Below are 57,027 nucleotides of genomic sequence, written 5' to 3'. Positions count from 1 at the left end.
TTCAATCGGGCACATCCGGCCATAGTGGGTCGGGTGTACGTCGCGCACCTCAAAGCCCGCACGTTCGCGCGTCAGACCACCGGGGCCAAGCGCCGAGAGACGGCGTTTGTGGGTGACCTCGGACAGCGGGTTGGTCTGGTCCATGAACTGCGACAGCTGCGACGAGCCGAAGAATTCGCGAACAGCAGCTGCAGCCGGTTTCGCGTTGATCAGATCCTGAGGCATCACGGTGTCGATCTCGACCGACGACATACGCTCTTTGATCGCGCGCTCCATGCGCAGCAGGCCAACACGGTACTGGTTTTCCATCAGTTCGCCGACCGAACGCACACGACGGTTGCCGAGGTGGTCGATATCGTCCACGTCGCCTTTGCCGTCACGCAGTTCAACCAGCGCTTTGATGCAGGCCACGATATCCTCGCGGCGCAGGGTGCGCAGGGTATCCGGCGCGTCCAGAGCCAGACGCATGTTCATTTTCACGCGTCCAACGGCGGACAGGTCATACCGCTCGCTGTCGAAGAACAGGGTGTCGAACAGAGCCGACGCAGCTTCGACGGTGGGCGGCTCACCCGGACGCATGACGCGGTAGATGTCCATGAGCGCGGTTTCGCGGCTCATGTTCTTGTCCTGAGCCATGGTGTTGCGCATGTAGGGGCCAACATTGACGTTGTCGATGTCCAGAACCGGAATGTCAGTGACGCCCGCGTCGATAAGCTCTTTCGCGGTGCCGCCGATCAGATCGCCGTCTTTGTCATATTCCAGCGTCAGCTCATCACCGGCTTCGACATAGATCGCACCGGTTTCTTCGTTGATGATGTCCTTGGCGACATACTTGCCGACGATGTTGTCGAAGGGCACCAACAGGTTGGTGACGCTGCCTTCGTCGATCAGTTTCTTGACCGCGCGCGGGGTGACTTTCTTGCCTGCTTCGGCAATCACTTCACCGGATTTCGCGTCGACCAGATCATAGGTTGGGCGGGTACCGCGTACGCGCTCGGGGAAGAATGGCGTGACCCAGCCTTTCTTCTTGTCCAGCTTGTAGGACACGGTGTTGTAGTAAGCATCCATGATCGCTTCCTGATCCAGACCCAGCGCATAGAGCAGGGTTGTCACAGGCAGTTTGCGACGACGGTCGATACGGGCGAATACGATGTCTTTGGCGTCGAACTCAAAGTCCAGCCAGCTGCCGCGATACGGGATGATGCGGCATGCAAACAACAACTTGCCCGAGGAATGGGTTTTACCTTTGTCGTGATCAAAGAACACACCGGGCGAACGGTGCATCTGAGACACGATCACACGCTCGGTGCCGTTCACGATGAACGTCCCGTTCGGCGTCATCAGGGGCATATCGCCCATGAACACGTCCTGTTCCTTGATGTCTTTGACCGATTTCGCGCCAGTGTCCTCGTCGACATCAAACACGATCAGACGCAGAGTGACCTTTAGCGGCGCGCTGTAGGTCATGTCGCGCTGCATGCACTCTTCGACGTCGTATTTGGGTTTTTCCAGATCGTATTTCACAAACTCCAGAACGGAGGTTTCGTTGAAATCCTTGATCGGGAAAACCGACTGAAACACGCCTTTGATGCCTTCGCCGTCTGTGGGCTGTTCAGCATCACCGGAGCGCAGGAAAAGATCATAAGAAGATTTCTGCACCTCAATGAGGTTCGGCATTTCCAAAACTTCACGGATTTTGCCGTAATATTTACGAAGACGTTTCTGGCCAAGGAACGTTTGAGCCATGTCAGATGTCACCTTTCGATGTTCTCAGCGGGCAAAGACACCGTCGGGCCCCGGCATCTTGCACAATCGAGACAACACGTCCGGATCAATTCGTGGCCACCGTCCCGAAGGCGGCCTCCCGATCCGAAAACCGTGTCTTAGAAAACACCCCACATCCTGAGGTCCTTTCTAAGACAGGTTCGGCTGGACCCGGATTTCTCCGGACCCAGCCAAATTTCCAGGCACATCAGTGATGTGCCAGCGGACTGACTTAGGCCAGTTCGACCTCGGCGCCAGCTGCTTCCAGCTTGCCTTTGATCTCTTCGGCTTCGGCTTTGTCCACGCCTTCTTTGATCTTGCCGCCAGCTTCGACCAGCTCTTTGGCTTCTTTCAGGCCCAGACCGGTGATGCCGCGAACTTCTTTGATCACGTTGATTTTCGAAGCGCCGGCGTTCTTCAGAACGACGTCGAATTCGGTTTTTTCTTCCTCAGCTGCACCGCCGGCATCGCCAGCTGCGCCTGCGACCATGACGGCGCCGCCAGCTGCGGGCTCGATGCCGTACTCGTCTTTGAGGATGGTTTTCAGTTCTTGTGCTTCCAGCAGGGTCAGACCCACGATGCTTTCTGCGAGTGCTTTCAGATCAGCCATTGTATCAGCTCTTTCCGTTTACAGTGTGTGTTCCAACGTCAGGGAGTTTTCCCTACGCAGATCATTCAGTGCCAACCGCTTACGCAGCTTCCGCCTTCTCTTCGATGGTGGAAAGGATGCTTGCGATGTTGCTTGCAGGTGCGCCAATTGCGCCGGCGATGTTCGAAGCAGGCGCGCCAAGCATACCAGCGATCGTAGCAATAAGCTCTTCACGCGACGGCATTTTCGACACGGCTGTAACACCAGCCCGGTCCAGAGCGTTCTCACCCATCGCACCGCCAAGAATTTCGAACTTTTGGTTCTCTTTGGCGTAGTCCTCGGCCACTTTGGCTGCTGCCACAGGGTCCTCGGAATAGGTCAGAACGGTCATCCCTGTCAGCAGGTCGGCCATGTTTTCACACGGCTTACCCTCAAGGGCGATTTTGGCGAGCCTGTTCTTGGCAACACGCACGGAACCACCCGCGTCACGAGCACGTGCGCGAAGGTCCTGCATCTCGGCAACTGTCAGACCGGCGTAATGGGCAACCACTACGACGCCAGAGCTTTCGAAGATTTGGCCGAGTTCCTCGACCACTTTCTCTTTCTGGGCTCTATCCACAGTTCTCTCCAAGTTAGGGGCGATACCTCACCCCGGCTCATATTTGCCGCGGGCAAGCCCCCGGCGTTCAGGTCCGTTGTTACGGGATTGGCCAAAATGCGCCCGAGGGTGGGACCCTCAGAATTCTTTGGTCTTACCCGTCTCAGGCAGGAAATTAAGGGATCAGATGACACCACCCACCGTCTTGGACGAAACGAAAGAAAGCGCACGACGAATCGCACGCTTTGTTCCGCAGGTCTACTTAGGGCAGACGCGCCCAGTTTCCAAGAGGTAAATTGCACGTCCGCGCAATCAATCGCGCCTATCGTTAGCCTCTGCCACCTAAGCTAGAACCATTGACACAGGACTGACGCTCTTGTCTTGTCGGACGCGCCGACCACGCTCAGACAAACAGCACATAAACGCCAGACGATGCCGACACTCACGATTTCCGAATACGACATGGCATCGGGCTTCGCCAGTGAGTTTGCTCGACACCAACTAAACGACCGCATCACTGGCTTGGAATGCGTCTATCGCTCTCACGGGTTTCCAGGGTCCCGGCTAGTAATGAAGGTGGAAACACCGGGTCAGGACTTTGCCCTAAAGATTGATACGGTCTCACCTGAATCGGGGCGTCTGGGCAGAGAGTTCGAAACACTCAACCGGGTCTTCGACCATTTCAAAGGACACGAATCCGGCCGCGTCGTGCGGCCTGTTTTTTTAGCCCCCGGCGGCGCCTACATGGTGACTGAGTATATAGACCGACCCACCGCCGTCGATGTGATCTATAACAGCGACGATGACAAACAGGTTGCGCAGGTCTATCGCCGGGCCGGTGCCTGGCTGCATCATCTCCACAGCCTGCAGAACCCAGTTCAATACGCGTTCCGGCCCCGCTGGATGACCGACAACATCCGCGAATTGTCGACCTTGGTCCCGGATCATATCACTCCAATCAGCCAACCCATGGTCGACACGTTTCTGACCGAGGCCGCACGGCTGCGAAACCGGCCCGATCTGCGGGTGTTTTCGCACGGGGATTTCCACGGGCTCAATCTGATCATGGGTCAGGGCACCACCATCGGCCTCGACTTCACCGAAGCGCGCGACAAGCTGGCCGTCTACGACATCGTCGATTTTGTTAAAGCCGACATCTTTCGCAGCGCCACTCTGCAGGAGGTCGATCGGAGCGGTATGCTCAAGACCAACAAACAGATGTTCTTCAAACTCTACCGCCACCCAATCGATATCGAGATCCTGGATTGCTGCCTGCGTGGCCGCCTACTTAAGGACTGGCTACGCCTCTGGCGGCCAGACTTCATTTGCAGCCAGTTTGAAGAGCGCAAGCGCGACCTGTTAGAAGCTCGCCTGAAACAGATATTCCTGTAGCAGACAAAAAAACCCGGGCAGTTCGCACCACCCGGGTCTTAATACTGATGGCTAGATGCCGAGGGCTTATTCGCCCGACGCAGCTGCCACATCCAGTGTCACGCCGGGGCCCATGGTCGAGCTCAGCGCGATTTTCTTCATGTAAGTACCTTTAGCGCCCGACGGCTTGGCCTTAGCCACAGCCGAGATGAAGGCACGGACGTTTTCGACCAGCTTGGCTTCGTCAAACGACGCTTTGCCAACACCGGCGTGCACAACGCCGCCTTTTTCCGCTTTGAACTGAACTTCACCACCTTTGGCTGCTTCCACGGCCGCTTTCACGTCCATGGTCACGGTGCCAACTTTGGGGTTTGGCATCAGGTTGCGAGGGCCCAGAACTTTACCCAGACGGCCAACGATGGGCATCATGTCAGGGGTTGCAATGCAACGATCGAATTCGATGGTGCCGCCCTGGATGGTTTCCATCAGGTCTTCTGCGCCAACGATATCTGCGCCAGCTTCTTTTGCTTCGTCAGCCTTGGGGCCACGCGCAAATACCGCAACACGCATCGCTTTGCCGGTGCCGTTCGGCAGACCGACGACGCCGCGAACCATCTGGTCCGCGTGACGGGTATCGACGCCCAGGTTAAGAGCGATCTCGATGGTCTCGTCGAATTTCGAGGTCGCGTTGCCTTTGACCAGGGAAACAGCTTCTTCAACCGACAGGTTTTCCTTGCCAGCGACAGCTTCGCGCGCAGCGCGGGTACGTTTACCGAGTTTTGCCATCTTACTTCACCTCGATGCCCATAGAGCGGGCCGAGCCCTGGATGATCTGCATTGCGCCTTCGACGTCGTTGGCGTTCAGATCTTTCATTTTGGCTTCGGCGATTTCGCGAACCTGCTTCGAGGTCACGGTTGCCACGGTCTCACGACCGGGGTTTTCCGCGCCGCGAGGACGGTTCCGCTTGCCAACCGGCTTCAGACCAGCCGCTTTTTTCAGGTAGTAAGACGCGGGCGGCGTCTTGATGTCCATGGTGAAGGACTTGTCCTGATAATAGGTGATCACGGTCGGGCACGGAGCGCCGGGCTCCATGTCTGCGGTCTTGGCGTTAAATGCCTTGCAGAATTCCATGATGTTGATGCCGCGCTGACCCAGCGCCGGACCAACTGGCGGCGACGGGTTCGCCTGACCTGCAGGAACCTGCAGTTTCATTGTACCAGCAAGCTTCTTGGCCATTTGGTTTTCCTTTCAACGTAGGTGGGACGCGTCCCACCCGGTTTATGTTGCGTGGTCCGGCCCGGGATCGCGATCCCAGCAACCTCCCACGAGAGAATCTCGCCCGAAGACGATAGAGGCGGCGTTTATAGGGGAATGTATGGGTTGGCAAGTGGGTGGCATCCTGAATTCTCCCCACTTGATCAAACCTAAAGGCAAGTTTTGCTCAGGTGGGTTTCTTTGCCTATTGCGAAGGATCTCATATCTCAGATGGTGACACAGCCCGCTTATAGAGATGCCACGTGGTATGGCCAAGGATCGGCAGAGTAAAGATAAGACCCAGAAATGCCGGAACCAAAGACAACAACATGGTAATCGAAATGATCGCTGCCCAGCCTAACATGACAACGGGGTTCTCGGTGACAACGCGAATGGACGTAAGCATCGCGGAAACAAAATTTGTTTCGCGGTCGAGCAGCATCGGCATCGCGACGACGGTCACAGAGAACAAAACGGCTGACAGAAAGGCTCCGACGCAAGTGCCAATTGCAAGGAAAGTCCAACCCTGTGGCGTGAAGAATACCGAATTTATAAACCCTTCAAAGTCAGAGAATGATGCATTTTGCAGAATGATCGCTAGCCAAAGCCTGATCTGGTAGGTCCAGACCCAGAAAATGAACAACGTAACAAATGCCATCCAGCCCATTTCACGATTGCGCTGATTGGCCATGGTTTTGAGGATGTCAGACCAGCTGAATTCCTCTCCCTTCTCCAGCCGTCGGGACATCTCATAGAGCCCAGCTGCAGCGAACGGCGCGACCAGCGGGAAGCCTATGGCTGCGGGAATAATCATCCAAATCTTACCAAGCCAGACCAGACACCAAACAAATAGGATTCCGAAAACCGCATAGAAAAGGCCAAAGAAACCGCTCATGAGGGGGCGCGCGAGAAAGTCAGAAAACCCCGCTCTGAGCGAAGCGGTAATATCATCCTTTGTTAGACGATTGACCTCGGGCACGTCCTCTTGTTGCGGTGTCAGATTTTTCGGTGATGTGGAACCGTTGGCACTGGGTGCCATAACAAACTCCTCCCAAACCGTAGTGTCTGAATGGTCTGCCTATCCAGCTAGCCAGGCGGCGAGACAGATGTCTTTTGCTTGACAACAAGTTAGCAGCAGATGAGCCTCTGGCACAAGAAGAGTATATAGCAGCCAGAATTGCCTTGCTGCTATTGAATGACTTGGTGGTCTAGCTCAGCTCGGGGAATCGAACCCAAAAGAGACGTTAACTTTGCTTCGTAACCTGCGTGAAGTCCAGCTCGACCGGGGTTTCGCGGCCAAAGATCGAAACAGACACTTTCAGCTTCTGCGCCTCGTCGTCCACGCCTTCGACCATACCGTCGAAATCCTCGAACGGGCCGTCGTTGACTTTGACCTTCTCGCCCACCTCGAAGGTGATCATCAGCTTGGGCGCTTCTTCACCCTCCTGAACGCGGTTGAGGATCTGGTTCACCTCGGCGTCGCGCATCGGCATCGGGCGGCCTTGAGGACCGAGGAAGCCGGTGACGCGGTTGATCGAGTTGATCAGGTGATAGCCCTGATCGGACATTTCCATATGCACCAGAACATAGCCCGGCATGAACCGACGCTCGGTCGTGACTTTCTTGCCCCGACGCACTTCGATCACCTCTTCGGTGGGCACCAGCACTTCGTCGATATCGTCTTCAAGGCCCTGTTCAGCCACCGACGTGCGGATCTGCTCTGCGATCTTCTTTTCGAAATTCGAAAGAACGCTGACCGAGTACCACCGTTTCGCCATGAACCTGTCGTCCTTGTTTAGCTCCGAGGCGGCAAGCCGCGCGCCCCGCGTTGAAATTCAATTGCGTGACCCGGAATAAAAAGCGGCGCGCAACCTGATTCGCCGCACGCCCATTCCGAATAGTCATGTCACCTACTCTGACACGCCGTGCTGTGCAAGGGGGCAGTGGTGTTTCCACCCGCCCAAACTGCCTTAGCTGAACGCGCCCAGCACCAGCTGAAGACCCCCGCGAATGCCCAGATCGACCAGCGCAAAGAAGGCAGCGGTCAGGGCGGCCATGATGAACACCATAACCGTGGTCAACAGCACCTCACGCCGGGTCGGCCAGACGACCTTGGAAACTTCGGCACGGACTTGCTGAATGAACTGGATCGGGTTGGTGGTGGCCATGTGGCTTGGTCTCTCTGCTAGCGGATAGGCCGGACATAGCTGGGCATTGCGGCAATTTCAAGGGCGGTTCGGATCAACTCTGCTTGGTCGATGCGACGCGGTTACGGCTTGGGCTTATCGTCCCATTCCTCGCTGAGAATCCGGCGGGCGTCGCCCTCGGGATCCTCGTACTGGTTCGAACGGACCGTGTAAACAAACGCAACTAAGCCAACGCCGCCCAGAAAAAGGGAAATCGGGATCAGATAGGCGAGCACTTCCATTCGAGGTTACCTCAGCCGCAGGGCGTTCAGGGATACGGTAATGGACGAGGTCGACATCGCCAAGGCCGCTATCAGTGGCGTCGCCAAACCAGCAACGGCCAGCGGGACTGCGATAACATTATAGACGGTGGCGATGCGGAAGTTCTCGCGAATCCGTTTGGTGGCTTTGACGGCGGTATCGCAAGCGTCCGCGATGGGCGACAGATCGGTGCCCAGCAAAACGATGTCTGACGCGACGCGTGCGGCATCCAACGCCGAAGCCGGAGAGATCGAGACATGCGCCGCAGCCAGCGCGGCCGTGTCGTTCAAGCCATCACCGACCATCAGCACATGCCGACCCTGATCACTGAGTTCCTGAATACGCTGGGCCTTGTCTTGCGGCAGCGCCTCGGCGATCCAGTTTTGGATGCCCAGCTTGTTGGCCAAGGCCTCAACAGCACCTTTGGAATCGCCCGAGATCAGCATGATCTGCTTTCCAGTCCTCGCAAATGCTTTGACCGCCTCTGCCGCTCCGGGCCGTAGCGTGTCTGAGAAGTTGAAAGCCTTGGGGGGATTTGATCCGACCGACAGCCACGCTGAAGTCTCGGACCCTTGCTCAGCCCCCACCCAAGCCGCCCGGCCCAGGCGAACCCGCTGACCGCGATATTGACCTTCGGTGCCGTAACCCGGCACCTCAACGATATCCTTCACCCCGGCAGGTTTGACACCCGCAGCCCGCGCTGCCTGTGCCAATGCGACCGATAGCGGATGGGCCGATGCCTCGGCCAGTGCCAGCGCGACTTCCAGATCGGCGCGGGAATGGTCGCCCAGATTGGTCAGTTCGGGCGCGCCTGAGGTGAGCGTGCCGGTCTTGTCGAAGACAACCGTGTCAACCTCGGCCAGACGTTCCAGCGCCGTTGCGTGTTTGATCAGCATCCCTCGGCGGAACAACCGGCCCGAGGCCGCTGTCGTCACCGCAGGCACGGCCAGCCCCAGGGCGCAGGGACAGGTGATAATCAACACCGCCGCAGCAATGTTCAATGCAGTGCGCAGATCGCCGGAATAGATATACCACCCCAAAAAGCTGAGCGCCGAAAGGATGTGAACCCCCGGCGCGTAAAGCTTGGCAGCCTTATCGGCCAGCGACGTGTACCGAGACCGACCGGATTCTGCGATCGCAACCAGATCGGCCATACGGTGGAGTGAAGTGTCTTCTCCCACAGCAGAGGCTTGAATGGTCAAGGGGCCGGTCAGGTTGACCTCGCCCGCGCTGACGGTTTGGCCGGCTTCGGCAAAGACAGGCAAGGTTTCACCCGTCAGCAAAGAGCGGTCTAATTCGGACTGGCCCGAAACGATCTGACCATCCACTGGCATCCGCCCACCGGGGCGAACCAGGATCAGATCACCCACGGTCAGTTCTGAAACGGCAACCTCTTCCTCAACCCCATCAATGACACGAATGGCGCGGGGCACCTCAAGCGCGGTCAACTCCTCAGCTGCCGAGCGCGCCGCCGCACGGGTTCGGTAGTCCAGATACCGTCCGGCCAGCAGGAAGAATGTCAGCGTCAGCGCAGCATCAAAATAAGCATGTTTTCCGCTCAGCGCCGTTTCCCAAAGCGATGTCGCAAGGGCCAGCAGGATCGCCAGCACGATCGGAACATCCATGTTCAGGCGTCGAACACGCAAGGCGCTCCAAGCATTGGCAAAGAAGGGCTGTGCCGAAAAGGCAATAGCTGGCAAGGCGATGGCAGCAGAAATCCAGTGGAACATGTCGCGCGTCGCATCGGCGGCACCTGACCAGACCGACACGGACAGCAGCATGACATTCATCGAAGCAAAGCCAGCCACCGCGAGCCGCATCAACAGATCCCGACCCGCCTTATCCGCGCTGGTTGCAGACAGGGCACCGGAGTCCAGCTCATGCGCTTCATACCCGGCGCGTTCCAGAACCGGGATCAGGTCCGCGGCCCGCGTCTCGGGCGCAGCTTTGATCATCGCTCGTTTGAGGGTCAGGTTCACGCGCGCATCCTCGACCCCGGGATGTGCATTCAGTGCACGCTCGACATTCGCGATACAGGCCGAACAGTGAATACTCGGCAAAGACAGCGCAATCTGTACATCCTCGGGGATCGGGCGCGCAGGTTGTGCCGGGGTTGCGATGCACCCGGGACAACCTGCCGTACCAGAAGGCATTTGCGCCGTCACACCATCAGCCTTTCACATAAAGCGGCACGCGCTGTGCAAACTCAGCCCCCGCATGATCACGGGCCACCAGCCGGATATTCCAGTTCCCCTTACCCAAAGCAGCTGGTGTCGCGTAGGCGATGCCATCAAAGGTAAACTCAGGCGAGAAGTCATCCTTCACATGGGTCGCGCGCCCTACAACCGCCTGCAATTCAGCCACCTGAACCGGCGCGCCGGTCGCATCAGTGATGTGCAGAATTAACAGCCCGCCCTTGGTTTCGGCCCGTACGTCCCACCCCAAGGCTCGCTGTTCCTGCAGACGTTCGTTGAAGTTCTGGCTGGCGACGTAGGAGTTCTTTACCTCCAACCCCGGAAAGGTTTTCACCGCGCTATAGGCCAACAGCAGGTTGACTGAGATGATGACTGTGAAGGCACCCACAAATATGGCCAGTGCATGTTTTCCCGTAAACTTGCGTTCTGTCATGATCAATTTCCTCGTCCATTGAACGTGGTGTCTTTGTAAGCACGCTCGCCGTTGGTGATGTCCTCGACCCAAATCCGAACGGGCGTTGTGTCCGCACCAGCGGGGCCGGTGTCACCCGAAGCCACGATATAAACCCGAACCAGCTGTGCCGTATCCGCCGTCACATTTACAGTATGCAGGTTTGTGCCCTCAATCTCCATCCGCATGCTTGGGTCGCCAGCAAGTGACAGGCTGAACAACCGATCCTCGCCATGTTTGTTGCGCAAGCGCACATCATAGGTGTTGCGAATGGTGCCATCAGACAATGTCACAAAGGTCGGGTTGCGGACAGGAGCGACGGTCAGATCAATATCGGACCGGATGAACAGCGCGAACAGCAAGGCGAAGCCGACAGCAGACCAAAGTGACGTGTACATGATGGTGCGCGGCCGTAGGATATGTTTCCAAACGCTCTTGGGCGGATGGCCTTCGCGTTCTCTGGGTTCATCGCTCAGTGCCATATAGTCGATCAAACCACGCGGCTTGCCGATCTTAGCCATCATGTCGTCGCAGGCATCGATGCAAAGCGCGCAGGTGATGCACTCAAGTTGCTGGCCGTCGCGGATATCGATGCCAACGGGGCAGACATTCACACAGGCCATGCAATCGATGCAATCGCCCAACTCGGAGTCGGCGGTGCGTTTGCCTTTGCCGCGCGGCTCACCGCGCCATTCTCGGTAGCCAACGACCAGAGTATCCTCGTCCATCATTGCCGCCTGAATGCGAGGCCAGGGGCAGGCATAGATACAAATCTGTTCGCGCGCGAAGCCGCCGAACAGGAAGGTCGTGCCGGTCAGGATCAACACGGTTGTGTAAGCCACCGGGTGCGCATTGCCGGTCACCAGATCGCGCAGCAGAGTTGGTGCATCGGCGAAATAGAAAACCCAAGCGCCTCCCGTCAGTAGACCGATCAGGAACCAAGACGCCCATTTGGTCAGGCGCAGGCGTGCTTTGCGGAAATCCAGCTTCTCTTGTCGTTGCAGGCGCAAACGCGCGTTCCGATCCCCCTCGATCCAGCGTTCGACCAGGATGAACAGGTCGGTCCACACGGTTTGCGGGCAGGCATAACCGCACCAGACTCGACCCAAGGCCGAGGTGAACAGGAACAGTCCAAGCCCAGCCATGATCAGCAGGCCCGCGACAAAATAGAACTCATGCGGCCAGATCTCGATCCAGAAGAAATAGAAGCGCCGGTTGGCCAAATCCAGCAGCACCGCTTGATCCGGCAAACTGGGGCCACGATCCCACCGGATCCATGGGGTTAAATAGTAAATCCCCAAGGTCACGATCAGGATGATCCATTTCAGGTTGCGGAATGGTCCGGATACGCGCCGCGGAAAGATAGGTTCTCGTGCGGCATATAAGCTGGGGGCGGGGTCGGAATCGCTCACTGGCTGGCTCCAAGAATTGGCACTTTGGCTCGCGTGTTTTCTCAGATCACGTCGGTGCAAACTTTGACATGGGTCAAAACGCGCATCGAACAATCATCTTTTATTGGGCTGCGCCAGCTTGTCGCTTCAACCAACGAACAAAGGTTTTAACAGCCGGTCTAAGCGGTGTTTTTGCCGTTAAAACATGGTATCCACTGCTTTCTGGCTCGGCATAGAGCTCGACCAGGCGCCCGGCGCGGATATCCTGTTCGACGAAATGTCGCACCGTGGCCGTCACTCCTTGCCCGGCGCGAAGACCATCCAACAGCAGATTGCCTGGCAAGGATAAACGACCCGCCAACGGGGGATGATCTACACCCCGTTTGGCCAGCCAATTGCTGGCCTCAGTGGTGCCAAGTTCCTCCAACCAGGGCAACTGGCTCAGCTCTTCGGGCGTCCACTTGACTTTGCCCCCTAACAAAGCAGGCGCTGCCACGACGACAAAAGGTGTTTTTAGCAACATCTCAACATCTACACCCGGCCACCCTCCAGCGCCGTACCGGATTGCGACATCAACCCCGCCGGGCGCAAGGGTGACGAGATGTGGTGAAGGGTCGATAGCCAAGTTGATATCAGGGTAGTCGGCCTGAAACGCGGGCAAGCGTGGCATCAACCACGATGCGGCGAATGAAGGTGTCAAAGACACATGAACCGGGCGCGCCTCGCCCGACCGCATGAGATCTTCAACAACAGCACTGATTGACCCAAACCCAAGCTGCAGGGCGCGGGCCAGATGCTCGCCTTCAGCAGTCAGGGTCAACGCCTTCCCAGTGCGATCTAAAAGCGCAACACCAAGGTGTTTTTCAAGCACGCGAAGCTGTTGGCTGATTGCTGCATGACTGACGTTCAACGCGGCACCGGCATCGCTCACATTCCGCCTTTCAGCAAAGGCAGCAAAAGCCCTGAGTGAGGCCATCGGAGGAAGAGAAAGCCAATCCATATGTAATCCATACTTACATGTTGGAATGGTAATTGAGTGGCATTCAGCGCGTCAAAGGTCAATCTCTATTCTCAGAAATGCTTCCGCACAGGAGAGAAACCATGCTGAATGTTTATGCCCGTTCTTTTATGACTGCGACCCGAATAGATACGCCGCGCATCCAAGACGCACCAAAGCAAGGCGACCGCAAACGTCGCTGGCTGCCAGAAAGTCACTGGTGGATCAAGAACCCGCGCGATGTGGATCTGGGCAATCTTTGATACGCGCAAAGATAAGGTGAGCGAACCGCTGCCGAGTGCAGCCTTGTTCACCAGATACAAGCACCGGCCGCTCAGGAAACGCGCGAACAGATCGAGCAGCCGGTGCCTGAACCTGCGGGCAGCGCACTGCCTGCAGGTATTCTTGTATGCTTACTGACCGCCACCCAGCTGGTGGACATAGGCCGTAACCGCACGGATCTGAGCTTCGGTCAGGCGGGTATCCCACGGCGGCATCACGCCAAATCGGCTATATGTCACCGTTTCGGTCAAGGCCTCCTCACTTCCGCCATAAAGCCAGATCGCATCGGTCAGGTTCGGGGCACCTTGGAAGACATCCCCCTGACCATTCTCACCATGACAGGCCGAGCAATTGTCTTCGAACACAACCTTGCCAGCTTGCGCTGCCGCGTCGTCGGTCTGCGCGTTGGTCAGAGACATGACGTATTGAACCACTTGGGTGATTTCCTCTTTTTCAAGAAGCTCACCAAAGGCCGGCATTTCGGACCAGCGGGTGTCATCGCTTTCCTCACTACGGATGCCGTAGCTGACTGTGGTTTCGATGTCTTCCAAAGTTCCACCCCACAGCCATGCGTCATCCAGCAGGTTGGGGAAGCCGGTTGCACCCTGCGCACCCGAACCATGACACTGTGCGCACCAGGTGCGGAACACCGCGCTGCCTGCGTTGACGGCATATTGCTGCAACTCGGCATCTTTCGAGATATCCTCGAGCGGGGTTTCCACCAGCTTCACGTTCCAGGGCGCATTGGCCTCTTCAAATGCAACCAGTTCCTTCTGCACTTCTTCGCGGGATGACCACCCCATGACGCCTGCGGTGGCGGATTGAACCAGTGGCCATGCTGGGTACATGATCGTGTAGATCACACCCCAGATGATCGTGGCATAGAAGGTCCACAGCCACCAGCGCGGCATCGGGTTGTCAAACTCTTCGATTCCATCCCAGGTATGGCCGGTTGTATTTGGATCACCCGGCTGTTTATCAGGTGTCTTGTTCATTGCCGCGCCTCCTTGGATGTGGCGGGTTCGTCTTGCTGCGGTGCAGGTGCATCGGCGTGCCGGAAGGGGATGTTTGCGGTGTCCTTGTATTCCTTGCTGGCGCCGGGCCGGAAAACCCAGACCACGATGCCAATGAAGAAGGCAAAGAGCAGCAATAGCATCCAGCTATCCGCGAATTGCCGTAGGAGTGTGTATTCTTCCATCCTACCCTCCTGTTACCGGTTTGCTGCGGGGGTGAAGGTCGAGAAATCGACCAGCGTGCCCAGCATCTGCAGATAAGCGATCAGCGCATCAGCCTCGGTCAGTTCGGGCTGACCATCGAAGTTGCGCACGTTGACCTTGTCGCCATAACGCTCCAGCAACCCGTCAAAATCGCTGTCAGGATCGGCCTGAGCGCGGAAGTCCGCCACTGCGTTCTCCAACATCTCTTCGGTGTAGGGCGTTCCAACAACAGCGTTCACCGCCATGATGTCACCAATGTATTCACCGTCGATCTTGCGGTTTTCAAGGAAACCGTATTTCGGCATCACCGATTCCGGCACCACCGACTGTGCATCGCGCAGGTGGCGCACATGCCAGTCATCCGAGTAACGGCCACCCACGCGGGCCAGATCAGGCCCGGTGCGCTTCGACCCCCACTGGAACGGATGGTCATACATCGACTCGGCCGCCAGCGAATAATGGCCATAACGTTCGACCTCGTCCCGCATAGGGCGGATCATCTGGCTGTGGCAGACATAGCAGCCTTCGCGGATGTAGATCTCACGCCCTGCCATCTCGAGCGGGGTGTAAGGGCGCATGCCCTCTACCTTTTCGATGGTGTTCTCAAGATAGAACAGCGGGGTGATCTGAACGATGCCACCGATGGTTACGACCAGGAAGCTAAAGATCAGCAGAAGGGTCGCGTTGGTCTCGAGGATCTTATGTTTGTCAAGAATTGCCATTGCTCCGGCCTCCTTTATTCAGCCGGGACTGCGACGGTCAGGTTGGCCTCACGGGCCGGCGCTTTCCGCACAGTCATCCACAGGTTGTAGCACATGATCAGTGAGCCAGCGAGGAACAGGACCCCACCCAAGCCACGTACCACATACATCGGGAACTTGGCGGCTACGGTGTCAGCGAACGAGTTCACCAGGAAGCCGTTGGCATCCACTTCGCGCCACATCAGGCCTTCCATGATACCGGTGACCCACATCGACGCGGCGTAGAGCACGATGCCGATGGTGGCGAGCCAGAAGTGCCAGCTGACCATCTGCAGCGAATACAGACGCTCACGCTTCCACAGGACAGGCACCAGAAAGTACAGCGCGCCAAAGGTGATCATGCCGTTCCAGCCCAGGGCGCCCGAATGCACGTGACCAATGGTCCAGTCGGTATAGTGGCTAAGGCTGTTCACCGCACGGATCGACATCATCGGACCCTCAAAGGTGGACATTCCATAGAAGCCGACCGAGATGACCATCATGCGGATGATCGGATCGGTGCGCAGCTTGTCCCACGCGCCCGACAGGGTCATCAGACCGTTGATCATACCACCCCAGGACGGCATCCACAGCACGATCGAGAACACCATGCCCAGCGTCGAGGCCCAGTCGGGAAGCGCGGTATAGTGCAGGTGGTGCGGACCGGCCCAGATATACAGGAAGATCAGCGCCCAGAAGTGGATAATCGACAGCTTGTACGAGAATACGGGACGTTCGGCCTGTTTCGGAATGAAGTAGTACATCATGCCCAGGAAGCCCGCAGTCAGGAAGAAGCCCACAGCGTTGTGGCCATACCACCACTGTATCATGGCATCCTGCACGCCGGACCAGACGATAACCGATTTCGAACCCCAGATGCTGACCGGGATGGTCATGTTGTTGACCAAGTGCAGCATCGCAACGGTCACAATAAAGGCCAAGTAGAACCAGTTGGCCACATAGATATGCGGCTCTTTCCGCTTGATGATCGTGCCCAGATACACGGCTAGGTAAGCCACCCAGACGATGGTCAGCCACAGGTCCACATACCACTCAGGCTCGGCATATTCCTTGGATTGCGTACCACCCAGAACATAGCCAGTTGCGGCCAGCACTATGAACAGCTGATAGCCCCAGAATACGAACCATGCGAGGTTGCCACCCCACAGACGCGCAGCACTGGTGCGTTGCACCACGTAGAATGACGTCGCGATCAACGCGTTGCCGCCAAATGCAAAAATCACTGCCGAAGTGTGCAGCGGACGCAGACGACCAAAGTTCAGATAGCCCTGCGCCCATTCAAAGTTGAGCGTTGGAAAGGCCAGCTGGAACGCAATAAAGGTTCCTGCAAGGAACCCAACAACACCCCAGAAGGCTGTTGCGATCACGCCATAGCGGATCACGTCATCCATGTATTCGCCCGAGCGATCTACTAGAATATCTGGCTCATCCGTGTTTCGAAGCGTCCAGATAAACAATCCCGCGGCGATGACCATCACCAGAATCGCATGCACCTGATACGCCAAATCCCGTGCGTAATTTGACCCTATGGCAGCAAACACCACCAGAAGGCCAAGCACGATCAGCTTGATGTAATTCGACATATTGCGTCCCTTTACCCTGCTCTGCGCGATTTACATGCCGCGCAAAACCTTTTTGACTGCTTGATGTATTGTCGAATGATGGTCCCGACTGCTTTGATCTGAGTCAAGACAACCCGCCGTTTTCTGTGACACGCATAATAGGTGAATGGGCACCTACCTATAACGAACCCGCGCTCGGAAGATGAGGTCGACATGGCTTACAAATCTATTCTCACCATCATGACTGAAACAAAGTTGGCCCAGCCTGCACTTGCCCAGACCGCCGTTCTGGCCGAGGCGCAGGATGGTCATGCCGAGGCCCTGTGCCTGGGTGTCGATCGCAGCCAAACCGGCTATTATTACGCCGGCGCAAACGCGTTGATCCTTCAGGAAACGCTCAGCCGGGCCAATGCGGATGCCGATGAAGTTCTGGCGTTTGCAAAGGACTATCTGAAAAAGACATCAGCGCGCTGGTCAGCCGAAAGTGGCGTTGCCCAGATTGCCGATATTGGCCGCCACGTCGCGCACCGCGCCCGGTTCTCAGACCTGGTCGTGCTGTCTCAACCCTATGGGGAGGAGTGTGGCGCCGAAGCAGAGCCCATCATCGAGGCTGCTATGTTCGAAGGTCACGCCCCGGTTCTGGTTGTCCCGGGCAAGGACAACCCAGTTGCTGCACCCCAGAACATCATGATTGCCTGGAACGAAAGTGTCGAAGCAATGCACGCCGTTCGACGCGCCTTGCCGTTCCTAGTACAAGCTGAATTGGCGCGCATCGTAGTAATCGACCCGCCCCGCCACGGGCCCGACCGGTCAGATCCAGGTGGCGGCTTATCGCAGATGCTGGCACGGCACGGCGTGAAATGTGAAATCGAGGTACTCAGCAAAACCATGACCCGCGTCTCCGACATTCTGAACCGGCACGCGACCGACACGGAATCGGACATGATTGTGATGGGGGCCTATGGCCATTCGCGTTTTCGCGAGGCGATATTGGGCGGGGCAACGCGCAATATGCTCGAGCAGTCTGTGGTGCCGGTTTTTCTGGCCCACTAAACAGGGTTTGCACTGTGGAGGCTGCCTGTCTGGGCAGCTTCGTTGATCATCCGCGCCGTACCAAACCGATCAGGAACAACAATATCGCTGCGCCAATTGTGGCAGCGAAGATCGACGAAAACACGCCGCCTCCTACGGAAAAGCCCAGCGCCGGGAATATCAGACCTGCAACAAAAGCGCCGACTATGCCGACGATGATGTTCCCGAACAGGCCAAAGCCACGGCCTTCCATGATTTTGCCTGACAACCAGCCTGCGATTGCGCCGATTGCAACCATGGCCAATACACTGCTGAATTCCACGGTGTTCTCCTTAACACTAGCGCGCCGTCGTTTGAGCCCGCTAGCTAGTCAGACACTCAGACCAGAAACCCGCCATCCGAGTCATCTCCGGCCTCTTCCAACAGCCGATCCATATCCGGCACAGTCACATGGCGTTTGCCTTCCAGCAAGATCACCCCGTCCTTCTTAAGCGCCGAAATCTGTCGACTGACGGTCTCTAACGTCAAACCAAGGTAATCCGCCATGGCTTCGCGTGTAAGCGGGAGATCGAAAACAAACGGACCAGACAGCCCCTTTTGGCTGACCGATGCATCGCGTCGGGCAATGATCGACAACAGGCTGGCAATCTTTTCCCGTGCGGTCTTGCGCCCCAAAACCAACATCCACTCGCGGGCCGCATCCAACTCGTCCAAGGTCATTTGAAGCAGACGATGTGCAATATGTGGCGTTACATTCATCATGTCTTCGAAGGGTTTCTTGCGAAAACAACACATGACCACATCCGTGGTGGCCTGCACATCATAGGCCGCTGCGTCGCGTCCGGGGCGACCGACAAAATCGCTGGGCAGCAAAAGGCCCACCATCTGGGTCCGGCCGTCCTCCATTGTTTGGGTCAGCGAAGCGATACCCGACACGATCGAGCCGACAAAATTCATCTGATCACCCGACCAAATGATCGTCTGACCTGCTTCGAAGCTACGGTAGTACTTGATGCTATCGAGTGTTTCGAGTTCATCCGCATCACAGCGCGCACACACAGCGCGATGGCGGATAGGGCAACTTTCACAGTTGGCGTGATCGAACTGTAGTTTTGCTGTCATGCGCGTTCCCACTTGATCTCGGTCAAAGCAGCCAAGTCGTCTATCTGCCTAGGGTATCGCTATGATACAGAAATCACAATTGGCTCGGCTTGGACTTTTTGACGCGAAGGTGCCGCGCTACACCAGCTATCCCACCGCCCCCCATTTCAGCAATGATGTGGGGGCGGATCGTTTTGGCGACTGGGTCTCGGCAATCAGGCCTGGAAGCGCGATCTCGCTGTACATCCATGTCCCCTTCTGTCGCAGGCTTTGCTGGTTCTGCGCATGCCGCACGCAGGGGACACAAACCGATAACCCGGTGATCGCTTACGTGGATGTGCTGAAAGCCGAGCTCGATTTGCTGGCAGCGCGCCTGCCCGACGGTGTGGTTTTGTCGCACCTACATTGGGGCGGTGGCACGCCGACACTATTGAACGCCGATCTAATGCGCGATTTGTCCCGGCATATCTTTAGCATTGTTCCACTGGGCCCCGATGCCGAGTTCTCAGTAGAGATCGACCCGAACGAGGTTGACGAAGCACGGCTGGATGCGCTGGCCGAGGCGGGCTTGAACCGGGCCTCAATCGGTGTTCAGGATTTCGACGACGAGATTCAAAAGACAATTGGCCGCATCCAAAGCTATGACACCACCCGTGATGCGGTCGATTTGATCCGTACACGCGGTATCACCAGTTTGAACGCCGATATTCTGTATGGCCTGCCCCACCAGACCAAGGCGCGCATGACCGAAAGCGTTCAAAAGCTTCTGTCGCTTAATCCGGACCGGGTGGCGCTATACGGCTACGCCCATGTCCCTTGGATGGCGAAACGACAGCAACTTATTCCGTCCGAGACGCTGCCAACGCCAGAACAACGGTTGGATTTGTACGACACAGCCCGCCGCCTGTTCATGTGGGACAACTACGCTGAGATCGGCATCGACCATTTCGCGACGCAAGAAGACGGCCTGACCAAGGCGTTGAATGCAGGGCGGCTGAAACGGAACTTTCAAGGTTATACTGACGACCAGGCCGAAGTTCTGATTGGCGTCGGCGCAAGCTCGATTTCGCGTTTCCCGCAGGGTTACGCACAGAACAACCCGGCGACATCGGCGCATACCAAAGCAATTCGCGATGGGAGGTTTTCGACTTCGCGCGGACATTTGTTCAAGGATCAGGACGCGCTGCGCGCCCGGCTGATCGAAGCACTGATGTGCGATTTCCAGATCAACACAGCCGAAATCCTACGTAACTTCGAAGTATCGGTCGAAGATCTGGGCGGTATGTACGATTCCGCAAATGCGGCCTTCGACGGTTTGCTGCGCATTACCGAAAATGGGTTGTTCATCCCGCCCGAGGCTCGCGCGTTAACCCGGATGATTGCGCGAAGTTTCGACGCTTATGACCTAAGCAAAGCCGGGCACAGCTCCGCGATCTAGCATCGTCAGTTGCGCGGCAACCCCCGGGCAAGCAATCCGAAACAGGGGACTTGACGCACGGCATATGGATTCCGCACACTCAAGGCGTGGGCCACAATATGTGCCCACAGCCCGAGGCAGGCCCATTCGCAGACAACCCGTGCCGACACCCCAGCGTGAGGCACCCCCTTTCGTGCAGCCACTCTGCAACCTGAAAGAGGGACAGCACTTATGCGCGTTTTCACGGTTCTAGGCCCCAGCCAATCGGGCAAATCCACTCTGGTCGAGGCCATAAGCCGCCTCGACGGGCGCCCCACAACATTCGACATCTGCGGAACCGTGCATTTGCACGGTTTTTCTTATTTGGACGAGCCCTGGTGCGCGGTTGACGTCGATGGCGGTGGCGATGCGTTGGCCTATGTCGGCCCGGCCATGGCCATCTCGGACGCCGCAGTTGTAGTTGTGCCGCCCGACCCGGACGCTGCGGTCTTATGCGCGCCCTATCTGCGCTTGGTCGAAGAGGCCGGTATCCCCTGCTTCCTGTTCATCAATCGAATGGATAACCCAAATGGCCGCATCCGCGACATCATCGCCGCGCTGCAGACCTATTGCTCTCATCACATCGCATTGCGACAGGTGCCGATCCGGGATGGGGGCACGATCATTGGCGCGGTTGATCTGATTTCAGAGCGGGCGTGGAAATATCAGGATGGCCAACCCTCGGCCCTGATCGAGCTGCCGCAATCGGTTGAGGATCGCGAACAAGAGGCGCGCACCGAGCTATTGGAAACCTTGTCGGATTTTGATGATCACCTGCTAGAACAATTGATCGAAGACAAGCAGCCCCCAAGTGCCGAGGTTTACGAACTGGCCGCGCAAGTCTTACAGAACCACCAACTAATCCCAGCCTGCCTGGGGGCCGCGAGCCATGGCAACGGCCTGACCCGGCTCATGAAAGCCCTAAGGCACGAGGCCCCGGAGTTTGATATCGCCGCTGGGCGGGATGAGGCGGCCGACAATGCACGGGCCATTGCTGGGTTTGCTGATGTGAAGAAGCATATCGGTAAGATCACAGTGCTGCGCGGCCTGGGTGATGGGGTCAAAGCGCATGAAGCCTTAGGTGGCGAAACCGTTGGCAACCTGACCACGTTGGATGCAAAAACACAGATTGGTGCCCTTGAGGCCGGACAGATCGGCCTCGCGGTCAAGTCCGATCACCTCAACCCCGGCTTCATCTATGACAGCCGCGCCGCCACACCGCTGCCCGATTGGGCCGCATCGCACCCGGTTGCGCATCGTCAGGTCATCTCGCCCGCGCATGAGCGGGACGATGTGCGCCTGTCAAACGCCCTGAGCCGATTGGTCGAGATCGATCCAGGGCTTCAGATGGAACAGGATGAACTCAGCGGGCATGCTGTTCTGGGTTCGCAAGGACCGCAACATATGCGGCGCGTGACCGCCAAGCTGGCCGAAGATTTCGGGATTGAGATCGAGACCGACGCGGTTGAAACCGCTTATCGCGAGACCATCCGGGCACCCATTGAGCACCGGCATCGTCACCGCAAGCAATCGGGCGGGGCAGGACAGTTCGCCGATGTCGTCATCTCGGTTTCGCCATTACCCCGCGGCTCGGGGTTTAAGTTTGAAGAGGTCGTCAAGGGAGGAGCCGTTCCCAAGAACTACATCCCGTCGGTTGAACACGGGGCACAGGACGCATTGGTTCAGGGGCCCGAAGGCTTCCCTGTGGTGGATGTCAAAGTCACCCTAAGCGATGGGAAACACCACAACGTAGACAGCTCGGACTATGCCTTCCGAACGGCTGGCAAGAATGCCGTACGTGAGGCCCTGCCGCAAGCCAAGCCAGTTGTGCTGCAGCCCATTCTGAATGCCGAGATTCACCTGCCATCTGATTTTGTAGGTGATCTGGTCCCCACGATCAGTTCGCTGCAGGGGCAGGTTCTGGGGTTTGAAGGCAACCCGAATGCGTCGGGTTGGGAAATCTTCAACGCCCAACTTCCGGCCGTCGCGCAGGATGAGCTGCATCGAACCCTGGCCAGCGCCACGCGTGGCACCGGCTGGGTAAACCTGAACTTCGATCACTATGAGGAGTTGCGCGGACCGGTCCCAACTACGGCCTCACGCGAAAAAGTCAACGCATGACAACTGCGCAAGGCGGGCGTCAGCCCGCCGCTGCGATCAGCTCGCGCGTATAGTCTGTTTGAGCGTTCTCAAACAGGTCTTCCGCTGCGCCCATCTCGATCACGTCGCCGTTGCGCATGACGATCACGTTATGCGACATCGCCCGAACGACCTTTAGATCATGACTGATGAACAGATAGGCCAGCCCGTATTTTCGCTGCAAATCGCGCAGCAGGTCGACGATCTGCACCTGCACCGTCATATCCAGCGCGCTGGTCGGTTCATCCAGTACCAGCAGTTTCGGCCGCAACACCATGGCACGTGCAATCGCGATCCGCTGACGTTGTCCGCCCGAAAACTCATGCGGATAGCGATCCATCGAGGCCGGGTCCAGACCCACTTCGGTCATCACCTCGGCCACCAGTTCGCGCGGGGCACGATGCGGGTCGACCTTGTGAATGGCCAACCCCTCGGCGATGATCTGCATACAGGTCATACGCGGGCTCAGACTGCCAAACGGGTCCTGGAACACGATCTGCATGTCCTTGCGCAACCGTCGCAGCTCGCGCGTGGACCAGCGGCGGACGTCCTGATCGCGGAACGTGATACCGCCTTCAGATGCGATCAATCGCATGATAGCCAATGCAAGCGTGGTCTTGCCCGAACCACTTTCACCGACAATCCCCAATGTCTCGCCAGCTCTGACACTCAGCGTTGCGTCATTGACGGCCTTCACGTGACCTACAGTTCGTTTCAGGAAACCACGCTGGATCGGGAACCAGACTTTCAGATGATCCGTCCGTGCAACCTCTTCGGCACCGGCGGCCACAGGATCAGGCTGGCCCGAAGGCTCAGCCTCCAACAGCTTGCGCGTATAGGGGTGTTGCGGGTTGTCGAAAATCTCAGCCGTGATCCCGGTTTCGACGATCTCTCCGTCTTTCATCACGCAGACGCGATCAGCGATCCGCCGCACGATGCCAAGGTCATGGGTGATAAACAGCATCCCCATATTCTCGGATTTCTGAAGCTCAGCCAACAGTTCCAGTATCTGTGCTTGAATGGTCACGTCCAGCGCGGTCGTGGGCTCATCCGCGATCAGGATGTCCGGCTTATTGGCCAAGGCCATCGCAATCATCACACGCTGACGCTGCCCGCCTGACAATTGGTGCGGATAGCTGTCCAGCCGTTCCTCGGGATCGCGGATGCCAACCTTGGTCAGCAACTCGACAATCCGAGCGCGCGCTGCATCGCCTGTTAGCCCCTGATGCAACGCCAGGGATTCGGCCATCTGTTTCTGGATGGTGTGCAACGGATTCAGCGACGTCATCGGCTCCTGAAAGATGAAGCTGATGTCGTTTCCACGAACCTCCATCAGCTTGTCCTCGGACGCGCCAATCATTTCTTGCCCATCATACCGCACGGACCCTTCCACAATCGCGCTGTCCCCCAGCAGGGACACTGTCGACAAGGCTGTCACGGATTTACCCGATCCCGATTCCCCGACCAACGCAACGGTTTCGCCACGGTCCACGGTGAAGGAAACACCTTTGACCGCTGTCGAGACCTGCCCGTCCTGCCGGAACGAGACCCTCAGGTTGTTCACATCCAAAAGGCTCATGAGAAGGTCTTTCTGGGATCAAACGCATCGCGGACGCCTTCGAAAATGAAGACAAGCAGCGATAGCATGATGGCAAAGGTGAAAAACGCGGTGAAGGCCAGCCACGGGGCCTGAAGGTTTTGCTTGGCCTGCAAGGTCAACTCACCCAGAGACGGGGCCGAGGATGGCAGGCCGAAACCAAGGAAATCCAGCGAGGCCAGCCCGCCGATGGTGCCGGTTACGATAAACGGCATGAAGGTCAGGGTCGCGACCATTGCATTGGGCAGCATGTGGCGGAACATGATGGTCATGTTTCCCACGCCCAGCGCGCGCGCGGCACGGACATATTCCAGGTTGCGCGCCCGCAGGAACTCGGCCCGAACAACACCCACCAGACCGGTCCAGCCGAACAGTATCATCAATGCCACCAGCAACCAGAAACTTCGGCCTAAAATGGCAAACATGATGATGATGACATAGAGTGAGGGCGTTGCCGACCAGATCTCGATAATCCTCTGGAAAATCAGATCAAGCCAACCGCCAAAGAACCCCTGAATGGCCCCAGCAAAGATACCGATCAGGCTGGCCGCGCCTGTTACAAGCAGGGTAAACAGTATCGACAGGCGGAACCCATAGATAACCCGCGCCAGCACATCGCGTTTCGTGTCATCCGTGCCCAGCAGGTTCTGCCCGTTGGGCGGCAATGGGGCCGCTCCGGGGCGGTCGACGCTGGTGTTGTAGGAATACGGGATCAGAGGCCAGATGGCCCAGCCGCGTTCGAACCCGTCGGCCTGATATGTTCCGGCATCGATCTGTTCAATGATGCCTTCGGGATCGTCGAAACAGGCGTCCATACCACCACTGTCGATCAGGCACATGACCTCTGGGTCGCGATAAATCGCTTCGGTTTGGAAGTCGCCGCCAAATTCAGTTTCAGCGTAGAAGTTGAAGATTGGTGTATAGAATTCGCCGCGGTATTGCACCAGGATCGGTTTGTCGTTGGCGATGAACTCGGCAAACAGGGACAAGCCGAACAAGATTGAAAAGATGATCAAAGACCAGAAAGCCCGGCTGTTACGCCGAAAATTGCGCCAGCGGCGCTGGTTCAGAGGGGAGAGAGCCACTTATCCCTCCCGCTTTTCAAAGTCGATCCGCGGATCGACAAGGACGTACATCAGATCGCTGATGATCCCTACAACCAGACCCATCAAGCCAAAGATGAACAGCGTCCCAAATATCACCGGATAGTCACGCGCCACGGCAGCTTCGAACCCGAGACGGCCGAGCCCGTCCAATGAGAAGATCGTCTCGATAATGATTGATCCACCGAAGAACACCCCAATGAAAACAGCAGGGAATCCAGCGATCACGATCAACATGGCATTGCGGAACACATGGCCATAGAGAACCCGTTTCTCGCTCAACCCCTTCGCGCGGGCCGTCATGACATACTGCTTTTTGATCTCATCCAGGAACGAGTTTTTGGTCAGCAGCGTCAGCGTCGCAAAGGCAGAAATGGTCAGCGCAATGATCGGCAAGGCGATGTGCCAGAAATAGTCAGCAATTTTGCCAAACAGGCTCAAGCTCTCCCAATTGTCCGAGGTCAGCCCGCGTAGTGGAAAGATTTGCCAATAGGATCCTCCGGCAAAAAGAACCAGCAGCAGGATGGCGAACAAGAAACCTGGGATGGCATAGGCGACGATAATGGTTCCGCTGGTCCAGGTATCGAAGGTCGATCCATCCTTGACGGCCTTGCGAATGCCTAAGGGAATGGAGACCAGATAGGCAATCAGGGTCGACCAAAGGCCCAGAGAGATCGACACGGGCATCTTTTCGAGCACCAGATCGATCACGCTGATCGACCGGAAGTAGCTTTCACCAAAATCCAGCGTCAGGTAGTTACCCAACATGTTCAAAAACCGCTCTAGCGGCGGTTTGTCGAAACCGAACTCCTTTTCCAGTTCTTCGATGAATTCCTTCGGCAGTCCACGGGCGCCGATGTATTCGCTGTCCGACCCAAATGTTTCTTCGGTCTGAACGTTCTCGCCCCCGGCAAAACCGGCGAATACATCACCTTCGCCCTGCATCTGAGCCAGAATTTGCTCGATCGGGCCACCTGGCACAAATTGCACGAGCGTGAAGTTCACGATCATGATGCCAAGCAGCGTTGGAATGACCAGCAAAAGCCGGCGTAGTACATATGCGCCCAAAGCCTGTTACCTCACCGCGCCGGCAGTTTTTAGTTTCTGGTACTTTTCCTCGTTAAACCACCAGAAATCAAACTGACCCACAGCCAGCGGAGGCAGTACCTCGGGATGCTCATACATGTCGTAGTAGGCGACCCAGGTATCTGAAACATATCCAGACGGTACCTGAATACGCAGGTATCTAAGGACACGATCCAGAGCTTTTAGTGATGCGATCTCTTCCTCGCGCGACTTGGTATCCAGAGCCGCATCAATGATCGCATCAACCAACGGGCTTTGCAAAGATTGCGGGTTGTAAGACGATACGACGGCGGTTTCTGATCCATACGCCTGTTTGAGACCGGTACCTGCTTCCAAGAACGGCTGGTTGCGGAAAAAGATCATGTCGAAGTCTTTATCATAGTACCGCTGAATCCACTGGGCACTGTCGATCTTTTCAACCGTGACTGAAACACCAAAGCTTTCCAGGCTTGATGCATAGGTAGTCACGATAGCCTCTGCCGTGTCCGAAGAGGACGCATTCAGCATGATCTGGATGGACATCGGATTGCCATCTGCATCCTGCAGTTTGCCCGCACCATTTACAGTCCAGCCCGCTTCGGACAGCAGTTTCAACGCGGTGCGTTTGTTCCTACGATCCACGGTACGCGATGGGTTTGAGCTGTGCGCACGCACCGCTTCTTGTGTCAGAACCTCTTCGGGGACCAAATCGCCAAGTGACTCGAGGAAGGTTTTTTCAAGACCTGTCGGGACCCCCTCGGCAGCGACTTCCGAGTTTTCTGCGAAGGAATGGCGCTGTTCTGTCAGACCATATTGCAGAGATTCAGACGTCCATTCGAAGTTGAAGGCAAGCCCCAAAGCCTCGCGCACTTTGATGTCGTCAAACGGTGCCCGCGTCATATTGAAAATAAAACCCGAAGGCGATGGAGGCGACATGACCGGAATTTCTTCGCGTTTCACATAGCCGTTTTGGACAGCCGGAAACTCATATCCCGTTGCCCATTTCTTGGTACTGCCTTCGGCCCGGAAGGTGTAGACACCCGCCTTAAACGCCTCAAATTCGGCAGCATCGTCTGCGAAGTATTCGACCCGAACGGTCTCAAAGTTGTGACGACCCACATTGATCGGCAGGTCCCAACCCCAATAGTCGGGGTTGCGGCGATAGACGATATAGCGGTTCAGCTCAAAATCATCGACCACATAGGGCCCGCTGCCCATCGGAGTTTGCAAGCTCTGCTTATCCAATCGCTCGCCCGTTTTTTCGTACCAGGCTTTTGAAAACACAGGGGTCCCGCCAACCTGAGAAATCAAGGAGCGGCGCGAAACCCCATCCACGAAGTTAAATTTGATCGTGTGGTCATCGATGATCTCATAACCTTCGATCCGCTGCTTCACCGCGCGGGCATAGCTGCGGATGCCTTGTTCCAGAAACAGGTCATGCGTGAACGCTGCGTCATGAGCGGTCAGCGGAGTGCCATCTGCAAACCGAGCTTCGGGGCGCATATAAAATATGCACCATTCCTTGGTGTCTGGGTATTCGACGGCCTCGGCCAACAACCCGTAAGCTTCTGTGATGGAGTCTGCAGGCGTCGCAGATCCAAATGGGCTTTCGCCAAACATGCTTTCCGCAATCAACCCCGAATACAGCCCAGCTTTGCCTTGCCAATTGAACCGGTTCATCCCATCGAACGTGCCGCGCGTTGAAACCGATATATGGCCCCCGACAGGAGCATCCGGGTTCACATAGTCAAAATGTTTGAAGTCAGGTGGATATTTAAGGTCACCAAAGAATGAATACCCATGTGCCCGAATGATGGTCTCTGCTTCAGTACCAGCGGCCAAGACGCCGCCGAGCCCGGGGGCGGTTGCAGCAACTGCCGTACCGCCCAATAGCTGCAGCGCGGTGCGCCTGTTCATACGCGCCTGCGTTGGTATCGTGCTTTTGCGTGTCATCCCCACCTCTCCTACAAACCTGTCAACGTCTTGATGCGTCTCAGCCTAGCTAAAGGCCTAGAACACACAGTTTCAAGTTTAGAATGCATGAGCGTATTGTGAAGTAATCCTCACGCAAAAATTAAAGCCGCTGCAACAGGCAGCGGCTTTCACGAGTTTTTGATCTGTTAAGGATCAATTGCCGATGGTTTGCAGATAGGCAATCAGATCGGCGCGTTCTTCTGGCTTTCTGAGACCAGCAAAGCTCATGGATGTGCCCGAGATATAGGCGCTTGGGCGCTCAAGGAAGGCATCCAGGGCTTCTGGCGTCCAGTTGCCGCCATGCGCCTGCATGGCCGCCGAATAGCCGGTGAACCCTTTGGCCGTTGCAACAGGACGGTCAACAATTGCGTACAGATACGGGCCCGTGCCATTTGCCCCGTCTTCCAGCTTGTGACACGCAGTACACTTCCGGAATACGCGTGCACCTTTTTCAGGATCAGCAGCGGCCAGCAGGTCCTCAAAGACCACTTCTTCGCCATTCGCGCTTTCGCCCGCGCTTTCGGTTTCGATAATGTAAGCGGCTTCCGCCTCGCCATGACCACCGGGTGAATACAGGATATCCGCGCCCCATTTGGCCAGGAGAAGCACCAGGAAAGTGCCGAACAGGCCTGCTGAGGCCTTGGTAACTGTCATCGTGTCGAACATTGATCGCGTGTCCATTTCAGCTGTCTGGGCAGGTGTCTAAGGCTTCCACTTGCGAGAGGCAAGGTATAGACACCGCGACTAAACGCCCAATTCAAGAACTTGTTGCACGGAATCGACCAAATGACCAATCGCATTGCTTTTCAAGGAGAACCAGGTGCCTATAGTCACGAGGCCTGCCGCAATGCGCGGCCGGATATGGAGGCGCTGCCCTGTCGCACCTTTGAGGATGTGATCGAATCGGTTCGCTCGGGCCAGGCCGATCTGGCTATGCTACCGGTCGAAAACACCACCTATGGGCGCGTGGCTGACATTCACCGGCTTTTGCCCCATAGCGGCCTGCACATCATTGACGAAGCTTATGTGCGCGTTCACATCAATCTGCTTGGTGTCCACGGCGCCAAACTGGAAGATGTGACCGAAGCACATTCCCATCTGGTTTTGCTGCCTCAATGCGCCACTTTCCTGCGCGAACATGGTATTCGTGGCCGAGTCAGCCCCGACAACGCCCGCGCCGCACGTGAAGTCTCTGAGGCTAACGATCCGCATTCGGCCGCATTGGCCAGTGAACTGGCGGCCGAAATCTATGGCCTGGACGTACTGGCGCGCCATATCGAGGACCACGGTGATAACACAACCCGGTTTCTGGTCATGTCGCCTAAGGCTGATACTTCCCGCCGTGGTGACCATGAGATGATCACCAGTTTCGTCTTTCAGGTTCGCAACATTCCCGCTGCTCTTTATAAGGCCATGGGCGGGTTTGCGACCAATGGGATCAACATGACCAAGCTGGAAAGCTATATGGTTGATGGCTCGTTCACGGCGACTCAGTTCTACGCCGATATCATGGGGCATCCGGACGACCGGAATGTTCAACTGGCGATGGATGAGCTGCAGCACTTCACGACCAATGTCGAGATTCTGGGGGTCTACCCAGCCGCCCGGCCCAGGGGCTAACAACTCTTAGTTAGTTTTTGGCGTCCGAGAACTCGGACCGGCGTTCACCGCTGCACCATGTGGCGAGTATGGCATCAACGCATAGATCGGTTCCATCGGTCGACGTGACCTCAAGATCGTATCGCCTGCCGTTGTGGATCGTGGCTTGATCCTGCGCGGCGCTGCCCAATGGGCGGTCCCCTCGTCGACGCTCACGCTCGGTCAGCACCGGCAATGGGCAGTGGACCGCGACAAACAGCACATCATGAGCTCTGAACAGGGACTGCAGCTGTTCGACCCAACCCGGTGTATCCAAGATATGCTCTAGGATCAGATGATTGCCCGCATCCGCATAAGCGGCCACCGACCTGTGGAACCCATCAAAGAATGCGGCCCGATCCGAGGGCCAATCAAACTCTGCTGCGCGATACCGATCCAAAGGCAGCACCCCGGCATCCCGAAGATGGTCAATCGAGATATGCCAGAACGGCAGTTCTATCTTCTTCTGAAGCGCGCGCGCGATTGTGCTCTTGCCACTGCTCGATGCACCATGAAGGACAATGATATGGGACATGCGTGTCAGACTAACAGAGTATAGGCTTTTGACACCCCAGCATCGAGCTGTCGATAGGTTCGGAACCCCATCGCGTCATAATAGGCAAGGCCGTCTTGATTATCCGCACCAATCGTTGCGTCGATTGATGTCAGCCCGAAATCGCGGGCAGCGTTCAACGTCTGGGCAAACAATCCGCGCCCGATGCCGCGTCGCGCGGCTGATGGCCGGATGTGGGTGCCAATGATGCCCCAACCCACCGCGACATCATATGGGTTGTCTTCGGCCGCATATCTCAGCGACTGAAACCCAAGGATCTGCCCGATGTGTTCAACGGCAACCGTGCAGCGAATACTGTCTGGATGGGTGATATAGTGACCCAGAACAAACTCGGCTGTTACTGGCGCCTTGCGCTTTCCCGCCTCAAAGATGTCCTGCAAGACGCTTGCGATACCCTCTGCGTCACCTTCTCGCGCAGGTCTGTACAAGATTTCGCTCAAATCCCTGCCCCTAACTGCCCGCAGCAACCAACATCATGAGCCGTGCTTGTAACGTTGCTCCAGCTCGCGCGCGAATTCAGCCAGCCGCAGTTGAAATTGCTTGCGGAACCGCGCTTGCCCCAGCTTCATTGATTGCAACAGCAACCGGGCGGGCAGGGATTTTGCGCTTAGTGACATATCCACGCTCAACCGAGTCCGACGCTGCGACAGCGCAAGCAGATCAATCGTCGTGACACCTGCCATCCCCTTGCTGTTGGCCTCGAACCGCATCTGCGCCGGGCGTTCACAATCGGTCATGACAACGGTCATCTGGCGTGCTTTGCCCCGCAGTTTGAATTCGGTGTCCCAGGTGGTGCCCGCCGCAGGCGGGACGTCCTGCGTCACGCGCCGCACGTCTACGCCGCGACGCATCGCCATCCGCTCGAACCGGTCGAAATCGGCGACCATCTCAAATACCGAGTTTATCGGGGCTTCAATATCTTCACGTGCTGAAAACTGCATTTCGGCCTTTGCTACGCTTTTGGTCTAGTTTTCCGTCAGTCTAATGTATCTGCAAGCCAGTTTCTCAAAAGGAAATGCGCAATTGCACCTTTCCGGGCGGGCAACAGCTTGGGATGATCTCCGGCAAAGGCCTGCATCATTTCGGTTTTGGTGACCCAAAGCGCGTCTTCGATTTCAACCGGGTCAATCTTGATGTCACGCGATAGTGCTTGACCCGCGCAGCCAAACATCAGCGATGACGGAAATGGCCACGGCTGGCTGGACAGGTACGAGACGGCGCCCACCGGAACACCTGCTTCTTCCATCACCTCGCGGCGCACTGCGGCTTCCAGAGTTTCGCCCGGCTCCACAAACCCCGCGAGTAGCGAATACATTCCTTCGGGCCAGCCGGGCGACCGGCCCATCAGAACCGCATCGCCATGGGTGATTAGCATGATGACAACCGGGTCGGTGCGTGGGAAATGCTGGGCCCCGCAAGACGGGCAGCTGCGTTGCCACCCAGCCTGCGCGATCTGGGATGGCGCACCGCATTGGGCGCAGAACTTGTGCGTCTTGTGCCAGCCAATAACGGCCTTGGCGGTTGCTGCCAGCTCGGCATCGCGGGTTGAAAGCCGGGTCATGATCCGGCGTAGCTCAGCAAACGCAGTGCCCATGGGCAAGTCGGGGTGTTGCTGTTCCGACCGATCAACAAAAGTATCAAGGCCAGTCAGATCTTGGCCCTCGGCTGTCCAGCCCGAGATGTCAAAGGCAAAGATCGGGGCGCGCCCTTCTTCCAAACCCAAAAAGATCGGGACAGCGACAATCCCGCCCGGTCCGTTTTGAATCACGGGGTGTGACATCGGAAGCCTGATAAGCTGATCCAGGGCCTCACCCTGCACCAGCAGTTTTCCGCGCCACAGCAGGACGCAGCGCGCCTTTGTTTCATCTTGCGCGTGTTGCAGCCGTTCTGCGTCAGATCGCAGCTCGGCGGCTCGATCCAGACCCGAGCCACCAAAAGTCACCAGTTCTGCGTTTTTCATTCATTGTCCCTTGGGCTTTGCTGACAGGGCTGCCACGGCAACCAGAATGTTGCAATGCCATTTCTCGGCACCCCCCTGTCCCTGCGACAATGCAGTGGTTGATACGCCTAAATATATGTGCATTAAATCTACTAAATGTTGATTTTGAATAATATTATCGCCCAAAAGTAGTAGTTCAGAGTGAAAACAAGACCAGTTTGTACAGGTCAGACTGAAAGCGCAGACGTGAAAATTCGTATTCTCGCGACCACCGATCTGCACATGAATCTGACCGGTTTCGATTATTACTCCGATCAGCCCGATGCTTCGGTCGGGTTAACGCGAACCGCCAGCCTAATCGAATCTGCGCGTGAATCCGCAGGTGATGCAGTTGTCCTGCTGTTCGACAATGGGGATGCGCTTCAGGGCACACCGCTTGGTGACCAGGCGGTGCAAGACCACGACACCCACCCGATGATGCAGGGCTTTGCCGCTTTGCAGTACGATGCGATAGGTCTGGGCAACCATGACTTTGGCTTTGGACTGGACGCGCTAGACCGTATTCTTGCCGACGCGCCCTGCCCGGTACTGTGCAGCAATCTGCACCCAAACAAAGGCATCCAAACACGCTGGCAAGACCACACGATCTTTGACCGTACCGTTTCATGGAACGGGCAAGATATCCCGCTGCGTATTGGAGTTTTTTCTGTTCTGCCGCCACAGACAACCCAGTGGGAAGCGCATCACTTAAGTGGAATGGTCGCCGCCGAAGGTATTCTCGACACGGCCAAACGCGCGGTGCAGAGCCTGAAATCGGCGGGATGCGATCTGATCATCGCATTGGCGCATTCAGGGATCGAGCAGGAAGACGAAGCCCCCGGGTCTGAGAATACGGTGATCGCGCTCGCAGGTCTTACGGGCATAGATGCCCTGATCGCAGGGCATACGCATTTCACGCTGCCCGGTCCAAGCCATAGCAATATGCCCCAAGTGGATCATGACGCCGGGTTGATCCATGGCAAACCCGTGGTCATGGCCGGATCCGCAGGCTCACATCTGGGGCAGATTGATCTGCATATGGCGCATTCAGCCGATACGGGCTGGGCGGTTATCGCGCAAAGTGCAAAACTGCATGCGGTGAGTACGGCATCAGATGATACCGAGGTGCCGGAAAACCCCGAACTGGTCACGCTTTTTGCACCAATCCATTCCAAAACCCGCGCTGAGATGGCAGAACCGGTGACCCGAATCTCGCAGCCCTTGCACAGCTATTTCAGCTTTTGCGCCCCGGATCAGGGGCTTGTACTTGTTGCAATGGCCCAGGCGGCAGGCCTCAGGCCATATCTAGCGGGCTCGGCACTGGCAGATCTACCAATGCTATCGGCCGTCTCTCCTTACAAGTGTGGTGGTCGATCTGGCCCTCGCTTCTATACCGACGTTCCTGCAGGTGAGGTTTGCCTGCGCCACATCGCCGACCTGCATATTTTCCCCAATGAGCTGCGCGCCATCAGAGTCACCGGTGCACAGGTTCTCGACTGGCTTGAGATGTCGGCTGGCGTTTTTCATCAGTTGCAATTCGATGCCGCATGCGAGCTGATTGATCCAAGCCGCGCAGGGCATAATTTTGATGTGCTGTTTGGGCTGAGCTATCAGATCGATCTGTCACAACCTGCGCGGTTTGACCGCCAAGGGCAATTGCTGGGCCAAGACTATCGGCGCATACGCCAGCTGCGCTTTAACGGGTCTGATCTGCAGCCCGAGCAGGAGGTCATCGTGGCGCTGAACAACTATCGCGCCAGCGGAGGTGGGTATTTTCCATTCGTCGATCAGGCGCAGGCCATCAACTTACCGCCATTGGATATCAAAAGGGTCCTGCGCGACTATTTGATCGGCGATCTGCCCGCCGATCCGCTGGCACAGACACCCTATCCTTTTGCGCTTGCCCCCCAAGACGGCGCGCAGGCGATCCTGACCACCGGGCCCGGCGCGCTAAAGTATTTGGCGGAATTAAACATATTTGAACCACAAGTTCTGACCCCTGATCCCACAGGTTTTGAACGCATTCAGTTAACTCTCTGACGGGTTGCCATCTGCACCGGGTTTGCCTATATCAAGCCCTGAGAGGTTGGCGCGGGCGAGCGCCTCGCCAACCTGGTCAGGTCCGGAAGGAAGCAGCCACAACGAGCCCCGCTTGGGTCGATGTCCAACCTCTCACTAATAGCAACCAACAAGCCGCAGGAGGGCTTTTATGAGTGTAGCAAAAACCCTTCAGGCAGCGCGGTTCTGATCGCAATCTACGCAACTGCCTGAACACATCGCCGCCGGATGCGCGTCTGCCATCTGGTTGCTATGCTGTTTCTGAACATAGGCAGATCAATGTCTCATACACTTTCGGACCTTGGATGGTCCTCTCATTTTGCCGCGCAAAGCGTGGATTACCCTAATCTTACCCCCTATCGCATCTCCGCGGTGCACCGCGATCGTCTGATCGGGCTTTCATCGGCGGGGGAAACGCCACTTGTGTCACTCGGTCGTCCGACCGGCGACTTTGCAGTGGGCGACTGGGTGCTTGCTGATCAGGATCAGCGCATTCAGCACCTGCTCGACCGGCGCAGCCTGCTGCAACGGCGTGCCGCTGGCACTGGGGCCGAAGCGCAACTGATCGCCGCAAATGTGGATGTGCTGTTCATCGTCAGCTCTTGCAATGCGGATTTCAACCTGCCCCGGCTGGAGCGTTACTTGGCCCTTGCCAATCAGGCCGGGTGCTATCCGGTCATCGTGCTGACCAAAGCGGACCTGTGTGCTGATCCCGACGCAGTTCAGCGTCAGGCACAAAAACTTGGGCCGTTCCTGACCATTCTGACCGTCAACGCGCTTGACCCTGAGGATATAGAAAAAATCCTCAGCTGGTGCCCCACCGGACAAACGGCTGCTCTGGTAGGCTCGTCCGGCGTTGGAAAAACCACGCTGGCCAATGGGATGACGGGTCAGGCAGAGGCAACGGCAAGCATTCGCGAGGATGACGCCCATGGACGTCATACCACAACCGCCCGTGCCCTGCATCTGATGCGGAACAAAGGCTGGCTGATCGATACCCCAGGCATGCGCGCGTTGCGTTTGCTCGATGCGCAAGAGGGTGTGGACGAGGTTTTCTCGGACATTCTGGATCTTGCGCAAGGGTGCCGGTTCTCGGATTGTCGGCATGATCAGGAACCGGGATGTACCGTGCAGGCTGCGATTACCGATGGCACGCTTGATCCTTCGCGGCTGGACCGATGGCGTAAGCTACGGCGCGAGGATCAGAGGAATTCAGAAACCATCGCCCAATCCCGCGCACGCGATAAAGCCTTCGGAAAGATGGTCCGGTCGGTCATGAAGGATCAAAAGCACCTGAAAGGTCGGTGAGCAAAACAAGAGCGTCGCGCAATCGACGCCCCTACTCAATCAACCGGGGCCAAACGGCCGCGTTACGCCGCGCAAACGCGCCGATATGACCGATCTCCTTGACCCCGAAATCACGTGCAGACAACACATGGCGTCGCGCCTTGGAGCCATAAAGATCGGCCAGTCGCCAGACCGCCTCAGGCGGAACTGTCTGATCATCATCGCTGGTAAACAGATCCACCGAGACACCCGATTCCGCCCAGCGCGCTTGTGGCAGGTTTTGCCCCATCTCGGGTAGATAGTTGTGCGGCGCAGTGCACCACCTACGCCATTGCCAGTAGACAGGACCCGGCAGATCAGCCCCAAACCCGATTGCCTTGCCCGGCAGATACCCCAGCGCTTTGACCAGCAACGGCACATGCCCATGCCAGAACATCCAGGCCAGTCCTTTGTAAGGCCAAGGATGATCCGACAAGGTGACCAGCCCTGAGCAGACACAGATCATGCGGTCTATCGTATCGATATCCGGCTGCACCGGCCCCAACATCCCGCCAACCGAATGACCAATTGTCCACTGGTTGGCATCAGGAAAACGCCGCCGCATCTCGGCCCGCGCCGCTGGCATATCGATTAACGCCCAGTCGGCCATCGTGACCTTTGAATCTTTCAAACGCCCCGTGCGTGAATGGCCAAAATCGTTGTAGTCATAGGTCAAGCAGGCGATGCCGCGCTCTGCAGCCAGCCATCTTGCGAAGTGTTGATAATAGTCGCGTGGGACGCCCGTTGCACCGTTCAATACAACAACTGTTTCGGGTTTGACTAAGGGACAATACAAGCGCGCCGACAGCATCGCGGATCCGGATAGAAACCGAAAGTCTTCAACCTTCGCTGCCTCGTGCGTATCTAACATCGCGTCTTCGGGTGATTTCTGAACCGATCAGTTTACCGATTTAGAAAGCACAGCAAACCTTGTTCGAGTCAACCCGAGGGTTGCTTGACCAAACGTCCACCTGCGCAACACCATGCATCTGCCTAGAGTTGCAACGATACCGCAAGCGCCCCTGCCCAAGACCCTTAGAGACGTAACCGATCACCCCGAACGCAGTTCGAGTACGTCGGTGGTCGCGCGTGTGGCCCATCTCATCTGCTCGTCGGTCTCCACTGCGCACGGACGCAGCGCCCGCAATCGGGCCAACGCCTGATCAAAACGCTCACCGCATTCGATCATCAGCCGCAGAACAACCATTCCTGATCGCCCGCACCCACCCCGGCAGTGAACCAGTACCCGGCCACCCCCAGACAGCGCATGTCGCGCCGCCGCGCTGACGGCAACCCATTCATCCTCGATTTGGGACGAAGGAACTCCATAATCTTCAACCGGCAGATGTACCCACCGACTGGCGCGCCCCTGAATGTCACTGCCAAAACTTTGGGCCCCGTCCTGAAGCATCTCAACTTCCGTCGTCATCGAGATCACAAGCCCGGGTTTCCAATCTGATATCGTGTCCAGATCATCGGCATAGTCGCCCCCACGACCCGGCAGCGACGTCAGCGCAAGCGTGCCACCCCCGACCTGCAGGGCATAGACCACCAGTTGAGACATCAAAGTCCTCCTCCCAAATCCGCGCCCGTTCAAAAGTTATGTTTGTTTAAATTTGAGACCCCAGTCTACGCAAATCCCGATTCGCGCCAAACCAAATTTCCTGAACCCTGCTGTGGACGCGGGCAGCAGCGGCCACTACGCTGTGGCGACGTCCCGAATCCGCCAGAGCAGACATGACCGAAACAGACAGCCCCGCCTATCAGGTTCTCGCCCGCAAATATCGCCCGGAAACCTTTGCGGATCTGGTGGGTCAGGATGCAATGGTACGCACTCTGAAAAACGCGTTCGAGGCTGACCGGATCGCGCAAGCCTTTGTCATGACCGGCATTCGTGGGACGGGTAAAACCACCACGGCGCGGATCATCGCCAAAGGCATGAACTGCATCGGTGCGGACGGCAATGGCGGCCCGACCACCGAACCCTGCGGCGTCTGCGAACACTGCACTGCGATCATGGAAGGTCGTCATGTCGACGTGATGGAGATGGACGCCGCTAGCCGCACGGGCGTCAATGATATCCGCGAGATCATCGACAGTGTCCGCTATCGCGCCGCCTCAGCCCGTTACAAGATCTACATCATCGACGAGGTTCACATGCTCTCGACCAGCGCCTTCAACGCGCTGCTCAAAACGCTGGAGGAACCACCCGCCCATGTGAAGTTCATCTTTGCGACCACAGAGATTCGCAAAGTTCCAGTCACGGTTCTGTCTCGCTGCCAGCGCTTCGACCTGCGCCGGATCGAACCCGAAGATATGATCGGCTTGCTTCGCAAGATCGCCTCGGCTGAAAGTGCTGAGATTGCCGAGGACGCGTTGGCCCTGATCACCCGTGCTGCTGAGGGATCTGCCCGCGACGCGACCTCATTGCTGGATCAGGCGATCTCACACGGGGCCGGAGAGACGACGGCAGATCAAGTGCGCGCGATGCTGGGCTTGGCGGATCGTGGCCGGGTTCTGGACCTAATGGACATGATCCTGCGGGGCGATGCCGCCGGCGCGCTGACTGAACTCAGCGCGCAATATGCCGAAGGCGCCGATCCGCTAGCCGTGCTGCGCGATCTGGCTGAGATCACCCACTGGGTCTCGGTCGTGAAAATCACGCCGGACGCAGCAGAGGACCCAACCGTATCGCCTGACGAACGCGCTCGCGGCCAGCAAATGGCTGAAGCCCTACCCATGCGCGTGCTGACCCGCATGTGGCAGATGCTGTTGAAAGCACTTGAGGAGGTCTCCGCTGCGCCAAACGCGATGATGGCAGCCGAAATGGCTGTGATCCGCTTGACCCATGTGGCCGATCTGCCCAGCCCGGAAGAGTTGATCAAACGTCTTCAAGATGCACCGCCTCCACCCATGGGTGGACCAGGAGGGGGCGCACCTACCCACAATAATGGCGCAGCCCCTGTGGAACCACGCGGTCCGATGACCGCAGGCCACCAGCCCACACCGCGCAGTTCCGGCGGCGCGCCCGTCGCGGCGCTGGCGCAGGATGTGCAGGCGGCACTTGCCCGGTATCCAACCTTTGACCATGTGGTCGAACTGATCCGGACCAACCGCGATGTCAAACTGCTGGTCGAAGTCGAAAACGGTGTTCGCCTGGTTTCGTACCAACCTGGTCGGATTGAGTTCACACCTGCATCGCAGGCCCCGACCGATCTGGCCCCGCGACTTGGCTCGGCCTTGCAACGCTGGACGGGCAACCGCTGGGCCGTGTCAATCGTATCGGATGGCGACGCGCCGACTATAGCCGAAATTCGCGACAAGGCCGAGCTTGCGCTTAAGGAAGAAGCCTCTGAGCACCCTCTGGTCCAGGCCGTGTTGGCGCAGTTCCCGAAAGCCAAAATTACCAAAATCGAGACCCCCGAACAACGCGCCGCACAGGTGGAAACCGAAGCCCTGCCCGAGGTGGAAGACGAATGGGACCCGTTCGAGGAGGACTAATAGGTGCACTATGCACGCATCGATGCGGTCTACCACGAAGCATGCGAAATCTATAACCCGTCTTGGAATGGCGAAACGGTTAGCGAATGGGTCGAAGCAGCCGCCCTTGCCTCAAATCCGGTTTCAATCATCTTGCTGGTCTTATCGGCACTGGCAATTTGGCGTGGAAACCTCTGGATTGCTTTGATGACATCCGTCGGCTGGATGATCTGGGCGGCTCACATTCTTGTCGACGATATGATGTATGACCCGCGTCGAACGGCAGCGGACATAGGATGCGTCGGCCATTCCACTCTGTTCATTGGCTTGGCAATTGCGCTATGTGCTGGGATGACACTCTACGCAGTATATATTCGCCTGAGGCGATCACACTTAAGGAGACTCTAAATGCTCAAAGGACTAGGCGGTCTGGGCGATATGGCCAAGATGATGAAATCGGCTCAGGACCTGCAGACCAAAATGACCGATATGCAGGAAGAGCTGAACACCATCATGGTGGTTGGTGAATCCGGTGCAGGTCTGGTCAAGGCAACGGCCACGGCCAAAGGCGAACTCAAGGGGCTGGATATCGATCCGTCGATCTTCAACGGCGACGACAAGGAAGTGGTCGAAGACCTTATCCTGGCCGCCATCAAGGACGCGCAGACCAAAGCTACCGAACGCTCTCAGGCGGAAATGGCCAAGCTGACCGAAAGCATGGGCCTGCCCGCTGACATCAAACTGCCGTTCTGATCTCGGTCATTTCGCAAATGCACTCGCCAGAGGCCTCCTCCGGCGCCAGACAGGACAGGCCGTGAGCTCAAACAGCGACATCGACAATCTGATCGACCTGATGGCCAAGCTGCCGGGCCTCGGCCCGCGTTCGGCCCGTCGCGCTGTGCTGCACCTGATCCGCAAACGCGCCCTGTTGCTGACGCCCTTGGCGGACACGATGCAACAGGTCGCTGCCACCGCCCGCGAATGCCTGAACTGCGGCAATGTCGGCACCACCGATATCTGTGACATCTGCTATGACGAGGCCCGCGCGACCGGAGAGCTTTGCGTGGTCGAAGATGTCTCGGACCTCTGGGCGATGGAGCGCGCCGGAGTCTTCAAAGGCCGCTACCATGTTTTGGGCGGTACGTTGTCGGCGCTTGATGGCGTGGGCCCGGACGAATTGCGCATCCCCCGGCTCAAAGACCGCGTCGTGGCCGAAGAGATCACCGAAGTCATTTTGGCCCTGAACGCCACCGTAGATGGCCAGACCACCGCCCACTACATCGCGGACCAACTAGAGGGTCAAGTCCGCCTGACTTCACTGGCACAGGGTGTGCCAATTGGAGGGGAGTTGGACTATCTGGATGATGGGACAATCACGGCAGCGTTGAGGGCGAGGAAAGAGTTGTAGTTGTCGGCTTTATTGACGAAAAAACACATTTTTCAAGCGATCCAGTATTCCTATGTCGGGACTTCTTGAATCCTCAGCCTGCTTCGCCAGACGCTCCCAATCCTTGGTGTCACCTGGAAGTCGGCTAACTTCTGCGATCTCTGTTCCGTCGTCCCGATACCGGGTCATCTGCCTGCTGACTTCATCTTCAAGAAATCTTGATAGGGAGGGCCAACTCGCCCCTATCAAATCAAAATCACGATGATAGAGTTCAACCTCTCCAGTGCTGTTCAAATAAAGTTGACCCTGAGAATACCAATCCCCATTCATTGTACCGAAACCGAAATGGCCTTCTGGGATGTACTCGGGTCTCAAATAGTAAAGGTTCTGATATCTGATGCTAATTGGTTGCCCAATAGGGTCTTCCAAACTTCGGGGATTTATTCCCATCGTAGCACCCAACAATGAAATACCCATAATCTGTGCGCCATTAAACACTCTCAATAAGTCCTTATAAGGCTCAGGCAGGTATCGCCCGCTTTCCTCCTCAGCACACACAAGCCCTTCTTCAAACAGACCCGCGTAACACCGGCATAGATAAGCATGAGGAGCCTCGCTAGGCATGTGCCCGGTCGCAAAACCACCGTCTTCCGCTTCAACAAAACCTAGTGCATCCCACCTTTCACGCATCATTTGCGAGACTAGGTTTGTTTGCTCCAAAACGCTTTTGGTTTCCATCTCAAGCTTCCGACCGTCAATGTGGATCTGTATCTACTAGGCCGCGGAAAAGATAGATCAAATACCTTTTTTGAAAGAAGATGAAACCGCAAGCCAAAATAGTCTTTGTTGTACAAATCACCTATGCCACATTGCACATGAACACTGGAAATCACTGATAACCGCATGACCCGCTTTCTCGCCCTCACCTTCGCTGCCCTCACCTCCACCACCGCCCTTGCCCAAGACCTCGTCGATAAGGGCTTCGTCGAAGGCTGGAACATCATGATGGACCCCGTGCTTGGGAATGGGTGCCTGATCCAAACAGTTTATCAGGACCTCTCGGTCGTGCGGCTGGGCTATGATGCGTTGGACAATCGCGGGTATTTTACTGTGTTCAACAAGGCTTGGGGCGAGATTGAGCCAGGGCAGAGCTACCCAATCCGGTTCGAGTTGGACGGCAAGAGTTTTGACGCCACCGCCATCGGGTTCAAACAGGACCGCGTGCCGGGGGCGACGGTGTTCTTCACTGACCGTACCTTCGTGGCGGCGATTGCGCAGAACAAGACGATGACCGTGTTCAACCCCGAAGATCAGCCGGTGATGGCGATTGATCTGACAGGCACCGCAAAAGCGCTGGAATACGCGCGCGAGTGTCAGAACAAAGAGCTTTAACGAATCGGGTCAAACACCGCGTCGGTTGCCTTGCAATCGCGGATCACGTCCCGTCCGCAGGGAACCGGGGCCAGATCACGTGACAGGCACAGGCGAACCTCTTCGATGTAACCCTGCTTGCAGGTCACGGTGATCATGTCGCGCTCTAGCCCGGGATTGGCCTTTAGGAACGCCTCTTCGACCACTGCGGCGGGCAGTTTCACGGTTGCGTCCAGTTGGCGGAAAACACTGGGGCGTTCAACACGGCTATAGGCCTCGCGCGATAGGGCGAAATACGCGGGCGCAGAGAGGCCCGAGCAGGTGCCGTGTTTCTTCCACTGATGCCAGGCCAGGCCGGAACTGCCCTGAATATCCTCCATGTCTCGGGTCATCCCTCGCGATGGCGGAACTTCGGTCGTGCGGCAGTACGACGGCCAGCCCTGATGGAACTGCGGCCAGAGCCCATGCAGGACCCAACCGTGGTCATGTCGCGCGTCACACTGATCCGACCCGCGCGCGTCCCCTTCGCGGGCGCACCAATTGGGCGACCAGCTGAGCGACAGGACATAATAGTCAAATTCGCCCGCCTTCTCGCCCTCGGCCTGAACAGCCACAGCGCCGATCAGCGCGAAAACAAAGCCCAAAACCCCTTGGCGCATTCGCCTCTTCCCTTCTTGTACTGGCGCGACTATATACGGGCCAAGTTCCCCGACAACGGAAACCTGCCCCAAAATCCGGGGCCGCCGAATTCCGGCGACGGGAAAGATGTATGTATAGGAGACGGGCTGATGGCAAAACCGCTTATGGCCAAGGCAACCGCCGTATGGCTGGTGGACAACACCACGATCAGCTTCAAGCAGATCGCGGATTTCGTAGGGATGCACGAGTTGGAAGTGCAGGGCATCGCCGATGGTGATGTGGCCACTGGTGTGAAGGGCTTCGACCCGATTGCCAACAACCAGTTGACACAGGATGAGATCGACACCGCGCAGAACAACCCGCTGCACAAGCTGAAGCTCAAGTTCAACCCGTCGGCCACGGGCGAGGAAAAGCGCCGCGGCCCGCGCTACACCCCGCTATCCAAGCGTCAGGACCGTCCGAACTCGATCCTGTGGCTGGTCAAGTTCCACCCCGAACTTACTGATGGACAGATCGCCAAGCTGGTTGGCACCACCAAGCCGACCATCCAGTCGATCCGCGAGCGGACGCATTGGAATATCTCCAACATGCAGCCCATCGACCCGGTTGCCCTGGGCCTGTGCAAACAGTCCGAGCTGGATGCCGTGGTTCAGAAGGCTGCCGCGAAGAAGGCCGCTGAAGGTGGCGTTATGAGCGATGACGAGCGCCGCAAGTTGGTCTCGACCGAGCAATCGCTGGAAATGGACGCTGCGCCGAAAATCCCGACGGCGATTGAGGGTCTGGAAACCTTCTCTCTGTCAGACGAACCGGATGGTGAGGCAGAAGACAGCGATCCGATCGTGGATGCTGACAGCTTCTTCAACCTGCCCAAAGGTGGCGGGGATGAAGAAGAAGAGGACGATCAGCGCCCCTGATGTGTTTGCCGCCTCGGCCTAAACAGGCCGGGGCCTTTCCAACGGAAGCCTCATGCTTAGCGTACTTTCCGCCATTTTTGGCCCACACCACGCCGTTTCGATTTATGCGTTCCTCAGGACTTGGGGCCTGGGTCTGGCTGCGGGCGTTGGGATGATCGCAATCGTATCCACGCTGTTCCTGCTGGGCGGAGATGGCGAGCACGAGCATCATTCGTTCATGACTGTCCCGGTCCTGTCCGCCACCGCGATCAATGGTGACCTCAGGAATGGCGTGATTGCATCGGTTCGGCTGCCGGATGGTACCGCGGCCTCGATCACGTCGACCGAGGCCCCGATCTCTCAGACGGTTGGCACCAGCGCCTGTATCGAAAAACGCGTCTATGTGGACAGCGGAGAGCCCAGATACCGCTTCAAACTGCCAAAGTTCTGCGACGCAAGCTGATCTGAACAGAATTGGAACCGCCCGGCCCTTGCGCCGGGCGGTTCCAATTAGAACATCTGAAACACGATCCCGGCGACGATCGCACCGCCAACGCCGAGGCTCAGATAGGTGGCGAAAACACGCGGCTTCACCAGCGACCAGACCGCCGCCATCGCAGGGATCGAGCTCACAGCCCCTGCGACCATGAACGACATCGCAGCGCCCGCAGTCATACCTTGTTCCATCAAACCGGCCAAAAGCGGCGGCGCGACGTAGGAGTTCAGGTAGGCAGGCATTCCAACCAGTGCCGCGATCACGATGGGCAGCACACCTTCGCCACCAACAACGCGAGCAATCAGGTCCGCAGGCACGTAGCTAACCAGCAGCGCCTCGAGCACATAGGCAAGCGCCAGCCATTTCAGCAGAAAGATGCCATTGTGCAGAAACTCGGCGCGGAAACGCTGACGTCGTTCGGGTTCCTGCCAGAACTTCCAGACCGGCTTGTCGTCCATCTTGGGCCCGCAGCCGCAGCATCCCGCCGGTTTGTATTCCCGCAACGGCTGGGAAAACGCGCCGCTGCGCATCAGAAAGCGGACGGCAAAACCGCCGAACAGGCCCAGCGCTACGGCTGCCACCGCCTTGCCAATGGCAAAGGGCCAACCCAATGCGCTTGCCGTAATCAGCAATGTCGGCGGATCGATCAGCGGCGAGCTGAGCCAGAACGCCATCACTGCCGACAAAGGGGCACCCAAAGCCAACAGACCAGCAATGAACGGAATAACCTCGCAGGAACAAAACGGCGCGAGACCACCGAACAGGGCCGCCAGAAAGATCATGCGTGTTTCGCGCCCTTCAAAGGCGCGCGCCACCATAACTTCGGCCCCTGTAGCCTTGAGATACGAGAGCAATAAAACGGCGAACAGGATGTATTGACCAGTATGTGCAAGCGCTTTGGCCGCAAAGGTCACAACCTCGCCCCAGTTACCTGGGTCCAGAATCGCCACCAATGCCAATATGGCGACGATCAGTGCCCAAGGCGTTTTGATCAGGTCAAACACGGCCTTAGATGACAGTTTCGGATTTTGTGTTAACTCAGCCATCGTTTGCGGCCTTTCCTACCTCATCCACGCAGCATTCACTGAGAATGAATTCTGCCAGATTTCTCAACTCATCAAAGCAGGCGCGGTTGATCGTACTGCGTCCGATCTTTTCCTGCTCGACCACGCCACCGGCAGCCAGAAACCGTAGGTGATGGGCCAGCGTCGATGGTGCAATCCCGGTACGCGACTGGATTTCACCAACCGTCAAACCAGTCTCACCCGCACGGACGAGTGTTTTCAGAACCTGTAGCCGGGCCTCGGAGCCCATGGCCGAGAATCCTGCTGCTGCGGTTTCCCACATCTGACTTCTCCATTAAACTATTTTTCTAGTTATTTAGTTTGATTCGAGCTGCCCGTCAATCCACTGCTAGAAATTTCAACAAATAGAGTAAGTCCAGATTGCACCATCCTTAAGTCCAACCTATAAGCGCCTATGGCCATCTCGATCGACACCTTCTTCCTTGAACTCAATGGACAAGGCACTCTGCAGGCACAGATCCAGCAGATGATCGCCGAAGGTATTCTGTCAGGTCGGTTCCATGTCGGAGAGAAACTGCCATCTTCCCGGAAACTGGCCGCACATCTGGGCGTCAGCCGCATCACCGTGACGCTGGCCTATACTGAACTGCTGGCCAATGACTACCTGACTGCGAAAGGCCGATCCGGATACTACGTGTCCGAGAATGCGCCAGTACCGCCAAAATATACGCCAGTACAGCGCAACGAAGAAACCATTGATTGGAACAGCGCCTTGGCCCGTCGGTTTTCAGGTGGGGATTTGTTGTCCAAACCCGCTGATTGGCGCGATTACCGATATCCATTCATTTACGGGCAGGCCGACCGAACCTTATTCGATCATGCCAACTGGCGGCTCTGTGCTGTTCGCGCGCTTGGGCATAAGGACTTCGCCTCGTTAACAGCTGATTACGTGGATCAGGATGATCCGCTGCTGGTGGAATTCATTGCCCGCCACACCTTGCCCCGCCGTGGCATTGCTGCCAGGCCCGAAGAGATTTTGATTACCATGGGCGCGCAGAACGCGCTTTGGCTGGCTTCACGCGTGTTGCTAACCCATCATCGCACCGCGGTAATCGAAGACCCATGCTATTACTCGCTGCGCAACCTGCTAGACCATTGGGACTGCGATATAACGGCCCTTCCCGTCGACCGGGACGGCCTGCCCCCAGATCAGTTGCCCGAAAACACTGATGTGATCTTCACAACCCCCAGCCATCAAAGCCCGACCACCGCGACCATGCCCATTGCGCGCCGACACAAACTGCTGGAACGCGCGCGCGAATTGGATGCTATGGTGGTTGAAGATGACTACGAGTTCGAGATGGCTTTTCTGGGCGCGCCCTCTCCGGCACTGAAGTCGATGGATCGGGATGGGCGCGTAATCTATGTGGGCAGCTTCTCGAAATCTCTCTTTCCCGGATTGCGATTGGGGTACATGGTCGGGTCCGAGCCCTTCATTCGTGAAGCACGCGCCCTGCGATCCATGGTGTTGCGTCATCCGCCGGGACATATCCAGCGGACGGCGGCTTATTTCCTGTCGCTGGGCCACTACGACGCTCAGATCAGGCGCATGTCCAAAGCACTGGCAGATCGGCGGGAAACGCTCGACAAGGCCGTCGAACACCACGGTTTGACCGTCGCCGGGCGGGGCATAATGGGCGGATCATCCCTGTGGATGTCAGCACCAGAGAATGTCGACGCCACCCGGCTTGCGCAAAAGCTGCAGGGAGAAAGCGTACATATCGAACCCGGCCTGCCCTTCTTCTCGGGGCCAGAGCAGCCACAGAACTATTACCGGCTCGGGTATTCTTCCATTCCCCAAGATCGGATCGAGCCTGGGGTAAAGCTGATCGCCGATGCGATCCGGACCAGCTGATCGCCGACTGGACCTAATCCGCGCCGCGTTCTGGACCTAACGCCACCCTGCCCAATGGGTCAAAACCAATAGCAACGGCGGGGTAGCGTGCCCGGCCATTCCTCACCTGCCCGGAGATCAGTCACATGAAAATGACCACAGAAGAAGCTTTTGTTAAGGTCCTGCAGATGCATGGGATCGAACATGCGTTTGGGATCATCGGCTCGGCCATGATGCCGATCTCGGATTTGTTCCCCAAAGCCGGGATCATGTTCTGGGACTGCGCCCATGAAGGCAGCGCCGGTATGATGGCCGATGGCTACACCCGCGCCACTGGTAAGATGTCGATGATGATCGCCCAGAACGGCCCCGGTATCACCAACTTCGTCACCGCCGTCAAAACCGCCTATTGGAACCATACCCCGCTTCTGCTGGTCACCCCTCAGGCGGCAAACAAGACCATCGGTCAGGGTGGTTTCCAGGAAGTCGAGCAGATGAAACTGTTCGAAGATATGGTCGCCTATCAGGAAGAAGTCCGTGATCCGTCCCGCGTTGCCGAAGTTCTGACCCGAGTCATCAGCCAGGCCAAGCGTCTGTCTGGTCCGGCGCAGTTGAACATTCCGCGCGACTTCTGGACACAGGTCGTGGATATCGAAATCCCCGAGCCTATCGAATTCGAACGCAGCCCGGGTGGTGAAAACTCGGTGGCGAAAGCGGCTGAGATTCTGTCGAACGCCAAGAACCCGGTCATCCTGAACGGCGCAGGTGTTGTTCTGTCCGAGGGTGGTATCGATGCGTCGATGGTACTGGCCGAGCGTCTGGATGCGCCGGTTTGCGTCGGCTACCAGCACAATGACGCCTTCCCCGGCAAGCACCCTCTGTTTGCGGGTCCGCTGGGCTATAACGGCTCAAAGGCCGGGATGGAGCTGATCAAGGACGCAGACGTTGTTCTGGCCCTTGGTACACGCTTGAACCCGTTCTCGACCCTGCCCGGTTACGGCATGGAATACTGGCCAGCAAACGCCAAGATCATTCAGGTCGACATCAACCCGGACCGCATCGGCCTGACCAAGAAAGTCAGCGTCGGCATCGTGGGTGATGCAGCCAAAGTGGCCAAGGGGATACTGGCGCAACTGTCCGACACCGCCGGTGACGAAGGCCGCGACGCGCGCAAGGCGAACATCGCCCAGAAGAAATCCACTTGGGCGCAACAACTGTCCAGCATGGATCACGAAGATGACGATCCAGGCACCACCTGGAACGAGCGCGCCCGTGCTGCAAAGCCGGATTGGATGAGCCCCCGCATGGCGTGGCGTGCGATCCAGCAGGCCCTTCCGCGCGAAGCAATCATCTCTTCCGACATCGGTAACAACTGCGCCATCGGCAATGCCTATCCAGATTTCGACGAGGGTCGCAAGTATTTGGCACCGGGTCTGTTCGGCCCCTGTGGTTACGGTCTGCCCGCCATCGTCGGCGCCAAGATCGGTCAACCGGACGTGCCGGTTGTTGGTTTTGCTGGTGACGGCGCATTTGGCATTGCGGTGAACGAACTGACGGCAATCGGCCGCTCGGAATGGCCCGCCGTGACCCAGATCGTTTTCCGCAACTACCAGTGGGGTGCGGAAAAGCGGAACTCGACCCTGTGGTTCGACGACAACTTTGTCGGCACCGAACTGGACACGCAAGTGTCTTACGCCGGTATCGCACAGGCCTGTGGTCTGAAAGGTGTGGTCGCCCGCACGCAGGACGAGCTGACAGCAGCCCTGAACCAGGCCATCGAGGACCAGAAAAACGGTATCACCACCCTGATCGAAGCCATGATCAACCAGGAACTGGGTGAACCCTTCCGCCGCGACGCGATGAAGAAGCCTGTTGCAGTTGCCGGTATCGATGCCAGCGACATGGCTGCACAGTAAGCCAAACTCGGATCGGAGCCGGAACGTATGACCCTAACGCCCATCGAGCTTTTGCGTCAGAACGTCCCGGCGACCCGACCTGTGATTTCCCTCTGCGAAGGCAGTGATCCCCGCGTTGTTGCGGGGGCGCTGGCCGCCCATCAGGCCGATCTGGCCGATATCATTCTGGTTGGACCTAGGGCCGACGTTGAAGCCGCGTTGCAAGACCACGGCGCTGCTCCGTCAACCGGTATCGCGGTTCACGACCCTGCAACCTCGGACTTGTCCGAGGAGTTTGCCCAAACCTATCTTGAGCTGCGCCAGCACAAAGGTGTCGACCTTACGAAGGCGCAGGCGGCTGTCAAAACCCCCTCTGTCTATGCGGCGATGCTGGTACGCACTGGCCGGGCCAACGGTACGGTTGGCGGTGCTGTTCACACAACCGGAGACATCGTCCGCGCGGCCATTCATGTAATCGGCATGGCCCCTGACGCCGGAATGGTGTCGTCTTTCTTTTTGATGTACCCACCTGAGAACGCGCAACCCGGTGCGCGCGCAATGATTTATTCAGATTGTGCGCTGCTCATTAATCCAACCTCGGACGAGCTGAGCAAAATCGCAATCGCCTCGGCTGCATCAGCACGCACCTTGCTGCAGGTTGACCCCAAGGTTGCGATGCTCAGCTTTTCGACCAAAGGCAGCGCCCGACATTCGGATGTCGATAAGGTGGTTGCGGGTACGGACATACTGCGCCGTGCTGCTCCTGACTTGGACGTTGATGGAGAGCTGCAATTCGACGCAGCCTTTGTGCCATCGGTCGCGGATCGCAAATCCCCCGGATCATCTGTGGCAGGTCAGGCCAATGTGATGATCTTCCCCAATCTCGACGCGGGCAATATCAGCTACAAGATCACCCAAAGGCTGGGCGGCTACAGCGCGATTGGCCCGGTCTTGCAAGGGTTAGCAAAACCCGCCAATGACCTGTCCCGCGGCTGCAGCGCCGAAGATGTAACACAGATGATCGCCGTGACCGTGCTACAGGCAAACAGAACATAGACCCAGACAAAACATCGTTCGCAGAACAATATTCTCAAAGCATGAGGAAAGTGACAAAGTCCTCCTGAGCCAACCAACAGGACCCGCCAATGACCCATCAGCAGCCGATCCTTGAGACATCACCAAAAGTATCGGACGTGATCCGCAAGACCACCTGTTACATGTGCGCTTGCCGATGCGGCATCAACGTGCACATGAAGGACGGCAAGGTTGCTTACATAGAAGGCAACCGCGATCATCCGGTGAACAAAGGCGTGCTCTGTGCCAAAGGCTCGGCCGGGATCATGCAAGTCAACGCCCCATCGCGCCTGCGCAAGCCTTTGCGCCGGGTTGGTCCGCGCGGCTCGGGTGAGTTCCGCGAGATCGAATGGGACGAGGCGATCAGCACTGCCGTAGGTTGGCTGAACGAACTGCACGAAACGGCCCCACAGAAACTGGCCTTCTTCACCGGCCGCGACCAGAGCCAGAGCTTCACCAGCTTCTGGGCACAGAATTTCGGCACACCCAACTATGCGGCCCATGGTGGCTTCTGCTCGGTCAATATGGCCGCTGGTGGAATCTACACAATGGGTGGCGCCTTCTGGGAGTTTGGCCAGCCCGATTGGAACCACACCAAGCTGTTCATGCTGTTTGGCGTGGCCGAGGATCATGACAGCAACCCGATCAAGATGGGCATCGGCAAGATCAAGGCCCGCGGCGCGCGGGTGATCGGGGTGAACCCGATCCGGTCCGGCTATAACGCGGTGGCTGACGACTGGGTCGGGATCACGCCCGGCACAGACGGTCTGTTCATCCTGTCGCTGATACACGTGCTGATGAAGGCTGGTAAGATCGATCTGGACTATCTGAGCCGGTACACCAACGCGCCCGTTCTGGTGAATGCCACCGAGGGTCCAGAGAAGGGCCTGTTCCTACGCAATGCCGATGGCAAACCGCTGGTAATCGACCGCGTGACCGGCAAGCCAACCGCCTTTGACAAACCCGGCGTGCGCCCGGACCTGTCGGCGACCTACGACAAAGACGGCGTCACGCACCGCCCGGTCTTCCATCTGATGGCTGAAAAATACCTCAGCGACGATCACGCCCCCGAGGCCGTGGCCGACCGTTGTGGCATCCCAGCCAAACGCATCCGCGCCATTGCCGCCGAGATTGCCCGCGTTGCCTTTGATGAGGCGATCGAGCTGGATCATGAATGGACCGACTTCCGGGGTGAAACGCATTCCAAGATGACAGGTCGGCCCGTCAGCTTCCACGCCATGCGCGGAATTTCCGCCCATGCAAACGGGTTCCAGACCTGTCGCGCCCTGCATGTGCTGCAAATTCTGCTGGGCACGGTCGAGGTCCCCGGCGGCTTTCGTTTCAAACCGCCCTACCCCAAACCGGTTGAGGCGCATCCAACCCCGCATGGCGACCGTCGCCCGGGCCGCCCGCTGGAAGGCCCGCATCTGGGCTTCCCGCGTGGTCCCGAAGACCTACTGCTTGACGAGTGCGGCACTCCCCAGCGTATCGACAAGGCCTTTACCTGGGAAAATCCGATGTCGGCCCACGGGCTGATGCATATGGTAATCTCAAATGCCGCCGCGGGTGATCCCTACAAGATCGACACGCTGTTCATGTACATGGCGAATATGTCGTGGAACTCCTCCATGAACACCAAAGGTGTGATGGAGATGCTCACGGCCAAGACAGAAGACGGCAAATATGTCATCCCGAACATCATCTATTCCGATGCCTATTCTTCGGAAATGGTGGCCTATGCCGACCTGATCCTGCCTGACACAACCTATCTGGAACGGCACGATTGTATCTCTCTGCTGGATCGTCCAATCTGCGAAGCGGACGCCGCTGCCGATGCGATCCGCTGGCCGGTGATCGAGCCTGACCGCGATGTGCGCGGCTTCCAATCCGTACTGATCGAACTGGCCAACCGGATGAGCCTGCCGGGCTTTACCAATGAAGACGGTACGCCCAAGTGGAAAGACTACGCAGACTATATCGTAAATCACCAGCGCAAGCCCGGCATCGGCCCATTGGCGGGATTCCGGGGCGAAGATGGCGACAAGGAAGGACGTGGAGAAGTCAATCCCGACCAGCTGAACCGCTATATCGAAAACGGTGGTTTCTACGTGGCTCATATCCCCGAAGGGGCCGATTACTACAAACCATGGAACGCGGCCTATCAGGACTGGGCCGTGGGCATGGGCCTTTATGACAGCCCACAACCTTACTTGTTCCAATTGTATTCTGAACCAATGCGCAAGTTCCAACTTGCCGCTGAAGGGCACGGCGACCGCCAGCCGCCGGATCACCTACGCGAGCGGATCAAAGACAAGATGGACCCGCTGCCGATCTGGTATGAAACTGATCAACAGGGTAACGAAGGCTACACCATCAACGCCCTGACCCAACGCCCAATGGCGATGTATCACAGCTGGGGCACTCAAAACGCCTGGCTGCGCCAGCTCCACGGGCGCAACCCGCTTTACGTCCCAACCAAACTGATGCGCGAACACGGGCTGCAGGATGGCGACTGGGCCAAAGTCAGCTCTCCACACGGGGAAATCACGGTGCCAGTCATGGAGATGGCCGCGCTCAACGACAACACAATCTGGACCTGGAACGCCATCGGCAAACGCAAGGGCGCCTGGGCCCTACAGGACGACGCCCCCGAAGCCACCAAAGGCTTTCTGTTGAACCACCTGATCCACGAACTCCTGCCGCCAAAGGGAGACGGTATGCGATGGGCCAACTCTGACCCTGTAACAGGACAGGCCGCCTGGTTCGACCTCAAGGTCAAAATCGAAAAGGCCGACCCACCATCAGACTCAGAAAGCCAACCCGAATTCGCCTCGATTCAATCCCCGGTTGGCACCGGTCCAAAGGATATCGCATGGAAGGTTGGAAAATGACCCGATCCATTCTTCATCTGGCTAAAAATATCCCGGGGTCTGGTGCAGAACCCCAGCCCACCCTCACTACCAAAGCGGAGGCAAGGCAGGCATGACCCAGCTCCCCAAATCCACCGAACGCAAGATGGGTCTGGTCATCGACCTGGATACCTGTGTGGGCTGCCACGCCTGCGTGATTTCCTGCAAAGGTTGGAACACCGAAAATTACGGCGCGCCCCTGTCGGATCAGGACGCCTATGGGGCCGACCCGTCCGGCACCTTCCTGAATCGTGTGCATTCTTACGAGGTGCAACCGGAACAAGGTACAGCTCAGCTGATCCATTTCCCAAAATCCTGCCTGCATTGCGAGGACGCACCCTGCGTCACCGTCTGCCCCACCGGAGCGAGCTATAAGCGAGTCGAAGACGGGATCGTATTGGTCAATGAAAGCGATTGCATCGGCTGCGGCTTGTGCGCCTGGTCCTGCCCTTATGGCGCGCGCGAGATGGACATGGCCGAAGGGGTGATGAAGAAATGCACCCTCTGCGTTGATCGCATCTACAACGAAAACCTGCCCGAGGTAGACCGCGTGCCTTCATGTGTGCGCACCTGCCCGGCCGGTGCCCGCCATTTCGGCGACCTCGGCGATCCGGACAGCGATGTCAGCAAACTGGTGGCCGAGCGAGACGGCATGGACCTGATGCCAGAAATGGGCACCAAACCGGTTAACAAATACCTGCCACCCCGACCCAAAGATCAGATCGAGGAGCAGATCGATATTCTCGCCCCGCTCCTGGCCCCCATCGCGGAAGAGCCCAAGGGGTTCCTCGGCTGGCTCGACAAAACACTGGAGAAGTTCTGATGCATCCGGCCCCTTCCGTCATCATCTTTACCACCTTGTCAGGTCTGGGCTTTGGTCTGCTTGTCTTTCTGGGCCTCGGCCTGCCCGAAGTCACGGGCTGGGTTGCGTTTGTGTTCTTTGCGATCGCTTATGCTTTGGCCGTCGGCGGCCTGATGGCGTCGACCTTTCACCTTGGCCACCCGGAACGCGCGATGAAAGCCTTCACGCAATGGCGCTCAAGCTGGCTTAGCCGGGAGGGCTGGTGCGCGGTTATCGCCCTGATCGTTATGGGGTTCTATGCCATCGGGGCTGTGTTTCTTGGGCAGCGTTGGGGTGCACTCGGGTTGCTGGGCGCGCTGTTTTCGCTTGCGACGGTGTTTACGACATCAATGATCTATACGCAGCTCAAGACGATCCCACGCTGGAACTTGAAGCTAACACCGGCGATGTTCCTGAGCTTCAGCCTGGCCGGGGGGGCGCTGCTGGCTGGCCAGACGTCTATCGCCATAGCATTGCTGTTGATCGCTGCGTTGGTCCAGATTCTGTACTGGCATCAAGGTGACAGCGCGCTCGCAAACTCCGGAACCGATCTGGGCACCGCAACCGGATTGGGTACGCGCGGAACCGTGCGTGCGTTTGAGCCACCGCATACAGGCACCAACTACCTGCTGCGGGAATTCGTCCATGTGGTGGGGCGAAAGCATGCGCAGAAACTTCGGATGATCGCGTTTGCGCTTGGTTTTGTCTTACCTCTGCTTCTGCTTGTTCTACCGGTCGGAGGTTTGGCATTAAAGCATCTTTTTGCGCTGCTGGCCGTGATCTCACATATGGCGGGCGTTGCCACGTCGCGCTGGTTGTTCTTTGCCCAAGCCGAGCATGTGGTCGGATTGTACTATGGCAAGCGATAGGTAGGGGGGCCAGCCCCCCTCTTGAGCCTGCGGCTCAATTCACCCCCGGGATATTTCTGGCCAGATGAAGCCTGGATCCGGGCTGAAATAGAAAAGGCGGCACTCGGGGATCGAGGCCGCCCTTTTACTTGGACTTGTTCAGGCTCAGATCAGACCGGCATGGGCCATGGCTGCGTCAATTGCGGCTTTGGTGCTGTCTTCCAATGTGGTCAGCGGCAGGCGCACCTCAGCGCTGCAGCGGCCCAATCTGCTAAGCGCGTATTTAGCACCTACAAGGCCGGGCTCGATAAAAAGGGCCTCGTGCAAGGGCATCAACCGATCCTGATAGGCCAATGCCTTGGCATAGTCGCCTGACAATGTCGCTTGCTGGAATTCAGCGCAGAGTTTCGGGGCCACATTGGCCGTGACCGAGATACACCCGACACCGCCATGGGCGTTGAAGCCCAAAGCCGTCGCATCTTCACCTGACAGTTGGCAGAAGTCAGCGCCGCAGCTTGCACGCTGTTGGCTGACCCGCGCCAAATCGCCGGTTGCGTCTTTTACCCCGACAATACGCGGCAGCTTGGCCAGCTCACCCATCGTGGCGGGCGTCATGTCGATGATCGAGCGACCGGGGATGTTGTAGATGATGATCGGAATATCGGCACATTCATGCAGCGCGGCAAAATGTTCGAACAGGCCGCGCTGAGTCGGTTTATTATAATAGGGCGTCACAACAAGTGCGGCTTCCGCGCCGACTTTCTTGGCAAACTGAACGAAGCGTACTGCTTCAACCGTGTTGTTCGAACCGGCACCGGCAATCACCGGTACGCGACCAGCGGCAGCTTTGACCACTTCTTCCACAACAGTCTCATGCTCATCGTGGCTGAGGGTTGGACTTTCCCCGGTGGTGCCCACGGGGACCAGCCCGGTCGAGCCAGCTTCGATCTGCCATTCGAGCAGGTGTTTGAGCGTATCCAAGTCCAACGCGCCGTTTGTGAACGGGGTGACGAGGGCGGGCATAGAGCCTTTGAACATGACACGCTCCTTAAGGTGCAGTTTCCGTGTTTTTTGCACCGCGGGCCATCACGATTTAGGCTTTGTGAGTTGATCCCGGCGGCGCAAGGTTTATCCTCACAGGCTCTATCCTTGGTTGGTTGGGAAATGCAAGGCATGACACGCGTTCTGGGCCTGATGATGGCCGTGATTCTGTATTCCGCTTTATCGCCACAGGCCGTGCGGGCGGATGCCGCTGCCGATTTGCGTGCCGGGTTAAGCGAGATGCGCAAGGGTGACTGGAACGAGGCACTGCGCGTCTCAGGGCAGCGCGGATCGGTGTCGCGCGATATCATCGTGTGGGAATGGTTGCGGCAGGGCTTTGGCAGCTCGGGTGATGTGCTGGTGTTCCTGGATCGCCGTCCGGACTGGCCCGGGCTGGCCTGGCTGCGCCGTAAAAGCGAGCCGTCTTTTACCGGCGCAGACCCAGATCGCGTCTTGAAATTCTACGCGGATACGCCGCCGCAAACGGCGGAGGGTGCGTTGAACTATGCCATTGCTCTGATGGCAAAAGGACAACAGGGTGAGGCACAGGCGGATATCGTCACAGCGTGGCGCACTATGCCCATGGGCGCGGGGTTACAGAAAGACTACGTCGAGAATTTTGGCAAGCTGCTGAAACCCCATCACGCAGCGCGGTTGGACCGGATGCTGTGGGAAGGCCATCTGGTGAGTGCATCCCAGATGTTACCACTGGTGGGCGCAAATGATCGCAAACTAGCCGAGGCGCGGATTGCGCTGCAAAAGCGTCAACCTGGCGTCGATACAAAGGTGGCCGCAGTGCCGAAGTCGGTTGCGGATGCCCCGGGTCTTGCCTTCGACCGATTTGTTTGGCGCGACAAGAAAGAGCTGGACGAAAGTGCCGTTGATCTGATGCTGGCCCGATCTACCAGCCCCGAAGCGTTGGGCGAGCCTGACAAATGGGGCGAAGGACGGCGCAGGCTCGCAAGGTTGGAGATGCGGCAAGGCCGACCGGCGCGGGCCTACAAGGTTGCCTCGACCCACCACATGACGCCGGAAATGGGCTATGCCTATGCTGATCTGGAATGGCTGTCTGGTTTTCTGGCCCTACGCAGGTTGAATGATCCGGCCACGGCTGTGCGTCATTTCCAGAATTTCTTGGACGCCGTGCAATCCCCGATCTCGAAAGGTCGCGGGGGGTATTGGCTGGGCCGGGCTTATGCCGCGCAGGGTGAGGCGGAAAAGGCCTATGAAGCTTATGCCATCGGGGCGGATAATCAGACTTCGTTCTACGGGTTGTTGGCGGCTGAACAGATCGGTCGCCCGTTTGATCCTGA

At 57.5% G+C, this 57,027-nt stretch carries 57 protein-coding genes and 1 other RNA gene (2 of these 58 cut by a window edge); 23 read left to right on the top strand and 35 right to left on the bottom strand.

The features are described 5' to 3' along the window. From rpoB to rplJ, 3 genes are all read right to left on the bottom strand, one after another. Nucleotides 1–1,746: the start of a DNA-directed RNA polymerase subunit beta gene (gene rpoB, locus ACR0KG_RS02820; RefSeq protein WP_480550848.1), read on the bottom strand. It extends 2,391 nt beyond the left edge of the window; 1,746 of the gene's 4,137 nt are visible here — the first part of the coding sequence; it begins with the start codon at nt 1,744–1,746; the stop codon falls past the left edge of the window. Nucleotides 1,747–1,996: 250 nt separating this feature from the next. Next, on the bottom strand, nt 1,997–2,374 hold the full coding sequence (rplL, locus tag ACR0KG_RS02815; RefSeq protein WP_353009219.1) for a 50S ribosomal protein L7/L12: 378 nt from the start codon (nt 2,372–2,374) through the stop codon (nt 1,997–1,999). Between the two features lie 79 nt (nt 2,375–2,453). Next, the gene (rplJ, locus tag ACR0KG_RS02810; RefSeq protein WP_170533156.1) at nt 2,454–2,972 is read right to left on the bottom strand and encodes a 50S ribosomal protein L10; all 519 of its coding nucleotides are present in this window, start codon (nt 2,970–2,972) and stop codon (nt 2,454–2,456) included. 549 nt (nt 2,973–3,521) lie between these two features. Between rplJ and ACR0KG_RS02805 the strand changes: the two genes are divergently transcribed. After that, nucleotides 3,522–4,343 carry a phosphotransferase gene (locus ACR0KG_RS02805; RefSeq protein WP_480826426.1) on the top strand — a complete coding sequence of 274 codons (822 nt, stop codon included), beginning with the start codon at nt 3,522–3,524 and terminating at the stop codon, nt 4,341–4,343. 66 nt (nt 4,344–4,409) lie between these two features. Here the strand turns inward: ACR0KG_RS02805 and rplA are convergent, their stop codons facing one another. From rplA to ACR0KG_RS02755, 10 genes are all read right to left on the bottom strand, one after another. After that, nucleotides 4,410–5,108, bottom strand: a complete 699-nt coding sequence (rplA, locus tag ACR0KG_RS02800; RefSeq protein ID WP_170590383.1) for a 50S ribosomal protein L1 — start codon at nt 5,106–5,108, stop codon at nt 4,410–4,412. 1 nt (nt 5,109) lies between these two features. Next, nucleotides 5,110–5,559 (bottom strand): 50S ribosomal protein L11, encoded by a 450-nt coding sequence (gene rplK / locus ACR0KG_RS02795; protein WP_480826425.1) that lies wholly within the window; start codon nt 5,557–5,559, stop codon nt 5,110–5,112. Between the two features lie 238 nt (nt 5,560–5,797). Further along, nucleotides 5,798–6,616: a DUF2189 domain-containing protein gene (locus tag ACR0KG_RS02790; protein ID WP_480826424.1), complete on the bottom strand. Its 819-nt coding sequence runs from the start codon at nt 6,614–6,616 to the stop codon at nt 5,798–5,800. Nucleotides 6,617–6,821: 205 nt separating this feature from the next. Continuing rightward, the gene (nusG, locus tag ACR0KG_RS02785; protein WP_170533167.1) at nt 6,822–7,355 is read right to left on the bottom strand and encodes a transcription termination/antitermination protein NusG; all 534 of its coding nucleotides are present in this window, start codon (nt 7,353–7,355) and stop codon (nt 6,822–6,824) included. A gap of 192 nt (nt 7,356–7,547) precedes the next feature. Beyond that, the gene (secE, locus tag ACR0KG_RS02780; RefSeq protein ID WP_170533170.1) at nt 7,548–7,745 is read right to left on the bottom strand and encodes a preprotein translocase subunit SecE; all 198 of its coding nucleotides are present in this window, start codon (nt 7,743–7,745) and stop codon (nt 7,548–7,550) included. A gap of 101 nt (nt 7,746–7,846) precedes the next feature. Beyond that, nucleotides 7,847–8,005, bottom strand: coding sequence for a cbb3-type cytochrome oxidase assembly protein CcoS (gene ccoS / locus ACR0KG_RS02775; protein WP_170533173.1), 159 nt, complete (start codon nt 8,003–8,005; stop codon nt 7,847–7,849). Between the two features lie 6 nt (nt 8,006–8,011). Beyond that, nucleotides 8,012–10,177, bottom strand: a complete 2,166-nt coding sequence (locus tag ACR0KG_RS02770) for a heavy metal translocating P-type ATPase (RefSeq protein ID WP_480826423.1) — start codon at nt 10,175–10,177, stop codon at nt 8,012–8,014. Nucleotides 10,178–10,193: 16 nt separating this feature from the next. Continuing rightward, the gene (locus ACR0KG_RS02765; protein ID WP_480826422.1) at nt 10,194–10,652 is read right to left on the bottom strand and encodes a FixH family protein; all 459 of its coding nucleotides are present in this window, start codon (nt 10,650–10,652) and stop codon (nt 10,194–10,196) included. Between the two features lie 2 nt (nt 10,653–10,654). Then, complete coding sequence (gene ccoG / locus ACR0KG_RS02760; RefSeq protein ID WP_480826421.1) at nt 10,655–12,082, bottom strand: cytochrome c oxidase accessory protein CcoG; 1,428 nt, start codon at nt 12,080–12,082, stop codon at nt 10,655–10,657. A gap of 100 nt (nt 12,083–12,182) precedes the next feature. After that, complete coding sequence (locus tag ACR0KG_RS02755; protein ID WP_480826420.1) at nt 12,183–13,061, bottom strand: LysR family transcriptional regulator; 879 nt, start codon at nt 13,059–13,061, stop codon at nt 12,183–12,185. A 101-nt stretch (nt 13,062–13,162) separates the two neighbouring features. On the opposite strand from ACR0KG_RS02755, the gene ACR0KG_RS02750 reads away from it, so the two are divergent. After that, the gene (locus tag ACR0KG_RS02750; RefSeq protein ID WP_480545440.1) at nt 13,163–13,321 is read left to right on the top strand and encodes a hypothetical protein; all 159 of its coding nucleotides are present in this window, start codon (nt 13,163–13,165) and stop codon (nt 13,319–13,321) included. Nucleotides 13,322–13,471: 150 nt separating this feature from the next. On the opposite strand, the gene ccoP is transcribed toward ACR0KG_RS02750, so the two are convergent. The 4 genes from ccoP to ccoN are packed head-to-tail and all read right to left on the bottom strand — an operon-like array spanning nt 13,472 to nt 16,901. After that, nucleotides 13,472–14,335, bottom strand: a complete 864-nt coding sequence (ccoP, locus tag ACR0KG_RS02745; protein WP_480545442.1) for a cytochrome-c oxidase, cbb3-type subunit III — start codon at nt 14,333–14,335, stop codon at nt 13,472–13,474. Continuing rightward, on the bottom strand, nt 14,332–14,538 hold the full coding sequence (locus tag ACR0KG_RS02740) for a cbb3-type cytochrome c oxidase subunit 3 (protein WP_480826419.1): 207 nt from the start codon (nt 14,536–14,538) through the stop codon (nt 14,332–14,334). Before ACR0KG_RS02740 ends, ccoP begins: the two co-directional genes overlap by 4 nt. Before the next feature lie 12 nt (nt 14,539–14,550). Then, nucleotides 14,551–15,279 (bottom strand): cytochrome-c oxidase, cbb3-type subunit II, encoded by a 729-nt coding sequence (gene ccoO / locus ACR0KG_RS02735; protein WP_480545445.1) that lies wholly within the window; start codon nt 15,277–15,279, stop codon nt 14,551–14,553. Nucleotides 15,280–15,293: 14 nt separating this feature from the next. Beyond that, on the bottom strand, nt 15,294–16,901 hold the full coding sequence (ccoN, locus tag ACR0KG_RS02730; protein WP_170533199.1) for a cytochrome-c oxidase, cbb3-type subunit I: 1,608 nt from the start codon (nt 16,899–16,901) through the stop codon (nt 15,294–15,296). Nucleotides 16,902–17,093: 192 nt separating this feature from the next. Here ccoN and ACR0KG_RS02725 point away from each other — a divergent pair, with 192 nt between their 5' ends. Continuing rightward, the gene (locus ACR0KG_RS02725) at nt 17,094–17,933 is read left to right on the top strand and encodes a universal stress protein (protein WP_480826418.1); all 840 of its coding nucleotides are present in this window, start codon (nt 17,094–17,096) and stop codon (nt 17,931–17,933) included. A gap of 46 nt (nt 17,934–17,979) precedes the next feature. Here ACR0KG_RS02725 and ACR0KG_RS02720 read toward each other — a convergent pair whose 3' ends face one another. Continuing rightward, nucleotides 17,980–18,234 carry a GlsB/YeaQ/YmgE family stress response membrane protein gene (locus tag ACR0KG_RS02720; protein WP_480826417.1) on the bottom strand — a complete coding sequence of 85 codons (255 nt, stop codon included), beginning with the start codon at nt 18,232–18,234 and terminating at the stop codon, nt 17,980–17,982. 56 nt (nt 18,235–18,290) lie between these two features. Beyond that, nucleotides 18,291–19,034, bottom strand: a complete 744-nt coding sequence (gene fnrL / locus ACR0KG_RS02715; RefSeq protein ID WP_480550830.1) for a transcriptional regulator FnrL — start codon at nt 19,032–19,034, stop codon at nt 18,291–18,293. Nucleotides 19,035–19,095: 61 nt separating this feature from the next. Here fnrL and hemN point away from each other — a divergent pair, with 61 nt between their 5' ends. Further along, a complete protein-coding gene (gene hemN / locus ACR0KG_RS02710; RefSeq protein ID WP_480826416.1) occupies nt 19,096–20,451 on the top strand; it encodes an oxygen-independent coproporphyrinogen III oxidase in 1,356 nt (451 codons plus the stop codon). A gap of 210 nt (nt 20,452–20,661) precedes the next feature. Then, nucleotides 20,662–22,590, top strand: coding sequence for an elongation factor G (locus ACR0KG_RS02705; RefSeq protein WP_480826415.1), 1,929 nt, complete (start codon nt 20,662–20,664; stop codon nt 22,588–22,590). A 19-nt stretch (nt 22,591–22,609) separates the two neighbouring features. On the opposite strand, the gene ACR0KG_RS02700 is transcribed toward ACR0KG_RS02705, so the two are convergent. The 5 genes from ACR0KG_RS02700 to ACR0KG_RS02680 all read right to left on the bottom strand — a co-directional run bounded on the left by ACR0KG_RS02700 (nt 22,610) and on the right by ACR0KG_RS02680 (nt 29,013). Next, entirely contained in the window at nt 22,610–24,187 is a 1,578-nt protein-coding gene (locus ACR0KG_RS02700; RefSeq protein ID WP_480550824.1) for an ABC transporter ATP-binding protein, read from the bottom strand. Then, the gene (locus ACR0KG_RS02695) at nt 24,184–25,290 is read right to left on the bottom strand and encodes an ABC transporter permease (protein WP_480826414.1); all 1,107 of its coding nucleotides are present in this window, start codon (nt 25,288–25,290) and stop codon (nt 24,184–24,186) included. Before ACR0KG_RS02695 ends, ACR0KG_RS02700 begins: the two co-directional genes overlap by 4 nt. Beyond that, entirely contained in the window at nt 25,291–26,376 is a 1,086-nt protein-coding gene (locus tag ACR0KG_RS02690) for a microcin C ABC transporter permease YejB (protein WP_480826413.1), read from the bottom strand. 6 nt (nt 26,377–26,382) lie between these two features. Next, nucleotides 26,383–28,326, bottom strand: a complete 1,944-nt coding sequence (locus ACR0KG_RS02685) for an extracellular solute-binding protein (protein ID WP_480826412.1) — start codon at nt 28,324–28,326, stop codon at nt 26,383–26,385. Nucleotides 28,327–28,500: 174 nt separating this feature from the next. Then, nucleotides 28,501–29,013 (bottom strand): c-type cytochrome, encoded by a 513-nt coding sequence (locus tag ACR0KG_RS02680; RefSeq protein ID WP_170534527.1) that lies wholly within the window; start codon nt 29,011–29,013, stop codon nt 28,501–28,503. A gap of 120 nt (nt 29,014–29,133) precedes the next feature. On the opposite strand from ACR0KG_RS02680, the gene ACR0KG_RS02675 reads away from it, so the two are divergent. Continuing rightward, on the top strand, nt 29,134–29,967 hold the full coding sequence (locus ACR0KG_RS02675; RefSeq protein ID WP_480826411.1) for a prephenate dehydratase: 834 nt from the start codon (nt 29,134–29,136) through the stop codon (nt 29,965–29,967). A 10-nt stretch (nt 29,968–29,977) separates the two neighbouring features. Here the strand turns inward: ACR0KG_RS02675 and ACR0KG_RS02670 are convergent, their stop codons facing one another. The 4 genes from ACR0KG_RS02670 to nudC are packed head-to-tail and all read right to left on the bottom strand — an operon-like array spanning nt 29,978 to nt 32,519. Beyond that, on the bottom strand, nt 29,978–30,520 hold the full coding sequence (locus ACR0KG_RS02670; protein ID WP_480545468.1) for a chloramphenicol phosphotransferase CPT family protein: 543 nt from the start codon (nt 30,518–30,520) through the stop codon (nt 29,978–29,980). Nucleotides 30,521–30,525: 5 nt separating this feature from the next. Beyond that, nucleotides 30,526–30,999: an N-acetyltransferase family protein gene (locus tag ACR0KG_RS02665; protein ID WP_480545470.1), complete on the bottom strand. Its 474-nt coding sequence runs from the start codon at nt 30,997–30,999 to the stop codon at nt 30,526–30,528. A 33-nt stretch (nt 31,000–31,032) separates the two neighbouring features. Next, nucleotides 31,033–31,500, bottom strand: a complete 468-nt coding sequence (locus ACR0KG_RS02660; RefSeq protein WP_480545472.1) for an SRPBCC family protein — start codon at nt 31,498–31,500, stop codon at nt 31,033–31,035. 35 nt (nt 31,501–31,535) lie between these two features. Continuing rightward, nucleotides 31,536–32,519, bottom strand: coding sequence for an NAD(+) diphosphatase (gene nudC / locus ACR0KG_RS02655; RefSeq protein ID WP_480550814.1), 984 nt, complete (start codon nt 32,517–32,519; stop codon nt 31,536–31,538). A 180-nt stretch (nt 32,520–32,699) separates the two neighbouring features. Between nudC and ACR0KG_RS02650 the strand changes: the two genes are divergently transcribed. From ACR0KG_RS02650 to rsgA, 3 genes are all read left to right on the top strand, one after another. Continuing rightward, nucleotides 32,700–34,577 (top strand): bifunctional 2',3'-cyclic-nucleotide 2'-phosphodiesterase/3'-nucleotidase, encoded by a 1,878-nt coding sequence (locus ACR0KG_RS02650; RefSeq protein WP_480826410.1) that lies wholly within the window; start codon nt 32,700–32,702, stop codon nt 34,575–34,577. A 39-nt stretch (nt 34,578–34,616) separates the two neighbouring features. Next, nucleotides 34,617–34,715: signal recognition particle sRNA small type (gene ffs / locus ACR0KG_RS02645), an RNA gene on the top strand. Nucleotides 34,716–34,874: 159 nt separating this feature from the next. After that, entirely contained in the window at nt 34,875–35,903 is a 1,029-nt protein-coding gene (gene rsgA, locus ACR0KG_RS02640; RefSeq protein ID WP_480550810.1) for a ribosome small subunit-dependent GTPase A, read from the top strand. A 31-nt stretch (nt 35,904–35,934) separates the two neighbouring features. Here the strand turns inward: rsgA and ACR0KG_RS02635 are convergent, their stop codons facing one another. Together ACR0KG_RS02635 and ACR0KG_RS02630 are read right to left on the bottom strand one after the other, a co-directional pair. Beyond that, nucleotides 35,935–36,792, bottom strand: a complete 858-nt coding sequence (locus ACR0KG_RS02635) for an alpha/beta hydrolase family protein (RefSeq protein ID WP_480550808.1) — start codon at nt 36,790–36,792, stop codon at nt 35,935–35,937. Between the two features lie 180 nt (nt 36,793–36,972). Continuing rightward, complete coding sequence (locus ACR0KG_RS02630) at nt 36,973–37,485, bottom strand: protein-tyrosine phosphatase family protein (RefSeq protein WP_480550806.1); 513 nt, start codon at nt 37,483–37,485, stop codon at nt 36,973–36,975. 173 nt (nt 37,486–37,658) lie between these two features. Here ACR0KG_RS02630 and ACR0KG_RS02625 point away from each other — a divergent pair, with 173 nt between their 5' ends. From ACR0KG_RS02625 to recR, 4 genes are all read left to right on the top strand, one after another. Further along, nucleotides 37,659–39,422: a DNA polymerase III subunit gamma/tau gene (locus tag ACR0KG_RS02625; protein ID WP_480826409.1), complete on the top strand. Its 1,764-nt coding sequence runs from the start codon at nt 37,659–37,661 to the stop codon at nt 39,420–39,422. Between the two features lie 3 nt (nt 39,423–39,425). After that, nucleotides 39,426–39,809: a hypothetical protein gene (locus ACR0KG_RS02620; RefSeq protein ID WP_480826408.1), complete on the top strand. Its 384-nt coding sequence runs from the start codon at nt 39,426–39,428 to the stop codon at nt 39,807–39,809. After that, a complete protein-coding gene (locus ACR0KG_RS02615; RefSeq protein WP_353009142.1) occupies nt 39,810–40,154 on the top strand; it encodes a YbaB/EbfC family nucleoid-associated protein in 345 nt (114 codons plus the stop codon). Nucleotides 40,155–40,215: 61 nt separating this feature from the next. Further along, a complete protein-coding gene (recR, locus tag ACR0KG_RS02610; protein ID WP_480826407.1) occupies nt 40,216–40,809 on the top strand; it encodes a recombination mediator RecR in 594 nt (197 codons plus the stop codon). Between the two features lie 9 nt (nt 40,810–40,818). On the opposite strand, the gene ACR0KG_RS02605 is transcribed toward recR, so the two are convergent. Continuing rightward, on the bottom strand, nt 40,819–41,526 hold the full coding sequence (locus ACR0KG_RS02605) for an SMI1/KNR4 family protein (RefSeq protein ID WP_480826406.1): 708 nt from the start codon (nt 41,524–41,526) through the stop codon (nt 40,819–40,821). 165 nt (nt 41,527–41,691) lie between these two features. Here ACR0KG_RS02605 and ACR0KG_RS02600 point away from each other — a divergent pair, with 165 nt between their 5' ends. Beyond that, a complete protein-coding gene (locus ACR0KG_RS02600) occupies nt 41,692–42,180 on the top strand; it encodes a hypothetical protein (protein ID WP_480826405.1) in 489 nt (162 codons plus the stop codon). Here the strand turns inward: ACR0KG_RS02600 and ACR0KG_RS02595 are convergent. Further along, nucleotides 42,177–42,818, bottom strand: coding sequence for a ribonuclease T2 family protein (locus ACR0KG_RS02595; protein WP_480826404.1), 642 nt, complete (start codon nt 42,816–42,818; stop codon nt 42,177–42,179). The genes ACR0KG_RS02600 and ACR0KG_RS02595 overlap by 4 nt on opposite strands. A gap of 129 nt (nt 42,819–42,947) precedes the next feature. Here ACR0KG_RS02595 and ACR0KG_RS02590 point away from each other — a divergent pair, with 129 nt between their 5' ends. Both ACR0KG_RS02590 and ACR0KG_RS02585 read left to right on the top strand, forming a co-directional pair. After that, nucleotides 42,948–43,712 carry a DUF1013 domain-containing protein gene (locus tag ACR0KG_RS02590; RefSeq protein ID WP_480826403.1) on the top strand — a complete coding sequence of 255 codons (765 nt, stop codon included), beginning with the start codon at nt 42,948–42,950 and terminating at the stop codon, nt 43,710–43,712. 52 nt (nt 43,713–43,764) lie between these two features. Next, complete coding sequence (locus ACR0KG_RS02585; RefSeq protein ID WP_480826402.1) at nt 43,765–44,154, top strand: hypothetical protein; 390 nt, start codon at nt 43,765–43,767, stop codon at nt 44,152–44,154. A 47-nt stretch (nt 44,155–44,201) separates the two neighbouring features. On the opposite strand, the gene ACR0KG_RS02580 is transcribed toward ACR0KG_RS02585, so the two are convergent. Together ACR0KG_RS02580 and ACR0KG_RS02575 are read right to left on the bottom strand one after the other, a co-directional pair. Next, entirely contained in the window at nt 44,202–45,233 is a 1,032-nt protein-coding gene (locus ACR0KG_RS02580) for a permease (RefSeq protein WP_480826401.1), read from the bottom strand. Beyond that, the gene (locus tag ACR0KG_RS02575) at nt 45,226–45,534 is read right to left on the bottom strand and encodes an ArsR/SmtB family transcription factor (RefSeq protein WP_480550786.1); all 309 of its coding nucleotides are present in this window, start codon (nt 45,532–45,534) and stop codon (nt 45,226–45,228) included. The genes ACR0KG_RS02580 and ACR0KG_RS02575 overlap by 8 nt, the downstream gene beginning before the upstream one ends. Before the next feature lie 132 nt (nt 45,535–45,666). On the opposite strand from ACR0KG_RS02575, the gene pdxR reads away from it, so the two are divergent. The 6 genes from pdxR to ACR0KG_RS02545 all read left to right on the top strand — a co-directional run bounded on the left by pdxR (nt 45,667) and on the right by ACR0KG_RS02545 (nt 54,694). After that, nucleotides 45,667–47,127, top strand: a complete 1,461-nt coding sequence (gene pdxR / locus ACR0KG_RS02570; RefSeq protein WP_480826400.1) for a MocR-like pyridoxine biosynthesis transcription factor PdxR — start codon at nt 45,667–45,669, stop codon at nt 47,125–47,127. A gap of 125 nt (nt 47,128–47,252) precedes the next feature. Next, nucleotides 47,253–49,022: a sulfoacetaldehyde acetyltransferase gene (gene xsc, locus ACR0KG_RS02565; RefSeq protein WP_480550782.1), complete on the top strand. Its 1,770-nt coding sequence runs from the start codon at nt 47,253–47,255 to the stop codon at nt 49,020–49,022. A 27-nt stretch (nt 49,023–49,049) separates the two neighbouring features. Next, on the top strand, nt 49,050–50,057 hold the full coding sequence (gene pta / locus ACR0KG_RS02560; RefSeq protein WP_480550780.1) for a phosphate acetyltransferase: 1,008 nt from the start codon (nt 49,050–49,052) through the stop codon (nt 50,055–50,057). An 89-nt stretch (nt 50,058–50,146) separates the two neighbouring features. After that, entirely contained in the window at nt 50,147–52,966 is a 2,820-nt protein-coding gene (locus ACR0KG_RS02555; RefSeq protein ID WP_480826399.1) for a molybdopterin oxidoreductase family protein, read from the top strand. A 91-nt stretch (nt 52,967–53,057) separates the two neighbouring features. Further along, nucleotides 53,058–53,807 carry a 4Fe-4S dicluster domain-containing protein gene (locus tag ACR0KG_RS02550; RefSeq protein ID WP_480826398.1) on the top strand — a complete coding sequence of 250 codons (750 nt, stop codon included), beginning with the start codon at nt 53,058–53,060 and terminating at the stop codon, nt 53,805–53,807. Then, entirely contained in the window at nt 53,807–54,694 is an 888-nt protein-coding gene (locus ACR0KG_RS02545) for a dimethyl sulfoxide reductase anchor subunit family protein (protein WP_480550776.1), read from the top strand. Before ACR0KG_RS02550 ends, ACR0KG_RS02545 begins: the two co-directional genes overlap by 1 nt. Before the next feature lie 144 nt (nt 54,695–54,838). On the opposite strand, the gene dapA is transcribed toward ACR0KG_RS02545, so the two are convergent. After that, nucleotides 54,839–55,711 carry a 4-hydroxy-tetrahydrodipicolinate synthase gene (gene dapA / locus ACR0KG_RS02540; RefSeq protein ID WP_480826397.1) on the bottom strand — a complete coding sequence of 291 codons (873 nt, stop codon included), beginning with the start codon at nt 55,709–55,711 and terminating at the stop codon, nt 54,839–54,841. Nucleotides 55,712–55,846: 135 nt separating this feature from the next. Between dapA and ACR0KG_RS02535 the strand changes: the two genes are divergently transcribed. After that, nucleotides 55,847–57,027 carry the 5' portion of a lytic transglycosylase domain-containing protein gene (locus ACR0KG_RS02535; RefSeq protein ID WP_480826396.1) on the top strand. It continues 793 nt past the right edge of the window, so the window shows 1,181 of its 1,974 coding nt (coding positions 1–1,181); the start codon lies at nt 55,847–55,849; its stop codon lies beyond the right edge, outside the window.

This window comes from Ruegeria sp. H4, assembly GCF_056533065.1.
Note: the sequence above shows the minus strand (reverse complement) of the source record. Positions and strands in the feature narration are given on the sequence as shown.

Coding starts and splice junctions, on each gene's coding strand:
- rplL (WP_353009219.1), bottom strand. CDS start 2,374: ATGGCTGATCTGAAAGCACTCGCAGAAAGCATCGTGGGTCTGACCCTG.
- ACR0KG_RS02805 (WP_480826426.1), top strand. CDS start 3,522: ATGAAGGTGGAAACACCGGGTCAGGACTTTGCCCTAAAGATTGATACG.
- rplA (WP_170590383.1), bottom strand. CDS start 5,108: ATGGCAAAACTCGGTAAACGTACCCGCGCTGCGCGCGAAGCTGTCGCT.
- rplK (WP_480826425.1), bottom strand. CDS start 5,559: ATGGCCAAGAAGCTTGCTGGTACAATGAAACTGCAGGTTCCTGCAGGT.
- ACR0KG_RS02790 (WP_480826424.1), bottom strand. CDS start 6,616: ATGGCACCCAGTGCCAACGGTTCCACATCACCGAAAAATCTGACACCG.
- nusG (WP_170533167.1), bottom strand. CDS start 7,355: ATGGCGAAACGGTGGTACTCGGTCAGCGTTCTTTCGAATTTCGAAAAG.
- secE (WP_170533170.1), bottom strand. CDS start 7,745: ATGGCCACCACCAACCCGATCCAGTTCATTCAGCAAGTCCGTGCCGAA.
- ccoS (WP_170533173.1), bottom strand. CDS start 8,005: ATGGAAGTGCTCGCCTATCTGATCCCGATTTCCCTTTTTCTGGGCGGC.
- ACR0KG_RS02770 (WP_480826423.1), bottom strand. CDS start 10,177: ATGCCTTCTGGTACGGCAGGTTGTCCCGGGTGCATCGCAACCCCGGCA.
- ACR0KG_RS02765 (WP_480826422.1), bottom strand. CDS start 10,652: ATGACAGAACGCAAGTTTACGGGAAAACATGCACTGGCCATATTTGTG.
- ACR0KG_RS02755 (WP_480826420.1), bottom strand. CDS start 13,061: ATGGATTGGCTTTCTCTTCCTCCGATGGCCTCACTCAGGGCTTTTGCT.
- ACR0KG_RS02750 (WP_480545440.1), top strand. CDS start 13,163: ATGCTGAATGTTTATGCCCGTTCTTTTATGACTGCGACCCGAATAGAT.
- ccoP (WP_480545442.1), bottom strand. CDS start 14,335: ATGAACAAGACACCTGATAAACAGCCGGGTGATCCAAATACAACCGGC.
- ACR0KG_RS02740 (WP_480826419.1), bottom strand. CDS start 14,538: ATGGAAGAATACACACTCCTACGGCAATTCGCGGATAGCTGGATGCTA.
- ccoO (WP_480545445.1), bottom strand. CDS start 15,279: ATGGCAATTCTTGACAAACATAAGATCCTCGAGACCAACGCGACCCTT.
- ccoN (WP_170533199.1), bottom strand. CDS start 16,901: ATGTCGAATTACATCAAGCTGATCGTGCTTGGCCTTCTGGTGGTGTTT.
- ACR0KG_RS02725 (WP_480826418.1), top strand. CDS start 17,094: ATGGCTTACAAATCTATTCTCACCATCATGACTGAAACAAAGTTGGCC.
- fnrL (WP_480550830.1), bottom strand. CDS start 19,034: ATGACAGCAAAACTACAGTTCGATCACGCCAACTGTGAAAGTTGCCCT.
- hemN (WP_480826416.1), top strand. CDS start 19,096: ATGATACAGAAATCACAATTGGCTCGGCTTGGACTTTTTGACGCGAAG.
- ACR0KG_RS02705 (WP_480826415.1), top strand. CDS start 20,662: ATGCGCGTTTTCACGGTTCTAGGCCCCAGCCAATCGGGCAAATCCACT.
- ACR0KG_RS02700 (WP_480550824.1), bottom strand. CDS start 24,187: ATGAGCCTTTTGGATGTGAACAACCTGAGGGTCTCGTTCCGGCAGGAC.
- ACR0KG_RS02685 (WP_480826412.1), bottom strand. CDS start 28,326: ATGACACGCAAAAGCACGATACCAACGCAGGCGCGTATGAACAGGCGC.
- ACR0KG_RS02680 (WP_170534527.1), bottom strand. CDS start 29,013: ATGTTCGACACGATGACAGTTACCAAGGCCTCAGCAGGCCTGTTCGGC.
- ACR0KG_RS02675 (WP_480826411.1), top strand. CDS start 29,134: ATGACCAATCGCATTGCTTTTCAAGGAGAACCAGGTGCCTATAGTCAC.
- ACR0KG_RS02670 (WP_480545468.1), bottom strand. CDS start 30,520: ATGTCCCATATCATTGTCCTTCATGGTGCATCGAGCAGTGGCAAGAGC.
- ACR0KG_RS02660 (WP_480545472.1), bottom strand. CDS start 31,500: ATGCAGTTTTCAGCACGTGAAGATATTGAAGCCCCGATAAACTCGGTA.
- nudC (WP_480550814.1), bottom strand. CDS start 32,519: ATGAAAAACGCAGAACTGGTGACTTTTGGTGGCTCGGGTCTGGATCGA.
- rsgA (WP_480550810.1), top strand. CDS start 34,875: ATGTCTCATACACTTTCGGACCTTGGATGGTCCTCTCATTTTGCCGCG.
- ACR0KG_RS02635 (WP_480550808.1), bottom strand. CDS start 36,792: ATGTTAGATACGCACGAGGCAGCGAAGGTTGAAGACTTTCGGTTTCTA.
- ACR0KG_RS02630 (WP_480550806.1), bottom strand. CDS start 37,485: ATGTCTCAACTGGTGGTCTATGCCCTGCAGGTCGGGGGTGGCACGCTT.
- ACR0KG_RS02625 (WP_480826409.1), top strand. CDS start 37,659: ATGACCGAAACAGACAGCCCCGCCTATCAGGTTCTCGCCCGCAAATAT.
- ACR0KG_RS02615 (WP_353009142.1), top strand. CDS start 39,810: ATGCTCAAAGGACTAGGCGGTCTGGGCGATATGGCCAAGATGATGAAA.
- ACR0KG_RS02605 (WP_480826406.1), bottom strand. CDS start 41,526: ATGGAAACCAAAAGCGTTTTGGAGCAAACAAACCTAGTCTCGCAAATG.
- ACR0KG_RS02600 (WP_480826405.1), top strand. CDS start 41,692: ATGACCCGCTTTCTCGCCCTCACCTTCGCTGCCCTCACCTCCACCACC.
- ACR0KG_RS02595 (WP_480826404.1), bottom strand. CDS start 42,818: ATGCGCCAAGGGGTTTTGGGCTTTGTTTTCGCGCTGATCGGCGCTGTG.
- ACR0KG_RS02590 (WP_480826403.1), top strand. CDS start 42,948: ATGGCAAAACCGCTTATGGCCAAGGCAACCGCCGTATGGCTGGTGGAC.
- ACR0KG_RS02585 (WP_480826402.1), top strand. CDS start 43,765: ATGCTTAGCGTACTTTCCGCCATTTTTGGCCCACACCACGCCGTTTCG.
- ACR0KG_RS02580 (WP_480826401.1), bottom strand. CDS start 45,233: ATGGCTGAGTTAACACAAAATCCGAAACTGTCATCTAAGGCCGTGTTT.
- ACR0KG_RS02575 (WP_480550786.1), bottom strand. CDS start 45,534: ATGTGGGAAACCGCAGCAGCAGGATTCTCGGCCATGGGCTCCGAGGCC.
- pdxR (WP_480826400.1), top strand. CDS start 45,667: ATGGCCATCTCGATCGACACCTTCTTCCTTGAACTCAATGGACAAGGC.
- xsc (WP_480550782.1), top strand. CDS start 47,253: ATGAAAATGACCACAGAAGAAGCTTTTGTTAAGGTCCTGCAGATGCAT.
- pta (WP_480550780.1), top strand. CDS start 49,050: ATGACCCTAACGCCCATCGAGCTTTTGCGTCAGAACGTCCCGGCGACC.
- ACR0KG_RS02555 (WP_480826399.1), top strand. CDS start 50,147: ATGACCCATCAGCAGCCGATCCTTGAGACATCACCAAAAGTATCGGAC.
- ACR0KG_RS02550 (WP_480826398.1), top strand. CDS start 53,058: ATGACCCAGCTCCCCAAATCCACCGAACGCAAGATGGGTCTGGTCATC.
- ACR0KG_RS02545 (WP_480550776.1), top strand. CDS start 53,807: ATGCATCCGGCCCCTTCCGTCATCATCTTTACCACCTTGTCAGGTCTG.
- dapA (WP_480826397.1), bottom strand. CDS start 55,711: ATGTTCAAAGGCTCTATGCCCGCCCTCGTCACCCCGTTCACAAACGGC.